Annotated in this window: 53 protein-coding genes, 1 tRNA gene and 1 pseudogene (2 of these 55 cut by a window edge); 23 read left to right on the top strand and 32 right to left on the bottom strand. The window is 67.3% G+C overall.

All coding sequences use genetic code 11. The annotated features are described in order from the left end of the window. The 3 genes from coaE to polA all read right to left on the bottom strand — a co-directional run. On the bottom strand, positions 1-493 hold the 5' end (the start) of the coding sequence (coaE, locus tag AC5Y46_RS02165) for a dephospho-CoA kinase (RefSeq protein ID WP_499989915.1). 722 nt of this gene lie to the left of the window's left edge; 493 of the gene's 1215 nt are visible here — the first part of the coding sequence; its start codon is at positions 491-493; its stop codon lies off the left edge, out of view. An 11-nt stretch (positions 494-504) separates the two neighbouring features. Then, on the bottom strand, positions 505-1950 hold the full coding sequence (gene rpsA / locus AC5Y46_RS02160; protein WP_499944210.1) for a 30S ribosomal protein S1: 1446 nt from the start codon (positions 1948-1950) through the stop codon (positions 505-507). A 191-nt stretch (positions 1951-2141) separates the two neighbouring features. Beyond that, positions 2142-4859: a DNA polymerase I gene (gene polA / locus AC5Y46_RS02155; RefSeq protein ID WP_499944209.1), complete on the bottom strand. Its 2718-nt coding sequence runs from the start codon at positions 4857-4859 to the stop codon at positions 2142-2144. 51 nt (positions 4860-4910) lie between these two features. Here polA and AC5Y46_RS02150 point away from each other — a divergent pair, with 51 nt between their 5' ends. Together AC5Y46_RS02150 and AC5Y46_RS02145 are read left to right on the top strand one after the other, a co-directional pair. Then, entirely contained in the window at positions 4911-5405 is a 495-nt protein-coding gene (locus tag AC5Y46_RS02150; RefSeq protein ID WP_499944208.1) for a Zn-ribbon domain-containing OB-fold protein, read from the top strand. Then, positions 5402-6613, top strand: a complete 1212-nt coding sequence (locus tag AC5Y46_RS02145; RefSeq protein ID WP_499944207.1) for a lipid-transfer protein — start codon at positions 5402-5404, stop codon at positions 6611-6613. The genes AC5Y46_RS02150 and AC5Y46_RS02145 overlap by 4 nt, the downstream gene beginning before the upstream one ends. A 90-nt stretch (positions 6614-6703) precedes the next feature. On the opposite strand, the gene AC5Y46_RS02140 is transcribed toward AC5Y46_RS02145, so the two are convergent. Continuing rightward, positions 6704-7321 (bottom strand): ANTAR domain-containing response regulator, encoded by a 618-nt coding sequence (locus AC5Y46_RS02140; RefSeq protein ID WP_499944206.1) that lies wholly within the window; start codon positions 7319-7321, stop codon positions 6704-6706. Positions 7322-7403: 82 nt separating this feature from the next. On the opposite strand from AC5Y46_RS02140, the gene AC5Y46_RS02135 reads away from it, so the two are divergent. From AC5Y46_RS02135 to cydC, 7 genes are all read left to right on the top strand, one after another. Next, positions 7404-7480 (top strand) — tRNA-Leu (locus AC5Y46_RS02135). Between the two features lie 99 nt (positions 7481-7579). After that, on the top strand, positions 7580-8911 hold the full coding sequence (locus AC5Y46_RS02130) for an adenylate/guanylate cyclase domain-containing protein (protein WP_499944205.1): 1332 nt from the start codon (positions 7580-7582) through the stop codon (positions 8909-8911). A 51-nt stretch (positions 8912-8962) separates the two neighbouring features. After that, a complete protein-coding gene (locus tag AC5Y46_RS02125) occupies positions 8963-9547 on the top strand; it encodes an HdeD family acid-resistance protein (protein WP_499944204.1) in 585 nt (194 codons plus the stop codon). Between the two features lie 86 nt (positions 9548-9633). Beyond that, on the top strand, positions 9634-11091 hold the full coding sequence (locus AC5Y46_RS02120) for a cytochrome ubiquinol oxidase subunit I (protein ID WP_499944203.1): 1458 nt from the start codon (positions 9634-9636) through the stop codon (positions 11089-11091). Between the two features lie 9 nt (positions 11092-11100). After that, on the top strand, positions 11101-12141 hold the full coding sequence (gene cydB, locus AC5Y46_RS02115; RefSeq protein ID WP_499989914.1) for a cytochrome d ubiquinol oxidase subunit II: 1041 nt from the start codon (positions 11101-11103) through the stop codon (positions 12139-12141). A gap of 56 nt (positions 12142-12197) precedes the next feature. Next, positions 12198-13811 carry a thiol reductant ABC exporter subunit CydD gene (gene cydD / locus AC5Y46_RS02110; RefSeq protein WP_499989977.1) on the top strand — a complete coding sequence of 538 codons (1614 nt, stop codon included), beginning with the start codon at positions 12198-12200 and terminating at the stop codon, positions 13809-13811. Continuing rightward, on the top strand, positions 13798-15429 hold the full coding sequence (cydC, locus tag AC5Y46_RS02105) for a thiol reductant ABC exporter subunit CydC (protein WP_499989913.1): 1632 nt from the start codon (positions 13798-13800) through the stop codon (positions 15427-15429). Before cydD ends, cydC begins: the two co-directional genes overlap by 14 nt. On the opposite strand, the gene AC5Y46_RS02100 is transcribed toward cydC, so the two are convergent. The 10 genes from AC5Y46_RS02100 to AC5Y46_RS02055 all read right to left on the bottom strand — a co-directional run bounded on the left by AC5Y46_RS02100 (position 15415) and on the right by AC5Y46_RS02055 (position 25979). Continuing rightward, the gene (locus AC5Y46_RS02100) at positions 15415-16284 is read right to left on the bottom strand and encodes an acyl-CoA thioesterase II (RefSeq protein ID WP_499989912.1); all 870 of its coding nucleotides are present in this window, start codon (positions 16282-16284) and stop codon (positions 15415-15417) included. The two genes, cydC and AC5Y46_RS02100, sit on opposite strands and share 15 nt — an antisense overlap. Next, entirely contained in the window at positions 16285-17703 is a 1419-nt protein-coding gene (gene pyk / locus AC5Y46_RS02095; RefSeq protein WP_499944199.1) for a pyruvate kinase, read from the bottom strand. 117 nt (positions 17704-17820) lie between these two features. Next, entirely contained in the window at positions 17821-18255 is a 435-nt protein-coding gene (locus AC5Y46_RS02090) for a DUF2752 domain-containing protein (RefSeq protein WP_499989911.1), read from the bottom strand. Then, the gene (locus AC5Y46_RS02085; RefSeq protein WP_499944197.1) at positions 18245-18652 is read right to left on the bottom strand and encodes an NINE protein; all 408 of its coding nucleotides are present in this window, start codon (positions 18650-18652) and stop codon (positions 18245-18247) included. Before AC5Y46_RS02085 ends, AC5Y46_RS02090 begins: the two co-directional genes overlap by 11 nt. A 58-nt stretch (positions 18653-18710) precedes the next feature. Continuing rightward, the gene (locus tag AC5Y46_RS02080) at positions 18711-20774 is read right to left on the bottom strand and encodes a prolipoprotein diacylglyceryl transferase (protein WP_499989976.1); all 2064 of its coding nucleotides are present in this window, start codon (positions 20772-20774) and stop codon (positions 18711-18713) included. Positions 20775-20782: 8 nt separating this feature from the next. Next, positions 20783-21595, bottom strand: a complete 813-nt coding sequence (gene trpA / locus AC5Y46_RS02075; protein ID WP_499944251.1) for a tryptophan synthase subunit alpha — start codon at positions 21593-21595, stop codon at positions 20783-20785. After that, on the bottom strand, positions 21592-22845 hold the full coding sequence (gene trpB / locus AC5Y46_RS02070; protein WP_499944196.1) for a tryptophan synthase subunit beta: 1254 nt from the start codon (positions 22843-22845) through the stop codon (positions 21592-21594). The genes trpA and trpB overlap by 4 nt, the downstream gene beginning before the upstream one ends. A 35-nt stretch (positions 22846-22880) precedes the next feature. Beyond that, positions 22881-23699, bottom strand: a complete 819-nt coding sequence (trpC, locus tag AC5Y46_RS02065) for an indole-3-glycerol phosphate synthase TrpC (RefSeq protein ID WP_499944195.1) — start codon at positions 23697-23699, stop codon at positions 22881-22883. Between the two features lie 89 nt (positions 23700-23788). Further along, on the bottom strand, positions 23789-24454 hold the full coding sequence (locus tag AC5Y46_RS02060; RefSeq protein WP_499944194.1) for a TIGR02234 family membrane protein: 666 nt from the start codon (positions 24452-24454) through the stop codon (positions 23789-23791). Continuing rightward, positions 24435-25979, bottom strand: coding sequence for an anthranilate synthase component I (locus AC5Y46_RS02055; protein WP_499944193.1), 1545 nt, complete (start codon positions 25977-25979; stop codon positions 24435-24437). Before AC5Y46_RS02055 ends, AC5Y46_RS02060 begins: the two co-directional genes overlap by 20 nt. Positions 25980-26019: 40 nt before the next feature. On the opposite strand from AC5Y46_RS02055, the gene AC5Y46_RS02050 reads away from it, so the two are divergent. Beyond that, entirely contained in the window at positions 26020-26475 is a 456-nt protein-coding gene (locus AC5Y46_RS02050; protein ID WP_499944192.1) for a peroxiredoxin, read from the top strand. 367 nt (positions 26476-26842) lie between these two features. Continuing rightward, positions 26843-28348, top strand: a complete 1506-nt coding sequence (locus tag AC5Y46_RS02045) for a protein kinase domain-containing protein (RefSeq protein WP_499944191.1) — start codon at positions 26843-26845, stop codon at positions 28346-28348. Here the strand turns inward: AC5Y46_RS02045 and hisI are convergent. From hisI to hisD, 8 genes are all read right to left on the bottom strand, one after another. Beyond that, on the bottom strand, positions 28345-28689 hold the full coding sequence (hisI, locus tag AC5Y46_RS02040) for a phosphoribosyl-AMP cyclohydrolase (RefSeq protein WP_499944190.1): 345 nt from the start codon (positions 28687-28689) through the stop codon (positions 28345-28347). The genes AC5Y46_RS02045 and hisI overlap by 4 nt on opposite strands. Continuing rightward, entirely contained in the window at positions 28686-29468 is a 783-nt protein-coding gene (hisF, locus tag AC5Y46_RS02035) for an imidazole glycerol phosphate synthase subunit HisF (RefSeq protein WP_499944189.1), read from the bottom strand. Before hisF ends, hisI begins: the two co-directional genes overlap by 4 nt. Positions 29469-29533: 65 nt before the next feature. Beyond that, positions 29534-30334 carry an inositol monophosphatase family protein gene (locus AC5Y46_RS02030; RefSeq protein ID WP_499989910.1) on the bottom strand — a complete coding sequence of 267 codons (801 nt, stop codon included), beginning with the start codon at positions 30332-30334 and terminating at the stop codon, positions 29534-29536. 7 nt (positions 30335-30341) lie between these two features. After that, on the bottom strand, positions 30342-31088 hold the full coding sequence (gene priA / locus AC5Y46_RS02025; protein ID WP_499944187.1) for a bifunctional 1-(5-phosphoribosyl)-5-((5-phosphoribosylamino)methylideneamino)imidazole-4-carboxamide isomerase/phosphoribosylanthranilate isomerase PriA: 747 nt from the start codon (positions 31086-31088) through the stop codon (positions 30342-30344). A gap of 2 nt (positions 31089-31090) precedes the next feature. Further along, complete coding sequence (hisH, locus tag AC5Y46_RS02020; RefSeq protein ID WP_499944186.1) at positions 31091-31711, bottom strand: imidazole glycerol phosphate synthase subunit HisH; 621 nt, start codon at positions 31709-31711, stop codon at positions 31091-31093. Then, complete coding sequence (hisB, locus tag AC5Y46_RS02015; RefSeq protein WP_499944185.1) at positions 31708-32334, bottom strand: imidazoleglycerol-phosphate dehydratase HisB; 627 nt, start codon at positions 32332-32334, stop codon at positions 31708-31710. The genes hisH and hisB overlap by 4 nt, the downstream gene beginning before the upstream one ends. Next, on the bottom strand, positions 32331-33464 hold the full coding sequence (locus AC5Y46_RS02010; protein WP_499989909.1) for a histidinol-phosphate transaminase: 1134 nt from the start codon (positions 33462-33464) through the stop codon (positions 32331-32333). The genes hisB and AC5Y46_RS02010 overlap by 4 nt, the downstream gene beginning before the upstream one ends. Continuing rightward, complete coding sequence (gene hisD, locus AC5Y46_RS02005) at positions 33461-34777, bottom strand: histidinol dehydrogenase (protein WP_499989975.1); 1317 nt, start codon at positions 34775-34777, stop codon at positions 33461-33463. The genes AC5Y46_RS02010 and hisD overlap by 4 nt, the downstream gene beginning before the upstream one ends. A 118-nt stretch (positions 34778-34895) precedes the next feature. Here hisD and AC5Y46_RS02000 point away from each other — a divergent pair, with 118 nt between their 5' ends. Then, positions 34896-35312, top strand: coding sequence for a nitroreductase family deazaflavin-dependent oxidoreductase (locus AC5Y46_RS02000; protein ID WP_499989908.1), 417 nt, complete (start codon positions 34896-34898; stop codon positions 35310-35312). Positions 35313-35385: 73 nt separating this feature from the next. On the opposite strand, the gene nadC is transcribed toward AC5Y46_RS02000, so the two are convergent. The 3 genes from nadC to nadA are packed head-to-tail and all read right to left on the bottom strand — an operon-like array spanning position 35386 to position 38869. Further along, a complete protein-coding gene (gene nadC, locus AC5Y46_RS01995; RefSeq protein ID WP_499944182.1) occupies positions 35386-36243 on the bottom strand; it encodes a carboxylating nicotinate-nucleotide diphosphorylase in 858 nt (285 codons plus the stop codon). Continuing rightward, on the bottom strand, positions 36243-37823 hold the full coding sequence (locus AC5Y46_RS01990; protein WP_499989907.1) for an L-aspartate oxidase: 1581 nt from the start codon (positions 37821-37823) through the stop codon (positions 36243-36245). The genes nadC and AC5Y46_RS01990 overlap by 1 nt, the downstream gene beginning before the upstream one ends. After that, positions 37820-38869, bottom strand: coding sequence for a quinolinate synthase NadA (nadA, locus tag AC5Y46_RS01985; protein ID WP_499989906.1), 1050 nt, complete (start codon positions 38867-38869; stop codon positions 37820-37822). The genes AC5Y46_RS01990 and nadA overlap by 4 nt, the downstream gene beginning before the upstream one ends. A gap of 46 nt (positions 38870-38915) precedes the next feature. Here nadA and AC5Y46_RS01980 point away from each other — a divergent pair, with 46 nt between their 5' ends. Both AC5Y46_RS01980 and AC5Y46_RS01975 read left to right on the top strand, forming a co-directional pair. Continuing rightward, positions 38916-39620: an NUDIX hydrolase gene (locus AC5Y46_RS01980; protein ID WP_499989905.1), complete on the top strand. Its 705-nt coding sequence runs from the start codon at positions 38916-38918 to the stop codon at positions 39618-39620. 203 nt (positions 39621-39823) lie between these two features. Beyond that, complete coding sequence (locus AC5Y46_RS01975; RefSeq protein WP_499944178.1) at positions 39824-41173, top strand: lipase family protein; 1350 nt, start codon at positions 39824-39826, stop codon at positions 41171-41173. Positions 41174-41254: 81 nt separating this feature from the next. Here AC5Y46_RS01975 and AC5Y46_RS01970 read toward each other — a convergent pair whose 3' ends face one another. The 3 genes from AC5Y46_RS01970 to bioB all read right to left on the bottom strand — a co-directional run bounded on the left by AC5Y46_RS01970 (position 41255) and on the right by bioB (position 43299). Beyond that, positions 41255-41929, bottom strand: coding sequence for a DUF2567 domain-containing protein (locus AC5Y46_RS01970; RefSeq protein WP_499989974.1), 675 nt, complete (start codon positions 41927-41929; stop codon positions 41255-41257). Positions 41930-42013: 84 nt separating this feature from the next. Continuing rightward, entirely contained in the window at positions 42014-42241 is a 228-nt protein-coding gene (gene bsaP, locus AC5Y46_RS01965) for a biotin synthase auxiliary protein BsaP (protein ID WP_499944177.1), read from the bottom strand. Then, complete coding sequence (gene bioB / locus AC5Y46_RS01960) at positions 42241-43299, bottom strand: biotin synthase BioB (RefSeq protein ID WP_499944176.1); 1059 nt, start codon at positions 43297-43299, stop codon at positions 42241-42243. The genes bsaP and bioB overlap by 1 nt, the downstream gene beginning before the upstream one ends. Before the next feature lie 196 nt (positions 43300-43495). Between bioB and AC5Y46_RS01955 the strand changes: the two genes are divergently transcribed. The 6 genes from AC5Y46_RS01955 (at position 43496) to AC5Y46_RS01930 (ending at position 50884) form a co-directional block, all read left to right on the top strand. Further along, positions 43496-43639: a hypothetical protein gene (locus AC5Y46_RS01955; RefSeq protein WP_499944175.1), complete on the top strand. Its 144-nt coding sequence runs from the start codon at positions 43496-43498 to the stop codon at positions 43637-43639. Positions 43640-43705: 66 nt separating this feature from the next. Then, positions 43706-45535: a hypothetical protein gene (locus AC5Y46_RS01950; protein WP_499989904.1), complete on the top strand. Its 1830-nt coding sequence runs from the start codon at positions 43706-43708 to the stop codon at positions 45533-45535. A 3-nt stretch (positions 45536-45538) separates the two neighbouring features. Next, positions 45539-45904 carry a hypothetical protein gene (locus AC5Y46_RS01945; RefSeq protein WP_499944173.1) on the top strand — a complete coding sequence of 122 codons (366 nt, stop codon included), beginning with the start codon at positions 45539-45541 and terminating at the stop codon, positions 45902-45904. Further along, positions 45901-47268, top strand: coding sequence for a hypothetical protein (locus AC5Y46_RS01940; RefSeq protein ID WP_499989903.1), 1368 nt, complete (start codon positions 45901-45903; stop codon positions 47266-47268). The genes AC5Y46_RS01945 and AC5Y46_RS01940 overlap by 4 nt, the downstream gene beginning before the upstream one ends. A 62-nt stretch (positions 47269-47330) precedes the next feature. Further along, the gene (locus AC5Y46_RS01935) at positions 47331-49502 is read left to right on the top strand and encodes an adenylate/guanylate cyclase domain-containing protein (protein ID WP_499989902.1); all 2172 of its coding nucleotides are present in this window, start codon (positions 47331-47333) and stop codon (positions 49500-49502) included. A gap of 2 nt (positions 49503-49504) precedes the next feature. Next, complete coding sequence (locus AC5Y46_RS01930) at positions 49505-50884, top strand: mechanosensitive ion channel family protein (RefSeq protein WP_499989901.1); 1380 nt, start codon at positions 49505-49507, stop codon at positions 50882-50884. Positions 50885-50978: 94 nt separating this feature from the next. Here the strand turns inward: AC5Y46_RS01930 and AC5Y46_RS01925 are convergent, their stop codons facing one another. From AC5Y46_RS01925 to AC5Y46_RS01910, 4 genes are read right to left on the bottom strand one after another with little or no spacing between them, the layout of a single operon-like run. Then, a complete protein-coding gene (locus AC5Y46_RS01925; RefSeq protein ID WP_499989900.1) occupies positions 50979-51485 on the bottom strand; it encodes a 2'-5' RNA ligase family protein in 507 nt (168 codons plus the stop codon). Next, on the bottom strand, positions 51485-52159 hold the full coding sequence (bioD, locus tag AC5Y46_RS01920; protein ID WP_499989899.1) for a dethiobiotin synthase: 675 nt from the start codon (positions 52157-52159) through the stop codon (positions 51485-51487). Before bioD ends, AC5Y46_RS01925 begins: the two co-directional genes overlap by 1 nt. Next, complete coding sequence (locus AC5Y46_RS01915) at positions 52156-53301, bottom strand: 8-amino-7-oxononanoate synthase (protein WP_499989898.1); 1146 nt, start codon at positions 53299-53301, stop codon at positions 52156-52158. The genes bioD and AC5Y46_RS01915 overlap by 4 nt, the downstream gene beginning before the upstream one ends. Positions 53302-53306: 5 nt before the next feature. Then, entirely contained in the window at positions 53307-54611 is a 1305-nt protein-coding gene (locus AC5Y46_RS01910) for an adenosylmethionine--8-amino-7-oxononanoate transaminase (RefSeq protein WP_499989973.1), read from the bottom strand. Between the two features lie 171 nt (positions 54612-54782). Between AC5Y46_RS01910 and AC5Y46_RS01905 the strand changes: the two genes are divergently transcribed. The 3 genes and pseudogenes from AC5Y46_RS01905 to sucT all read left to right on the top strand — a co-directional run. After that, the gene (locus AC5Y46_RS01905; protein WP_499989897.1) at positions 54783-55214 is read left to right on the top strand and encodes a hypothetical protein; all 432 of its coding nucleotides are present in this window, start codon (positions 54783-54785) and stop codon (positions 55212-55214) included. Positions 55215-55533: 319 nt separating this feature from the next. After that, a pseudogene (gene ripD / locus AC5Y46_RS01900) lies at positions 55534-56181 on the top strand (NlpC/P60 family peptidoglycan-binding protein RipD); the annotation flags it as partial. Between the two features lie 344 nt (positions 56182-56525). Beyond that, a protein-coding gene (gene sucT / locus AC5Y46_RS01895) for an acetyltransferase SucT (protein WP_499989896.1) crosses the window boundary here: on the top strand, positions 56526-57671 show its 5' portion. It continues 1002 nt past the right edge of the window; the window shows 1146 of its 2148 coding nt (coding positions 1-1146); its start codon is at positions 56526-56528; its stop codon lies beyond the right edge, outside the window.

The raw sequence follows: 57671 nt of genomic DNA, 5'->3' as shown, positions 1-57671 counted from the left end.
GCTGCGCGTCGTCGGCTTGGGCGGCGATCCGTGCGCGTGCGTCGTCCTCGCTCATGCCGCGTAGCTCGACCAACCGACGCATCCGCACCTCTTCGTCGGCATGCACGATGATCACCAGCGGAAACAACGGCGCCATCCCGGATTCCACCAGCAGTGGGATGTCCTCCACCACAACGGCGTCCTGCGATACCGCGGCGATGATCTCGGCACGACGCTTGCCCACCAGCGGATGCACGATGCCGTTGAGCTTCTGACGCTGCTCCTCGTTGGCAAAAGCCTTGGCCGCCAACGCCGGCCGATCCAGAGCACCGTCGGGAAGCAGGATGTCCTCGCCGAACGCTTCGACCAGTGACGCCAATCCCTCGGTGCCCGGCTCGACTACCTCCCGGGCGATGACATCACCGTCGACGATGATGCCACCGCACTCCGAGAACGTCTTGGACAGCGCCGACTTGCCGGCACCGATCCCTCCGGTCAGACCGATGCGCAACATCCGGCGGCGAGTTAAGCGCTGCCGGCGAGCTTTTCGCGCAGCGCAGCCAACTGCGCGTCGCTGGCCAGCGACCCGCCCGCGGACTTCTCCGAGGAGCTGCTGCTGGACGACGACTGACCGCCGCCACCGTGGTCGGCCGCTTCGGCAGCGGCGAACTTCTCCATCTGGGTGGTGTGCATCTTGTGCCGGCGCTCGGCCTCGGCGTAGCGCGCTTCCCACTCGTTGCGCTGGGCGTCGAAACCTTCGATCCATTCGTTGGTTTCGGAGTCGAAGCCCTCGGGGAAGATGTAGTTGCCCTGCTCGTCGTAGCTGTCGGCCATGCCGTACTTGGCGGGGTCGAACTCTTCGGTGTAGTCCTCGTTGGCCTGCTTGAGCGACAACGAGATTCGACGACGCTCCAGGTCGATGTCGATGACCTTGACCATCGCGTCGTCGCCGACCGCGACCACCTGGTCGGGCACCTCCACGTGGCGCTCGGCCAGCTCGGAGATGTGCACCAGGCCCTCGATGCCCTCCTCGACCCGCACGAACGCACCGAACGGCACCAGCTTGGTGACCTTGCCGGGCACGATCTGGCCGATGGCGTGGGTGCGGGCGAAGTGGCGCCACGGGTCTTCCTGAGTTGCCTTCAGCGACAACGAAACCCGCTCGCGGTCCATGTCGACGTCGAGCACCTCGACGGTGACCTCGTCGCCCACCGTGACCACCTCGGACGGGTGGTCGATGTGCTTCCAGGACAGCTCGGAGACGTGCACCAGACCGTCCACACCGCCGAGGTCGACGAACGCGCCGAAGTTGACGATGGAGGAGACCACACCCTTGCGGATGGTGCCCTTCTGCAGCTGGTTGAGGAATTCGCTGCGCACCTCGGACTGGGTCTGCTCCAGCCAGGCGCGGCGGGACAACACCACGTTGTTGCGGTTCTTGTCCAGCTCGATGATCTTGGCTTCGATCTCTTTGCCGATGTAGGGCTGCAGGTCCCGGACGCGGCGCATCTCGACCAGGGACGCGGGCAGGAAACCACGCAGTCCGATGTCGAGGATCAGGCCACCCTTGACCACCTCGATGACGGTGCCCTTGACGGCCTCGTCCTTCTCCTTGAGCTCTTCGATGGTGCCCCAGGCGCGCTCGTACTGGGCGCGCTTCTTGGACAGGATGAGCCGGCCTTCTTTGTCCTCTTTCGTGAGAACCAGGGCCTCGACCTCATCGCCGACGGAAACGACCTCGTTGGGGTCGACGTCGTGCTTGATGGAGAGTTCGCGGGCGGGGATGACCCCTTCGGTCTTGTAGCCGATGTCGAGGAGCACCTCGTCCCGGTCCACTTTGACGATCGTGCCTTCGACGATGTCGCCGTCGTTGAAGTACTTGATCGTTTTGTCTATTGCGGCAAGAAAATCCTCGCTGGTGCCAATGTCGTTGACGGCTACTTGCGGCGAGGTGACGGTGGGACTCGGCATATTGTTGGGTTGCTCCGGACAGGGTTCATCGTAGGGACGTGGGACTTGAGTTATTTGTGTGACCCGCGATCGAGCACAACGGATACCCGTCGAGGCTACTCGACGGCGTGCATCCTGGACAAACGGGGTCTGATCGCGAAGCAGCATGACGTCGCCGGCACTTGCGAGGCCGGGTCCGACCTGCGCCGAACCTAGTGCGCCGCCGCGTCCCAGCTGCGGCCGTAGCCGACCGACACCTCGAGCGGCACGTCCAGCGGGTAAGCCCCGCCCATCTTGTCCCGCACCAGCGTCTCCAACTGGTCCCGTTCCCCCGGCGCGATCTCGAGCAACAACTCGTCGTGCACCTGCAGCAGCATCCGTGACGCCAGCCCGGCTTCCCTGATCGCCTTGTCCACCTCGATCATCGCCACCTTGATGATGTCGGCGGCGCTGCCCTGGATCGGCGCGTTGAGCGCGGCACGTTCGGCGGCTTCGCGGACCTGGCGGTTACTGCTGTCCAGCTCGGGCAGATACCGCCGGCGGCCCAGCACAGTGGAGGTATAGCCGTCCTTGCGGGCCTGGTCGACGACGGCCAGCAGGTAATCGCGCACCCCGCCGAACCGGGCGAAGTACTGGTCCATCTGCTCTTTGGCCTCTTCGGTGGAGATCTTGAGTTGGGTGGACAACCCGTAGGCACTCAACCCGTAGGCCAGCCCGTACGACATCGCCTTGACCCGTCGCCGCAGCTCGCCAGTCACCTCGTCGATGGGCACGCCGAACGCGCGGGAGGCGACGAACGAGTGCAGGTCTTCGCCGGTGTTGAACGCTTCGATCAACCCGTCGTCCCGCGACAGATGCGCCATGATCCGCATCTCGATCTGGCTGTAGTCCGCGGTCATCAGCTCGGCATAGCCCGACCCGACGATGAAGGCGTCGCGGATCTGGCGGCCGGCGTCGGTGCGGATCGGGATGTTCTGCAGGTTCGGTTCGGTGGACGAGAGCCGTCCGGTCGCGGCGATCGTCTGATTGAACGTGGTGTGAATCCGGCCGTCGCCGGCCACCGAGTTGAGTAGCCCGTCGACGGTGACCTTGAGCCGGGTGACGTCGCGATGGGTCAGCAGATGCTGCAGGAACGGGTGCCCGGTCTTGTCGAACAGGGACTGCAGGGCGTCCGCGTCGGTGGTGTAGCCGGTCTTGGTCCGTTTGGTCTTGGGCATGCCCAGTTCGTCGAACAACACCACCTGCAGCTGCTTGGGCGAGCCCAGGTTGATCTGCTTGCCGATCACGGCGTAGGCGAGTTCGGCGGCGTCGCGGATCTGGTCGCCGAACTGGCTCTGCAGTTCGGTCAGCATGCCCAGGTCGACGGCGATGCCGACGTTCTCCATTCCGGCCAGCACCTGCTGCACCGGCAACTCCATCTCACCGAGCAGCGCGGTGGAGTCGATGCGGGCCAGCTCGGCGTCCAGGGCGTCGGCCAGGTCGACGACGGCGCGGGCCCGCAGGATCGCCGTCTGCGCGGCCTGTCCGTCCGCGCCGTCGTCGTCATCCAGCAGCGAAAGCTGTTGCTGCTCAGCGGTTTCCGCACGGAGTTCACGCCGCAGGTAGCGCAGCGAGAGGTCATCGAGGGTGAAGCTGCGCTGCCCGGGCCGCACCAGATAGGCGGCCAGCGCGGTATCGGAAGTGACGCCGTTCAGCGTCCAGCCGCGACCTACCAAGTCGTGAATGGCGAGCTTCGCCTCGTGCAGCGCCTTGGGCTGGTCGGCATCGGCCAACCAGGTCGCCAGCGCGGCGTCGTCCTCGGCGGTCAGGGTGGCGGTGTCGACGTAGGCGCCGTCCCCGTCGGCGGCCGCGACGGCCAGGGCGGTCGCGTCACCGCCATGCGGCAGGTGGGTGCCCACCACCGCCAGGCCGGACCGGCGGCCGTCGTTGGCGTGCTCGGCCAGCCACTGCGCGACCGTGCCCGGCTGCAAAGCTCCGCCGCGCACGTCGAAACCCTCGTCGACCTCGGGTTCGACGGCGGCCAGCGTGTCGAACAACCGGTCGCGCAGCACGCGGAACTCGAGGTCGTCGAAAAGCCGGTGGATCTGGTCGCGATCCCAGGGCTGTAGCCGCAGCGTATCCGGGGTCTGCGCCAGCGGCACGTCCCTGACCAGTTCGGTCAGGTCCCGATTGAGCACGACGTTGGCCACGTGCGCGCGCAGTGCGTCGCCGACCTTGCCGCGCACCGATTCGACGTTGTCGACCAGCGACTGCAGCGAGCCGTATTCGATGATCCACTTCGACGCGGTCTTCTCCCCCACGCCGGGGATGCCGGGCAGGTTGTCGCTGGGGTCGCCCCGCAGTGCGGCGAAGTCCGGGTATTGCTTGGGCGTCAGGCCGTATTTCTCGACGACGGCATCGGGGGTGAACCGGGTCAGTTCGCTGACGCCTTTGCGCGGGTAAAGGACCGTGACGTCGTCGCTGACCAGCTGCAACGAGTCCCGGTCCCCGGTGACCACCAGCACCCGGTAGCCCTCGTGTTCGGCTTGGATGGCCAGCGTGGCGATGATGTCGTCGGCCTCGAACCCGGCCTCGGCGAGCACGGTGATACCAAGGGCGCCAAGCACTTCCTTGGTGATGTCGATCTGACCGTGGAACTCGTCGGGCGTCGAGGACCGGTTGGCCTTGTATTCGGGGTAGCGCTCCGAGCGGAAGGTCTGCCGGGACACGTCGAACGCCGCCGCAATATGGGTGGGCGCTTCGTCGCGCAGCAGGTTGATCAGCATGGCGGTGAAGCCGTAGACGGCGTTGGTGGTCAGTCCGCCGCGGGTCTTGAAGTTCTCCGCCGGCAGCGCGTAGAAGGCCCGGAACGCCAACGAGTTGCCGTCCAACAGCATCAAGGTGGGCTTGGGTTGTTCCTCGGTCGCAGGCACGGGTTTCACTCTATTCATCGGGTCCGACGCGCCTGGCGCTCCCAAACAAGCGCTTGGTAGTCTTGCCGGGTGCCCGAGGTCACTAGCCAAGAACCGGCGATCGACGGATGGTTCGCCACCGACGATGCCGACGCCCCGCATCTGACCGGCAGTAAGTGCCCCGCGTGCGGCACTTACGTCTTCCCGCCGCGGGAGAACAACTGCCCGAACCCGGCCTGCGACAGCGACACCTTGGAGTCCGTCGCGTTGTCGCGGCGCGGGAAGTTGTGGAGCTACACGGAGAATCGGTACCCGCCGCCCAAGCCCTACCCGGCCGCCGAACCGTTCGAGCCGTTCGCGATCGCCGCGGTCGAGCTGGTCGACGAGGGGCTGATCGTGCTGGGCAAGGTCGTGGAAGGCACCCTGGCCGCCGACTTGAGGGTCGGCATGGAGATGGAACTGGCCGTCATGACGCTGTTCACCGACGCCGACGGCGTCGAGCGGACCGTGCACGCGTGGAAGCGCGCCGGCGACGATAGACAGGGCAGTGCGATCGGAGACAGCGGCGAGGAGCGGCGCAAATGACGAAGGTCATGACTCCGGAACCGCTCTACATCCTGGGCGCCGGCATGCACCCGTGGGGCAAGTGGGGGCGCGACTTCACCGAATACGGCGTCGTCGCCGCCCGTGCGGCACTGGCCGAAGCGGGACTGGACTGGCGACAGATTCAGCTGGTGGCCGGGGCCGACACGATCCGGAACGGCTATCCGGGCTTCATTGCCGGGTCGACGTTCGCGCAGAAACTGGGTTGGAACGGCGTGCCGGTGAGCTCGAGCTACGCCGCGTGCGCCAGTGGCTCGCAGGCGCTGCAGAGCGCCCGCGCCCACATTCTGGCAGGGTTCTGCGATGTCGCGCTGGTCATCGGTGCCGACACCACCCCGAAGGGAGCCTTCGCGCCGGTCGGCGGGGAACGCAAGAACGATCCCGACTGGCAGCGCTTCCACCTGATCGGCGCGATGAACCCGGTGTATTTCGCGCTGCTGGCGCGCCGCCGGATGGACCTCTACGGCGCGACATCGGAGGACTTCGCCCAGGTCAAGGTGAAGAACTCTCAGCACGGTCTGCAGAACCCGAATGCCCGTTACCGCAAGGAGTCCTCGGTGGAGGACGTGCTGGCCAGCCCGGTGGTCAGCGACCCGCTGCGGCAACTCGACATCTGCGCCACCTCCGACGGCGCGGCCGCGCTGATCGTGGCGAGCGCGGAGTTCACCCGCAAGCATCTCGGCTCGTTGGACGGTGTGCCGTCGGTGCGTGCGGTGAGCACGGTGACGCCGCAGTACCCGCAGCATCTACCCGAACTTCCCGATATCGCAACGGATTCCACCGCGGTGGTGGCCGCACCCGAGCGGGTGTTCAAGGACCAGATCCTCGACGCGGCCTACGCCGAGGCCGGCATCGGACCCGAAGACGTGAGCATGGCCGAGGTCTACGACCTGTCCACTGCGCTCGAACTCGACTGGTACGAGCACCTGGGGTTGTGCCCGAAGGGCGAGGCCGAGGGGCTGTTGCGTTCCGGCGCAACCGCTTTGGGTGGTCGCGTGCCGGTCAATCCGTCGGGCGGGCTGGCGTGCTTCGGTGAGGCGATTCCGGCGCAGGCGATCGCGCAGGTCTGCGAGCTGACCTGGCAGCTGCGTGGTCAGGCGACCGGCCGGCAGGTGGAAGGTGCGCGGGTCGGCGTCACTGCCAACCAGGGGCTGTTCGGGCACGGGTCGTCGGTGATCGTCGCGCGCTGATCTCTTGTGTCGGCTTTTGGGCGCGAGCGGCCTCAAAATGCCAGTTTTTCGGCCTTTCGGCGTACTCTTGAGCGCGCTCGCGGGAGCAGGTCAGGCGTCCTTGGGCGTATCGAGGGTTTCCAGCACCACTTCGGCGACACGTTTCATCGATGTCCGCCGGTCCATCGCGGCGCGCTGAATCCACTTGAACGCTTCCGGCTCGGTCATACCCTGCTTGACCTGCAGCAACCCTTTGGCACGTTCGATCAGCTTGCGGGTCTCCAACCGGTCCGACAGTGTGGCCACTTCTCGTTCCAGCGCGGTGAGTTCGCTGAACCGGCTCATCGCCAATTCGATCGCCGGGATCAGGTCGCTGGCGGTGAACGGCTTCACCAGGTACGCCATCGCGCCGGCATCGCGGGCGCGTTCGACCAGGTCGCGCTGACTGAAAGCGGTCAGTATCACGATCGGCGCGATGCGTTTACTGGCGATCTCAGAAGCCGCGTCGATCCCGTCGCGACGCGGCATCTTCACATCCATGATCACCAGGTCGGGTTTGTGCTCTTCGGCCAACTCGACGGCCTCCTGACCGTCGCCGGCCTCCCCGACGATGTCGTACCCCTCCTCTCGCAGCATCTCTGCCAGGTCCATGCGGATCAGGGCTTCGTCTTCTGCGATCAGGACCCGGCGCGTGGAAGCGGCGGCGGCATCGGTGGTGGGGCCGGTCATGACGGATATTGTGTCGTGACGGCTGTGATCCTTCATCCGGGGGGTTCCTCTAAGGTAGGTAGCCGGATCGCAGCAGAGCCCAGCCCTCGTATCCCAACTGGCAGAGGAAACGGATTCAAAACCCGTACAGTGTGAGTTCGAATCTCACCGAGGGCACCATCCGCGGAATACGCACCACGACGCCGACGTTGCGCACCTCAGGTATGCCCACGCGCCAAGATCGCTCATTCACCGAGGTCAACAGTTAGGCTCTAACCCGTGACCGCTAAGAAATGCGGTGCCCGGAAAGCAGGCAAGACCGGTTCGGCACGCCGACCGGACTGCGTTGCCGCCGTCCGCACACAGACACGCGACATTCGGCAGCACTATGCGGACCAGGCCGCGCGCCGCGCTCGGATCCTGAACATTGCTTCTTATCTCTCCGTGGTGGTCAGCGCGAGCTTCGTGGCGGTCCAACTATTTGTCGGCTCCTGGCTGTGGCAGGTCATGTGGGTCAACATCGCGGCGGCGATGGTCTTCGGATTCATCCCGATGCTGCATCGCTTCGGCGAACTGGTGGCACCGCTGGCGTTCATCGGAGCGGCCTACGTGACGGTCCTTGCCAGCTGCTGGGAAGTCGGCACCGACTCGGGTGCGCAGCTCTTCTTCATCGTCGGTGCCTGCCTGGTGGTGCTGCTGCTCGGCTCCGAACACATCGTGCTGGCCAGCTTCCTGGCCGCAATCGCCGCGGGATTGGTGATCCTGTCCGAGTTCGCGATCCCGCGTGACACCGGGTTGCAACCCCCATGGGCACAGGCGACGGGCTTCGTGATCACCACCGTCTCCGCCTGCGTCATGGTGGTCGTCACGGTGTGGTTCGCCTTGCGCGACACCGTGCGCGCCGAATCCGCCATGGAGGAGCAGTACGAGCGATCCGAGGCACTGCTGGCCAACATGTTGCCGGCCAGCATCGCCGAACGGCTCAAGGAACCCGAGCGCCGCGTCATCGCCGACAAGTACGACGAGGCCTCGGTCCTCTTCGCCGACATCGTCGGCTTCACCGAGCGGGCGAGCAGCACCGCGCCGGCCGACCTCGTGCGATTCCTGGACCGCCTCTACAGCGCGTTCGACGCCCTGGTGGACAAGTACGAGCTGGAGAAGATCAAGGTCAGCGGCGATTCCTACATGGTGGTCAGCGGCGTTCCTCGCCCCCGCCCCGATCATGTCCACGCGCTGGCCGACTTCGCCTTGGACATGGCCGACGTTGCGGCCGCACTGAAGGATCCGCACGGCCGCGCAGTCCCGCTGCGGATCGGGCTGGCCACCGGCCCGGTCGTCGCCGGGGTCGTCGGTTCCCGCCGGTTCTTCTACGACGTGTGGGGCGACGCCGTCAACGTCGCCTCACGGATGGAATCCACCGACTCGGTCGGCCAGATCCAAGTCCCCGAGTCCGTCTACGAACGCCTGAAGGACGATTTCGTGCTGCGTGAACGCGGCTACATCGACGTCAAAGGCAAAGGCGTGATGCGCACCTGGTACCTGGTCGCGCGCAAGACGGTCGATGAGCAGGTGGATGTGCGCGCCGAAGACCCGCGCGCCGCGCACGTCTGACGGCCTCGACCCCTCTGTACCCGAACCGCCACATGCGCCACACTGGTGCCTATGGAAACAAGTCCCGCAACAAGCCCTGCACCCCTGTCTCCCCCGAGTTTGTTGCCGCATCTGTGGAAGTCCACGCTGATCTCGGGCATTCTGTCGCTCGTCCTGGGCGTCCTGGTTGCGGCCTATCCGCAAAAGAGCGTTCTTCTTGCCGCCATCGTCTTCGGTGCGTATTTGCTGGTCACCGGTGTGGCCCAGGTGATTTTCGCGTTCAGCCTGCATGTCTCGGCAGGCAGCCGGATCCTGCTGTTCATCAGCGGCGCCGCCGCTCTGATCCTCGCGGTGCTGGCGTTCCGGCACTTCGGCGACGCGGTGCTGCTACTGGCCATCTGGGTCGGTGTCGGGTTCATCTTCCGCGGTGTCGCTACCACTGTGTCGGCGATCAGCGATCCCCACTTGCCCGGTCGTGGCTGGTCGATCTTCATCGGCATCATCAGCCTGCTGGCCGGGATCGTGGTGATGGCGTCGCCGTTCGCCTCGATCGTCACGCTGGCCTACGTGGTCGGGATCTGGCTGATCGTGTTGGGCGTCTTCGAGATCATCTCGTCGTTCGGCATCCGCAAGGCCTCGAAGTCCCTCACAGGGTGACGATTCGCACAATAGCTCCACCCGACCCCGACTACTACACTCTGTCGTAGCTATTCGGTTGTCCCCGCAGCCTCGGGAGATCGCAGATGAATGTCGTCGACATATCGCGGTGGCAGTTCGGTATCACCACCGTCTACCACTTCATATTCGTGCCACTCACGATCGGGCTGGCGCCGTTGCTCGCCGTCATGCAGACGGCGTGGGTAGTCACCGACAATGTCGCCTGGTACCGGCTGACCAAGTTCTTCGGCAAGCTGTTCCTGATCAACTTCGCGATCGGGGTGGCCACCGGCATCGTGCAGGAATTCCAGTTCGGCATGAACTGGAGCGAGTACTCGCGCTTCGTCGGCGACGTATTCGGTGCGCCGCTGGCCATGGAGGGCCTGTTCGCCTTCTTCTTCGAATCCACCTTCATCGGGCTGTGGATCTTCGGCTGGAAACGGTTGCCGAAGCTGGTGCACCTGGCCTGCATCTGGATCGTGGCCATCGGGGTCAACGTGTCCGCGTTCTTCATCATCACCGCCAACTCCTTCATGCAGCATCCGGTGGGTGTGCACTACAACCCGCGCACCCACCGCGCCGAGCTGACCGACATCGGCGCGCTGCTCACCAACAACACCGGGCTGACCGCGTTCGGCCACACGGTGGCCGGTGCGTTTCTGACGGCGGGAACCTTCGTGGCGGCCGTGAGCGCGTGGTGGCTGGTCCGGTCGCAGACCCGCCCGGTCAACCCGGGTGTCCGGGAGATGTATCGCCCGGCGACGGTGCTGGGTTGCTGGGTCGTGCTGCTCGCCACCGTGGGCCTGTTCTTCAGCGGCGACTTCCAGGGCAAGCTGATGTTCCAGCAGCAGCCGATGAAGATGGCGTCAGCGGAATCGTTGTGCGACACCCAGACTGACCCGGACTTCTCCATCCTGACCGTCGGCAGGCAGAACAACTGCGACGCGCTGACCCGGGTCATCGAGGTGCCCTACGTGCTGCCGTTCCTGGCTGAGGGCAAGATCGAGGGCGTCAAGCTGCAGGGCGTGCGCGACATCCAGCAGAACTACCAGCAGCGGTTCGGTCCCAACGACTACCGCCCGAACCTGTTCGTCACCTACTGGTCGTTCCGCATGATGATCGGCTTGCTGGCGGTCCCGGTGCTGTTCGCGTTGGCGGCGCTCTGGCTGACCCGCGGCGGCCGGATCCCGAACCAACGCTGGTTCGCCTGGTTCGCGTTGCTCACCATTCCGACGCCGTTTCTGGCCAACAGCGCCGGCTGGGTGTTCACCGAGATGGGCCGCCAACCCTGGCTCGTCGCGCCGAATCCGACCGGTGACCAGGACGTCCATCTCACCGTCGCCGCCGGTGTCTCCGACCATGCTCCGGGCATGGTCGTCACCTCCCTGACGACCTTCACGCTGACCTACGCCGTCCTGGCGGTCGTCTGGTTCTGGCTGCTCAAGCGCTACATCACCGAGGGACCCCAGGAGCACGACGCCGAACCGGCCGCCCCGGACGCTGCCGAGGAAGACGACGTCAAGCCGCTGTCGTTCGCCTACTAGGAGCTGACGATGAATCTCCAAGAGTTGTGGTTCGGCCTGATCGCGACGCTGTTCCTCGGCTTCTTCGTGCTCGAGGGTTTCGACTTCGGCGTCGGCATGCTGATGGCGCCGTTCGCCCGGGTGGGCAAGGGTGACCGCGAGGCGCACCGACGCGCCGCGCTGAACACCATCGGGCCGGTCTGGGACGCGAACGAGGTATGGCTGATCACTGCCGGCGCGGCCATGTTTGCCGCCTTCCCGGGCTGGTACGCCACCGTGTTCTCCACCCTGTATCTGCCGCTGCTGGCCATCCTGTTCGGCATGATCGTGCGCGTCGTGGCCATCGAGTGGCGCGGCAAGGTCGACGACCCGAGGTGGCGGGGCTGGGCCGACTTCGCCATCGCCGCCGGTTCCTGGCTGCCCGCGGTCCTGTGGGGCACGGCCTTTGCGATCCTGGTGCGCGGACTTCCGGTGGACGCCGACGGCCGCATCGACTTGTCCGTCGGTGACGTGCTGAACCCGTACACACTGCTCGGCGGCCTGGCCACCGCCGGATTGTTCATGTTCTACGGGTCGGTGTTCGTCTCGCTGAAGACCGCCGGTGACATCCGCGACGATGCCCTCCGGTTCGGCCGGTGGTTGGCCCTGCCGGTGACGATCGTGGTTGCGGCGTTTGGCGTCTGGACTCAGCTGGCGCATGGCAAGGGCTGGACGTGGGCCGCGTTGGGGGTGGCGGTGGTGGCTCAGCTGGCGGCGGTCCTGCTGGTGTGGTCGCGCGCATCCGACGGCTGGGCGTTCGTCAGCACCCTGCTGGTGGTCGTCGGGGTCGTGGTGTTGCTGTTCGGTTCGCTCTACCCGAACCTGGTGCCGTCGACCCTGAACAGCCAGTGGAACGTCACCATCTACAACGCCTCGTCGACGGATTACACGCTCAAGATCATGACGTGGGTCACCGCGCTGATGACACCGTTGACGATCGTCTATCAGGCTTGGACGTATTGGGTTTTCCGGCAACGCATTTCGGTTGACCGGATACCGCCGTCGATCGGTTTGACGAGGCGCCCGTCCTGAGCGCGCGGAGCTCGCGAGGCCCGCTCGACCCGCGATTGTGGCAGGCGTCGACCGCGTTGCGCCGCTACCTGGCCACCAGCGTGACCTGCGGCGTGGTGATCTCGGGCTGCGCCATCGGCTCGGCCGTCGTGCTGGCCGGCATCGTCGCGCGAGTGGCCACGGATCCCTCGGCGCGCCACCTTCGGCACTGGCTGGCGCCCCTGGCGATCCTGCTGGCGCTCTGGACTGTCCGCACGGTGGCGCACTGGCTGCAGGCTCGGCTGGGTCAACGCGGGGCCAGCGCGGTGATCGCCGACCTCAGCGGGCAGGTGCTGACCGCGGTGACGGCACGGCAACCCAATACCGTGTCAGCACAACGCGATTCGGCCGCCGTGGTGGTGACCCGCGGACTGGACGGTTTGCGGCCCTACTTCACCGGCTACTTGCCGACCCTGATTCTGGCCGCCATCCTGACGCCGGCGACCGTTGCGGTGATCGCGTCATACGACCTCAAATCCACGGTTGTGGTGCTGATCACGCTGCCGCTGATACCGGTCTTCATGGTGTTGATCGGATTGGCCACGGCCGAACGATCCGCCGCCGCGCTCGCAGCCATGACCACGCTGCAGGCGCAGCTGCTGGATCTGATCGCCGGCATCCCCACCCTGCGGGCGTTGGGCCGGGCCTCGGGACCCGAGCGGCGCATCACCGAACTCGGTGCGGCCCATCGACGTTCAACGATGGCCACGTTACGCATCGCCTTCCTGTCGGCTCTGGTTCTCGAGCTGCTGGCCACGCTGGGCGTCGCGCTCATCGCCGTCGGCATCGGACTCCGTCTGGTGTTCGGTGAGATGAGCTTGACGGTCGGTCTGACCGTGTTGCTGCTCGCACCCGATGTGTACTGGCCGCTGCGGCGTATCGGAGTGGAGTTTCACGCTGCGCAGGACGGTAGGGCCGCCGCCGACCGCGCGTTCGCGCTCATCGGTGAACCGGTGCCGCCGCGCAGCGACCGGCAGACCGTCAGCGCCGGTGGCGCAAGGATCCAGCTGGAAGACCTCAGTGTCGTGTCCCGGCACGGTCACGCACCGCAGCGCCTCACCGCCGTCATCGAGCCGGGCACGGTGACGGTGCTGACCGGTCCCAACGGCGCCGGAAAGAGCACCACGCTGCAGGTCATCGCCGGGCTGGTCGCGCCGTCGTCCGGTCGTGTCACCGTGGCCGGGGTCGACGTCACCGAACTGGCACCCCAGCAGTGGTGGACTCAGTTGTCCTGGTTGCCGCAGCGTCCGGTGCTGGTGCCCGGGACGGTGCGGGACAACCTGATGTTGCTCGGCGAAGTGGATGACCCGCAAAGCGCCTGTGCCGCATCGGGATTCGACACCGTGCTGGAAGGGTTGCCCGACGGCTGGGACACCGTGCTGGGACGCGGTGGGGTTGGGCTGTCGCTCGGGCAGCGGCAACGGCTGGGCTTGGCCCGGGCGCTGGGATCGGGGGCTCCGGTGCTGTTGCTCGACGAACCCACCGCGCATCTGGACGAAGCCACCGAGGACCGGGCGCTGCGGGCGATCGTCGCACGTGCCCGCGCGGGTGCGACCGTGGTGCTGGTCGGGCATCGCGAGCGAGTCGTCGCCGCCGGTGACCGCGTCGTCGAAGTCAGTGCCGGGAATGAGGCACGCTATGCGCCGGTCTGATCCCCTGCTCGCCGCGTCAGACCTGTTGCGGCCGCGACTATCCCGCATCCTGGCGGCCATCGCGCTCGGGGTGCTGTCCTTGGGCAGTGCGCTGGCCCTGGCTGGGGTGTCGGCGTGGCTGATCACCCGTGCCTCGCAGATGCCGCCGGTGCTGGATCTGTCCGTCGCGGTGGTGGCGGTGCGGACGTTCGCGATCTCGCGGGGCGTGCTGCGCTACTGCGAACGTCTGGTCACCCACGACGCCGCGCTACGCGCCGCGACCACGGCGCGCGCCCGGATCTACCGACGGTTGGCCAGCGGCCCCGCCGAGCAAGCGGTCCGGCTGCACAGCGGGGAACTGGTGGCCCGGGTCGGCGCCGACGTCGACACCTTGGCCGAGGTCTTGGTCCGTGCCGTGGTGCCGGCCGGGGTGGCGGCGGTGCTGTCGGTGGCCGCCGTCGCCGTCGTCGCGGTCATCTCGATCGCGGCAGCGGCGGTGCTGGCCGCCTGCCTCGTCGTCGCCGGGGTGATCGCGCCCTGGTTGGCGGGCCGGGCCGCCGCCGGTCAGGAAGCCGTTGCCCGGCAACATCACTCGGAACGCGACACCGCGGCGATGCTCGCCCTGGAACACGCTGCCGAACTTCGGGTCGGGGGCGTACTGCCGCGATTCATCTCCGAAGCCCAACGGCGGCAACGGGCCTGGGGTGATGCGTTGGATGCGGCGGCGCGGCCCGCTGCTGTCGCCGAGGCCCTGCCGACCGCAGCCATCGGGTTCAGCGTGCTCGGCGCCGCCGTGGCCGGGATCAGCATGGCCCCCGCGGTCGCGCCGACCACCCTGGCCGTCCTGATGTTGTTGCCGCTCTCGGCCTTCGAAGCCACTACCGCGCTTCCCGCCGCCGCGGTCCAGTTGACCCGGTCCAGGATCGCGGCCCGTCGCCTGCTGGATCTGGCGCCTGCCGAGGCCGCAGTGGACGCCACGGCGGCGCTGCCGCATCCGTCGGGTGGGTTGTCGGCCGACGTGTGCTGCGGTCACGATGCCACGCAGTCGCATCGCACCGTGCTCGACCTGGCACCCGGTGGCCGGCTCGCGGTCACCGGAGCCAGCGGTTCCGGTAAGACCACGCTGCTGCTGACACTGGCCGGTCTGCTACCCCCGGTACACGGGCACGTTTCCCTGGACGGGATCGACCCTCGGCAGCTCACTGAACATGAACTGCGTTGTGCGATATGCTTTTTCGCCGAGGACGCGCACCTGTTCGCCACGACGGTCCGGGACAACCTGTTGGTCGCTCGCGGCGACTGCACGGACGAGGAATTGACGGCGGCATTGACGGCCGTGGGTCTGGGTGTCTGGCTGACCGATTTGCCCGACGGTCTTTCCACCGTGTTGACCGGTGGCGCGCAAGCGGTTTCGGCGGGCCAGCGCAGACGGCTGCTGCTGGCGCGGGCGGTGCTGTGCCCGGCCCGGATCCTGCTGCTCGACGAACCGACCGAGCACCTGGACAAGGACGACGCCGAGTCGATGCTGCGTGACCTGCTGGATCCGCAGTCTGGGTTGCTGGGACCGGACCGGACCGTGGTTGTCGCGACCCACCTCTTGTCCCGCGACATTCGTTGCGCCGCACTACCTCTCGGTTGAGCGGGGAAAGTACTTCAGTACACCTTCCTGCACGACGGTGGCGACGACCTGCCCGGAGCGGTCGAAGAAGTGCCCGGTACCCAGCCCGCGTGAATCGGCGGCCACCGGCGACGAACTCGAATACAGCAGCCAGTCGTTGTAGTTGACCGGGCGGTGAAACCACACCGAATGGTTGGCCGACGCCGCAAAAATCCGGTCGAATCCCCACGACAATCCGTGCCGGGTGATCACCGAATCCAGCACGGTGGTGTCCGAGGAGTACAGCAGGGTCGCGGTGTGCAGGACCGGATCGTCGGGCAGCTCACCTTTGGCTTTGAGCCAGACCCGGTTGTAGTCCAGCCGGTCGCCTTTGTCCCGCATCACCCAGGCGGGGTCGTTGGTGTAGCGCCATTCCACGGGTTGCAGCGCGCTGACGAACAGTGGGACGGTCTTTTCGTAGCCGCGCAGCTGCTCGGCGAGCGGCGGCACCGAGTCCGGCTCGGCGACCTGCGGGGGTTCGACGCCGTGTTCGAGCCCTGGGCCGCCGGACATGTAGGACACCATCGCGCTGGACAGCAACACCCCGTCCTGCACCGCGTCGACACGCCGGTTGGCGAAGCGCCGCTCGTCGCGTAGCCGCACCACGTGGTACTCGATGTCCTTGGCGGTGTCACCACCGTTGACGAAGTGCACCGACAGTGCGCTAGGGGGGAGGTCGTCACGGGTGAGTGTGCGGGTGCCGGCGACGAAGGACTGCGCCATCAGTAGTCCGCCGAAGGTCCGCATCGGGTTCTTGCTGGGATGCGAGCCGACGAAGCGGTCGTCGTCGACGGAAACGAGATCCAGAACCCTCAGCAGTTCCTGAAAGTCAGACAACTACACGTCGTCCTCGCCGATCCGGTGCACGTGGATCAGGTTGGTCGAGCCCACGGTGCCGGGAGGCGCGCCGGCCACGATGACGACCAGGTCGCCGCGCTTGTAGCGGCCGAGTTCGAGCATCGACCGGTCCACTTCGCGGATCATGCCGTCGGTGGACTTCATGTGCGGGACGATGAACGTTTCGGTACCCCAGGTCATGGCGAGCTGACTGCGCACTTCCGGCAGGTCGGTGAAGGCCAGCAACGGCAGCGGCGTGTGTAGCCGAGCCAGTCGGCGCACGGTGTCCCCGGACTGGGTGAACGCGACCAGCGCCTTGGCATCCAACCGCTCCCCGATGTCACGGGCGGCGTAGGAGATGACGCCCCGTTTGGTGCGCGGGACGTGCGTCAGCGGCGGTGCGGCCGTCGAGTTCTGCTCGACCGCGCACACGATCCGCGACATCGTCTGGACCGCCTGCAACGGATGCTTGCCCACCGAGGTCTCGCCGGACAGCATCAGCGCGTCCGCGCCGTCCAATACGGCGTTGGCGACGTCGGACGCTTCGGCGCGGGTCGGGCGCGAGTTCTCGATCATCGAATCCAGCATCTGGGTCGCCACGATGACCGGCTTGGCGTTCTCCCGGGCCATCTGGATAGCCCGCTTCTGCACCAGGGGCACCTCTTCCAACGGAAGTTCGACCCCCAGGTCGCCGCGGGCGACCATGACGGCGTCGAAGGCCAGCACGATGGCTTCCAGGTTGTCGATGGCCTCGGGTTTTTCCAGCTTGGCGATCACCGGCACGCGACGGCCGGCCCGGTCCATCACCTCGTGCACGAGCTCGACGTCGGAAGGCGACCGCACGAACGACAACGCGACCATGTCCACACCGAGCTTCAACGCGAACGTCAGGTCCTCGATGTCCTTCTCGGACAGGGCTGGGGCGGAGACGTTCATGCCGGGCAGCGAGATGCCCTTGTTATTGCTGACCGGTCCGCCCTCGACCACCTTGCAGACGACGTCGTCACCGTCGACGCTTTCCACCACCAGTCCGACTTTGCCGTCGTCGACCAGCACGCGGTCGCCGGGAGTGGCGTCCTGGGACAACCTCTTGTAGGTGGTGGACACCCGGTCGTGGCTGCCTTCGCAGTCGGCGACGGTGATGCGCACGGTTTCACCGTCTGCCCATTCCGTGGGGCCGTCGGCGAAACGGCCCAGCCTGATTTTGGGCCCCTGCAGGTCGCACAGGATGCCGACCGCGCGACCGGTGGCGTCCGAGGCGGCCCGGACCCGCTTGTAGGCCGCTTCGTGGTCGCTGTAGTCGCCGTGGCTGAAGTTCATTCGGGCGACGTCCATACCGGCTTCGACAAGCTGTTTGACCAACTCGTCCTTTTGGGTGGCCGGCCCGAGAGTGCAGACGATCTTTCCGCGTCTAGTCACGACGACAAAGCATAGTCGTGCTCGTTGTCATCGGAGTGTCTGAAATGCGCGACGCGCCCGACGGGCCGGCGTGGAATCTGCCGATCTGACGGTCCGACCTGGGCGGATGTCGCCCCGTCAGCCGCTGAGAACGGTTGGCACCAAAGGAAAATTAGGCAGATTGCGCACCACCGTCCACGCGGTAGCCGCGACGAGAACCGCTATTCCGGTCCGCACGGGCAGCCACGACTGGCGACGGTGGCGCCGCACCAGGATCCACAGCGCCAGCAGCGGCAGCCCGACCAGCAGGAAGACGTTGTCATCGATACTTGCCGCGAAGTGGCCGTGCAGCAGATCGTGGGTCATCCGCAAGCCCCCACAGGCCGGGCAGTTCCAGCCGGTGAGCATTCTGAACGGGCATTGCGGGTACACCGAGTCCGGGTTGTGCGGATCGGCAATACCGACGTAGATCAGGGCACCAGCCAGGACAACGGCTGCTGCGATGCCGCCGTAGCGCGCGCAGCGCCGGTGGTGCTGGTCGCCAGAGGCCGCCGGTGGCGGACTAGGTTCCATCGCGTAGCGGGCGGCCCGACGGGTCGGTGACCTTGTCGGTGAGGATGAGCACCGCATCGATGACGCCCCAGATGACGGCGCCGACACCGAAGGTCACCCAGCCGACGATCAACTGCGCGATGCCGAGCCCGGTGTGCCCGGCGTAGATGCGACCGATGCCGACGATGCCGAACAGGCCCAATAGTTGGAGCAGGCCCGCGATGATCTTGGACTTGTCCGAATACGGCTGCCCGGTGACGGGATGCCGGCCGAATGGTGCCGACGGATCATGCGGAACGCCGGGACCACCGTATTGCTGTGCTGGCGGATAGGGCGGCGGGTACTGCGGCGCAGAATAGTCCGATTCCCGTCGGGGGGAGGCGGGCTCTTCGGCAGCGGCCCAGGGCTGGTCAGTCACGGGTTCAGCATGCCAGATCCGTGGTGTTGCCGTCTCGGTCGCGCGTTGGTGAATAGAGTCAGGGTCGTTGCCGTCGGAGGCGGAACCGCCAACGCTGCCGCTCTGTGCTGGCTGTCTCTTCGGCCGCCGCGGTCTCCGGACCCGGCGGCCTCTCCTGGTCGGTAGCGGCCTCGTCCGCCGGGTGGGTTGTCTCGGTTTCGGCCTCGTGGGCTGACGCGTCCGCCGCTTGCTCGTCGGGTGCGTCGTCGGGTTCCGCCGGCACATCGACGACGGTGCTTGCGGACTCGTCTGCCTCGGGGCTTGCGGCTTCGGCTTCCTCGGCAGCGTCCGCGGCTGCCTCGGTCTCCAGCTCGCCTACCTCGGATGCAACCGTGCCTTCGGGCTCGGGCTCGGGCTCGGGCTCGGGCTCGGGCTCGGGTTCGGGTTCGGGTTCGAGCTGGGGCTCTGCGGCTTCGTCGTCCTCGGGTGCAACGGCTTCGGGCTCAGCGATTTCGGCTTCCGCTTCTGCTGCTTCCGGTTCAGTTTCCGCGGCCTCGTCCGGGCCGGGCTCGGGCTGGGCGTCCGCGACCGCGGCTTCCTCAACGGCGTCATCGGTCGCCCCGATCTCTGCCTCGGGCTCGTCGGCGTCAGCTTGTTCCGCTACCGCGTCAGCCGCCTGATCTTCAACCGGCTCAGACTCCGGTTCGGCGGCCTCGACTTCCTCGACGGCATCTGCTGCCCCGATCTCTGCCTCGGGCTCGTCGGCGTCAGCTTGTTCCGCTACCGCGTCAGCCGCCTGATCTTCGACCGGCTCAAATTCGGGTTCGGCGGCCTCGGTTTCCTCGGCGGCATCTGCTGCCTCGGCGTCCAACTCCGTGGGCTCCGGCTGGACGTCAGGCTGGACGCCTGGGTCCGCGGCCTCCTCGACGGCGTCATCGGTTTCCCCGATCGCTACGTCGGGCTCACCGCCGTCAGCTTGTTCCGTTACCGCTTCGGCGGCCTCGGCTTCCTCGACGGCATCTGGCGCCTCGGCGTCAAGCGCAGCCTCGGCCTCAGCGATTTCGAGTTCTTCCGCTTCGCCCTCCGACGACTCAACCGCCGCGTCCTCCGTATCGGAGTCGGCAACCTGAGGCTCTTTGGTCAACACCACAGCCGTCGTCTCAGACTCAGTCTCGGCGACCCCGGCACCGTCACCACCGGCTGCCGCCGACGTCGCAGCGACAGCCGCCAACTCCTTGGCCGGTTCGGGCTCCGGCAACTCCTCATCCTCGGTCAGGTTGCCGCGCAACGACGCCGGGTCCTCGCGACCTTTAGGCGCCAGCATGATGTAGACGACGGCCGCGACGAAGACGAAAGTCGATGTGAACGTGTTGATCCGGATGCCGGCGATGTGGGTGGCCGTGTCGTCGCGCAACAACTCGACCACGAATCGCCCCACGCAGTACAAGGCGACGTAGGACGCGAACAGTCGGCCGTGGCCGAGCGTGAAGCGGCGATCGAGGTACAGCAACGCCACGAATACCAGGACGTTCCAGATCAATTCGTACAGAAACGTCGGTTGCACGATGAACGCGAGGTCTCCCGTCGACGTGCCGTCCAACGAATGAACGTCGATGAATCCACTGGGGTCCCGACGGTAGTAGATCTCCAGGCCCCACGGCAGCGTCGTTTCGCGCCCGTACAGTTCCTGGTTGAAGTAGTTGCCGAGTCTGCCGATGGCTTGCGCCAATACGACTCCGGGAGCAACCGCGTCGACGAAGGCCGGAAGCGGAATCCCCCGCCGCTTACACCCGATCCAGGCGCCGACCACCCCGAGGGCCACCGCACCCCAGATACCCAGGCCGCCGTCCCAGATGCGCACCGCCGCACCCAGTCCGGCTCCGCCGGGCCCCCAATACGTCCGCCAGTCGGTCGCCAGGTGATAGAGCCGCCCGCCGATCAAACCGAACGGCACCATCCACAGCGCGATGTCGTAGACCACCCCGCGTTCACCGCCGCGTGCCGCCCAGCGGCGGTCCCCGATCACCAGCGCGACCAGGATTCCGGTGATGATGAAGAACGCGTAAGCGCGAATCGGCAACGGCCCCAGATGCCAGACCCCGCGCGGCGGGCTGGGGATGTAGGCGAGCAGCGTCTCGGACATGGCCGCCGTCATGTCCGCAGCTCCCCGCGCACACCGGCGGCGAGCTCTTCGGTCAGTGCTCGCAACTCCGGCAGGCCGTCCCCCAGCGCCGAAACCAGCGCCGACCCGACGATCACGCCGTCGGCGTAGCTGCCGATCTGCGCAGCCTGCTCGCCCGAACGCACACCCAGGCCGACCCCGACGGGTATGTCCGACACAGCTTTCACCCTCCCCACCAGTTCCGGCGCCGCGTGTGACACCGCGTCACGTGCACCGGTCACGCCCATCGTCGACGCGGCGTAGACGAATCCACGAGAAGCCCCGACGGTAGTCACCAACCGTTCCGGTGTCGACGACGGCGCCACCAGAAAGATGCGGTCCAACCCGTGCTCGTCGGATGCCGCCAACCAGGTCTTCGCCTCGTCGGGAATCAGGTCGGGGGTGATCAGACCCTGCCCGCCCGCCGAGGCCAGGTCGCGAGCGAATGCGTCAACCCCGTAGCGCAGCACCGGGTTCCAATAGGTCATCACCACCGCGTGCCCACCGGCGGCGCTGATCGCCTCGACCGCCGCCAAGGTGTCCCGGACCCTGACTCCCCCGGCCAGCGCCCGCTCGGTGGCCCGCTGGATGGTGGGCCCGTCCATGCCCGGGTCGGAATACGGCACGCCCACTTCGATGATGTCGCAACCGGATTCGACCAGAGCGGTCATCGCCTGCACCGACGTCGGCACGTCGGGATAGCCGGTGGGCAGGTAACCGATCAGCGCCGCACGAGCCTGCGCCCGGCACGAACCGAACACCGGCCCCAGCCTGCTTGCTTCGCTCTGCTGCACCGTCATCACTTGTCCAACAAGCCGAACCATTTCGCGGCGGTCTCCACGTCCTTGTCGCCGCGACCGGACAGATTCACCACTATGACCGCGCCCCTGCCCAATTCGGCACCCAGTTTCAGGGCACCGGCCACCGCGTGCGCGGATTCGATGGCCGGAATGATGCCTTCGGAGCGAGACAGCAGGCCGAACGCCTCCATCGCCTCGGAGTCAGTGATCGGCTCGTACTGGACGCGCCCGATGTCCTTGAGCCACGCGTGTTCGGGTCCCACACCGGGATAATCCAAACCGGCCGAGATGGAATGGGATTCGATGGTTTGGCCGTCCTCGTCCTGCAGCAGATAGGAGTAGGAGCCCTGGAACGCCCCGGGCGATCCACCGGTGAATGTCGCTGCGTGCCGTCCGGTTTCGACGCCGTCGCCGGCGGCTTCGTAACCGACCAACTTCACGCCCGGATCGTCGAGGAAGGCGTGGAAGATCCCGATCGCGTTGGATCCCCCGCCCACACAGGCCACGACGGCATCGGGCAGCCCGCCCGTCTGTTCCTGGATCTGGGCACGCGTCTCCAGCCCGATGATGCGTTGGAAGTCGCGCACCATGGTCGGGAACGGGTGCGGCCCGGCGGCGGTACCGAAGCAGTAGTAGGTGTTGTCGGCGTTGGTCACCCAGTCCCGGAACGCTTCGTTGATGGCGTCTTTCAGCGTTCTCGATCCGGTCTCAACGGAAACCACCTGCGCGCCGAGCAGCCGCATCCGTGCCACGTTGAGCGCTTGGCGGGCGGTGTCGACCGCACCCATGTAGATGATGCAGTCCAGGCCGAGCAATGCGCACGCGGTGGCGGTGGCGACGCCGTGTTGGCCGGCGCCGGTCTCGGCGATCACCCGGGTCTTGCCCATCCGCCGGGCCAGCAGGGCCTGACCCAGGACGTTGTTGATCTTGTGAGAACCGGTGTGGTTCAGGTCTTCTCGCTTCAAGAAGATCCGCGCCGAGCCCGCGTGCTCACCGAGCCGCGTCGTCTCGTACAGCGGCGACGGCCGGCCCGCGTAGTGCGCCTGCAACTTGTCCAGGGTGTCCAGGAAATCCTGGTCGACACGTTCCTTCTCGTAGGCGGTGGTGACCTCGTCTATCACCCCCATCAGCGCCTCGGGAACGTAGCGCCCCCCATAGACACCGAAATGCCCACCGGGATCAGGGTCGTGCTGAGTGCGTTCGACGACGGCGGCGCTGGTGCGCGGAATATCCGGGCCCGACAGATCTGCCATCACAAAGACTCAACGCGCACGCGGCACATCAACGGCTAGCGCGACGGCTTCGGACAGGACGGGTGAGTTCCGGCGGTCACCAGGTCGGCGACGGCCGCGCGCGGGTCACCGCTTTTCACCAGACCCTCACCCACCAACACGGCGTCGGCGCCCGCACCGGCATAGGCCAACAGGTCACCGGTGTGGCGCACACCGGATTCGGCGATCCGGATCACCTTGCTGGGCAACCCGGGAGCGATGCGCGCGAAGCAGTCCCGGTCGACCTCCAACGTGGCGAGATCGCGGGCGTTGACGCCGATTACATTGGCGCCGGCCTTCAACGCGCGGTCGGCTTCTTCCTCGGTGTGCACCTCGACCAGCGCGGTCATGCCGAGCGATTCGGTGCGGTCGAGCATCGACACCAAGGCCGACTGGTCCAGCGCCGCCACGATCAGCAGCAGCATGTCGGCACCGTGCGCGCGCGCCTCGTGAATCTGGTAGGGCTGCACCACAAAATCCTTGCGCAGCACCGGAATCGACACCGCGGCGCGCACCGCGTCGAGGTCGTCGAGCGAGCCGTTGAAGCGCCGTTCCTCGGTCAGCACGCTGATGATCCGCGCGCCGCCGTCCTCGTAGGCGCGGGCCAACTTCGCGGGATCGGCTATGGGCGCCAACGCACCCTTGGATGGGCTGGCGCGCTTTACCTCGGCGATCACACCGATCCCCGGCTCGCGCAGTGCGGCCATCACGTCCAGCGGTTTAGGCGCGGCAGCGGCGGCGGCCTTGATCTCCGAGAGGCTCACGCGGGCTTCGCGCGCGGCGACGTCGGCGCGGACTCCCTCGAGGATGGAGTCAAGCACGGATGCCGGACTCATGCCTGCCGTGTTCCTTTCCCGTGACCCAACGCTCGCCAGCCGGTTTCGCCGACGTTCAAGAAGGGTAGCGACCGTCGGGTCAGGGTCCGTCACCGCCCCTCGCTGTCCGAGTCGTCCCGGCGATCGGTGGGGTCGCGGCCTTCGTCGAGCGCGTCCCAGATCATGCGTTCCGACAGCTGCGACCCGTCGGCTTCGGTGTCGTCGCGGCGGGCGATCGACCGCCTCGCTGCCGGTGGGAGATATTTCGTGCTGCCCGAGCGCGACGGGCCGGCGACCTTGGCCGCCCGCATCAACAACGCCGCGGCGATCAACGTGCACACCGCCGTCAGCACGGTGATCACCGCACCGGTGTAGTGGCGTGCACTTCCCACCAGCGTCACCAGCGGAACATGCCCGAGATCGGCTCCGCGGGCCGCCACATCCGGTACCGCCCACAGGCTGACCCCGAGGTAGCCGATGGCGAAGCTGGACGCCGCCAGCAAGACCGCCAGCACGCGCAACTGCCAGCCGCGCACGGCCAACGCCGCGATCGCGGCCGCCAGGTTGACGATCGCCAACGGCAACAACGCCGAGGACCAGGTGGCGCCGGACAGCGCCACGTCCTTGGGTTGTCCGAGACCGTCGAAAGACCGCACCACCACCCAGGTCAGGCGCGAGGCCGCCCAGAGCGCGGCGGCGGCAACGACCAGCAGCAACTGGGCGATCCCGAGCGTCATTCGGGCGCGGCGACCGGTATCAGCCACCGCCGCTCGCATCGCAAATCGGAGTCGTCAACGTCTCGGCGGCGGCGATCGCGTTCAGCACAGCCCGCGCCTTGTTTCTCGACTCGTTGTACTCGTAGCGTCCGTTGGAGTCGGCTACCACGCCGCCGCCGGCCTGGACGTAGGCCTTCCCGTCACGCATCAGCGCGGTGCGGATGGCGATCGCGAAGTCCGCGTTGCCGGCGAAGTCGAGGTAACCCACCACCCCGCCATACAGACCGCGGCGGGTCTTCTCGACTTCCTCGATCAGCTCCATGGCCCGCACCTTCGGCGCACCCGACAGGGTGCCGGCCGGGAAACAGGCGGTCACCGCGTCCAGTGCAGTCTGGCCCTCGGCCAGCAGGCCCGTCACGGTGGACACCAGATGCATCACGTGGCTGTAGCGCTCGATGTGGCTGTAGTCCTCGACGCGGACGGTGCCCGGTGTGCAGACCCGGCCCAGATCGTTGCGCCCCAAATCGACCAGCATCAGGTGCTCGGCGAGTTCCTTGTCGTCGGCCAACAACTCCTTCTCCAGGAGGATGTCTTCCTCGTCGGTCTGGCCGCGCCAACGGGTCCCGGCGATCGGATGGGTGCTGGCCCGCCCGTCCTGCACCGTCACCAACGCCTCCGGACTCGAACCGACGATGGAAAAGTCCACGGTGCCATCGCTTTTCGGTATCTGCAGCAGATACATGTACGGGCTGGGATTGGTGACCCGCAGCATGCGGTACACGTCGATCGGATCGACGTCGGTGTCCATCTCGAAGCGCTGCGACGGCACCACCTGGAACGCTTCACCTGCGGCGATCTGCTCCACCAGGTAGTCGACGATCTCGCTGTACTCCTCGACCGTGCGTTGCGCGCGGTGCGCGGGCTCGGGCTTGTCGAAGGTGGCCACCGTCGACGGCAGCGGTTGGCTCAGCGCTGCGGTCATCACGTCCAGGCGAGCGATCGCATCGTCGTAAGCCCAGTCGACCCGCTCGTCGGTGCCGTTCCAGTTCACCGCGTTGGCGATCAAGGTGATGGTGCCCTCGTGGTGGTCCACGGCCGCCATGTCGGTTGCCAGCAGCAGCAACATGTCCGGCAGCCGCAGATCGTCGACGGCGGATTCCGGCAGCCGCTCCAACCGTCTGACCAGGTCATAGGCGAAGAACCCCACCATGCCACCGGACAGCGGGGGCAGTCCGGGCATGGCGGCGGTGGCCAGCACCTCCAGCGTGGCGCGCAGAGCGTTCAGCGGGTCGCCGCCGGTGGGCGCGTCCTTGGGAGCCGCGCCCAGCCACACCGCGTGTCCGTCGCGCACCGTCAACGCGGTCGGCGCACCGGCCCCGATGAACGACCAACGGGACCACGACCGCCCGTTCTCGGCGGATTCGAGCAGAAAGGTACCCGGCCGGCTGCCGGCGAGCTTGCGGTACGCCGAGAGCGGAGTTTCGCTGTCGGCCAAGACCTTGCGGATCACCGGAACCACCCGGTGTTCCGCCGCAAGCACACGGAAGTCCTCCCGGGTCGTCGTGGCTGCGAGGTTGGCGTGCACCGGACCATCCAATCAGATGGGCTGGCGTAGCGTGACGGCCATGAAAACTGGTGACACCGTGGCCGACTTCGAGCTTCCCGACCAGACGGGCACACCGCGCAGACTCAGCGACCTGCTGACCGACGGACCCGTGGTGCTGTTCTTCTATCCGGCGGCGATGACGCCGGGCTGCACCAAAGAAGCTTGTCACTTCCGCGACCTGGCATCCGAATTCGCCGCCGCGGGCGCCAACCGGGTGGGCATCAGCACCGACGAAGTGCAGAAGCAGGCCAAGTTCGCCGATACCCAGAACTTCGATTACCCGCTGCTGTCGGACGCCGACGGCACCGTCGCCACCCAGTTCGGCGTCAAGCGTGGTCTGCTGGGCAAGCTGATGCCGGTCAAGCGCACCACGTTCGTGATCGACACCGACCGCAAGGTGCTCGACGTGATCTCCAGCGAGTTCAATATGGACACCCACGCCGACAAGGCGCTGGAGACCTTGCGGAACCGTTGACGTCGAACGCCTCCGCGTCCGGGGTCTGCGGCGATAACGCGCAGGCATGTGGTCCGTGAAGTTTGTTGTCCCACAGTGTAATTGGTTTTTCTGAAACTCAAGCACGGCGGGAATGGCTGGTGGCACAGAACCATTTGGCGCGTACCCGATCTGGTATGCCCTGATCACGTGCAGCCGCAACTGCTTTCGTTCCCAGACAGCGGTCGCTGAGACCGGATGACGGACCGGCGCGTCCGCCGACGTCCGTCGAATCGGCGGCACCCGGATTCGACCCCCCCACGTGGCGCCTTCCGCCGCGCGAAGACTTGGACGCACCACTGCGGGCATTGCCCCGCGCCGAGGCGGGACGGCTCAGTAGCATGCTCACATGCCGACAAGCGATGGCCATGGCGAAGGCTTGACAGCGGGCGAGCTGTTCGCCGGCTACACCATCGTGCGTAGGCTCGGCGCCGGCGGCATGGGCCAGGTCTACCTGGCGCAACACCCGCGACTCCCCCGGCAAGACGCGTTGAAGATCCTGCCCGCCGAACTCACCGCGAATTCCGAGTACCGCCAACGCTTCAACCGCGAGGCCGAACTGGCCGCCACTCTGCACAACCAGCACATCGTCACCATCCACGACCGCGGCGAATACCAGGGACAACTGTGGCTTTCGATGGACTACGTGGAGGGGACCGACGCCGCCAGATTGCTCCACGAGCAGTACCCGACCGGAATTCCGCTGCCCGACGTCGTGCAGATCATCTCGGCCGTGGCCGACGCCCTGGACTACGCGCACTCCCGTGGCCTGCTGCACCGCGACGTCAAACCGGCCAACATCCTGTTGGGTGACGCCAACCCGCGCCGACGGATCGTGCTCGCCGATTTCGGTATCGCCCGCGAACTCGGCCAAAGCAGTGGTTTGACCGCCACGAACATCACCATGGGCACGACCGCCTACTGCTCGCCCGAGCAACTGCAGGGCTTCGACCTGGATGGGCGGGTCGACCAGTACGCGCTCGGCTGCACCGCCTATCAACTGCTCACCGGTGTGGCCCCGTTCGACCACACCAGTCCCGCGGTGATCATCACCCAGCATCTCTCGGCGCCGCCGCCGCTGATCAGCGCACGGCGCCCGGACCTCGCCCACCTCGATCCGGTCATCGTCAGAGCGATGTCCAAGGACCCGGCGGCACGGTTCGCGTCGTGCTCGGAATTGGCCGCCGCGCTGGCGGCCCCGCCCGGCATGGTGCCGATGCCGCCGATGCCTATCAACGCCCCCGCGCCACTCGTCCCACCTCCGCATCGCGCAGGGGGGCACGGGACGTTGATCGCCACGCTGACAGCCATGGCCCTGGTCGGCGTCGCCGTGATCCTCGGGGTGGTGGTGTTGACGGTGAAACCCGGCAACCAGGCCGCGAGTCCGCCGGGTGAGGCTTCCAGCGCCACCTCGAGGTCGTTGCCACCGCCGGGCGGCAGTACGTCGGCGCCGGCCAAACCCGCGCCCCGGGTTGACCAGGTCACCGACCAAGCACGTGTGTTGAAGCCCTACGACCGCGGCAAGGTCGAGCGTGCCGTCGATGGCTTGTTCAAGAGTCGGCGGATCAGTCTGTACGTGGTTTACGTCAACGACTTCGGTAGCCGCGATCCGGTCGCGTGGGCCAAGGGCTTCATGGATGAGTACGGATTCAACGGCAACGAGGCGATCCTGGCCATCGCCGTCGCCCCCGACGAACCCACTTTCGCCTTCGAAGTACCGCCGACGCTGACCAAAGGCAAGCCGATCGATGTTGCCGAAATCCGACAGCAGCACATCAGACCCGCTCTGAGTCAACATGAATGGGCCGACGCAGCGCTCGCCGCGGTAGATGGCCTCGACGTGGGGCCGCGCTAGTCGCTTTCCAGCAGCACCGCGGCGTCGAAGCAGGTGTGATCCCCCGTATGGCAGGCCCCGCCCACCTGGTCGACGGTCAACAGCACGGTGTCGCCGTCGCAATCCAACCGCACCGAGTGCACGCGCTGGGTGTGCCCGGATGTCGCGCCCTTGATCCACTGCTCGCCGCGGGACCGCGAAAAGTACGTCGCCTCACGGGTTTCCAGAGTCCTCGCCAGAGCGTCGTCGTCCATCCAGGCGACCATCAACACATCGCCGGTGCTCCGTTCCTGCACGACGGCGGCGATCAGTCCGTCGGCGTTGCGCTTCAACCGTGCGGCGATCCGGGGGTCCAGGCTCATCGGACCGTGATCTCCTGCGCGGCCATCGCGGCCTTGACCTGTCCGATCGTGAGCTCCCGGAAATGAAACACGCTGGCCGCCAACACCGCATCGGCACCAGCGGCCACCGCGGGTGCGAAGTGGTCCACGGCTCCCGCGCCGCCGCTGGCGATGACCGGCACGGTCACCGCCGCGCGCACCGCACGCAGCATCGGCAGGTCGAATCCGGCCTTTGTGCCGTCGGCGTCCATCGAATTCAGCAGGATCTCCCCCACACCGAGTTCGGCACCTCGGGTCGCCCACCCGACCGCGTCGATGCCGGTGCCGCGCCGACCCCCATGGGTGGTCACCTCCCAACCCGACGGGGTCGGCGCCGAACCGGCCGGCACCTTACGTGCGTCGACGGACAACACGATGCACTGCGAACCGAACTGCCGTGCCATCTCGGCCAGCAGATCCGGACGGGCGATGGCTGCGGTGTTGACCGACACCTTGTCCGCTCCCGCACGCAGCAGGACGTCGACGTCGGCCACGGAACGCACTCCCCCGCCGACGGTCAGCGGAATGAAGACCTGCTCGGCGGTGCGGCGCACCACGTCGAGCATCGTGGTGCGCCCCGCCGAGGAGGCGGTGACGTCGAGAAAGGTGAGTTCGTCGGCGCCCTCGGCATCGTAGGCGGCCGCCAGCTCCACCGGATCACCTGCGTCCCGGAGGTTTTCGAAGTTGACGCCCTTGACGACGCGCCCGTCGTCGACATCCAGGCATGGGATCACCCGCACCGCGAGGTCGCTCACCGACATGTGGCGAGCAGACGCAAAAGCTCCATTTTGCTCGGCGTGTCGGGGGCTTTTGTGTCTGCTCGGCATTAGTAGTCTTCCGGTTCGCCGGCGGCGCGCAGGATGGCGAGGATCTCGTCATGCACCCCGGGCGCGGCGGCCAGCGCCGAGCGCGACGACGGGGTCCAGGGTTGGCCGGCGAGGTCGGTGACGATGCCCCCGGCGGCCCGCACCAAGGCGACTCCGGCGGCATGGTCCCAGGCGTGGCTACCGAAACTTATTGCCCCACCGAGGATTCCGTCGGCAACGTAGGCCAGGTCAAGTCCGGTGGAACCGTGCATGCGCAGTCGGGACGAAACCCGGCTGAGGTTCTCCAGCACCGTCAACCGGTACTGGCCGGGAAACTGACCGCGCGAATCGGCGCTGAACGATCCGGCCGCCACCAACGCATCGGACAGTTCGCCTTTGCCCAAGGACGGGCGCGGCACACCGTTTCTGAGCAGCCGGTCACCCACCACCGCGGTGTAGCGCTGACCGGTGAACGGCAACCAGGTCAATCCGGCGACCGGCTCACCCTCGCGCAGCAGTCCCAGCAGGATCCCCGCCAGCGGGGACCCGGCGGCATAGTTGAAGGTGCCGTCCACCGGGTCCAGGACCCACACCCACGGCGAGTCGAAATCGGCACCGCCGAATTCCTCGCCGTGCACTTCGATTCCGGTGGCTGCGACCAACGCATCCACGACTTGCCGCTCGATCGCGAGGTCCACTTCGGTTGCGAAGTCGTTGCCTTTCTTGGCAACCGCCGAGTCGGCCCGATGCCCGGCCAGAAACGGCTCGACCGCTTCGTCCAGGACGGCCGAGGCCTGGGCGACCAACGTGTTCAGATCCATCGCGTCGCTACTCCCGGACCGCGTCCAGGGCCTGCGGCAACGTGAACCGCCCGGCATAAAGCGCCTTGCCCACGATCGCCCCTTCGATCCCCCGGTCGGTCAGGGTCGCGATCGCGCGCAAATCGTCCAGGCTGGACACACCGCCGGAGGCGATCACCGGCGCATCGGTCCGCTCGGCGACCCGGGCCAGCAGGTCGAGGTTGGGGCCACCCAACGTGCCATCCTTGGTGACGTCGGTGACCACATACCGCGAGCACCCTTCGGAGTCGAGGCGGCTCAGCACCTCCCACAGGTCGCCGCCGTCGGTCTCCCACCCACGTCCACGCAACCGGTGCTCTCCGGCTGGGTTTCCCGGGTCGATCTGCACATCCAGACCCACGGCGACCTTGTCTCCGTGCTCGGCGATCGCCCGCGCGCACCACTGCGGGTTCTCCAGGGCGGCCGTGCCCAGGTTGACCCGCGCGCAACCGGTCGCCAATGCCGCGCTCAGCGAATCGTCGTCGCGGATACCACCGGACAATTCGACCTGCACGTCGAGCTTGCCCACCACCTCGGCCAGCAGTTCCCGGTTTGATCCGCGGCCGAACGCGGCGTCCAGATCCACCAGGTGAATCCAATCGGTGCCGTCCCGCTGCCAGCCCAGCGCGGCATCCAATGCGGACCCATATTCGGTTTCACTGCCCGCCTTGCCCTGAACCAGCCGCACCGCGCGGCCTTCCACCACGTCGACAGCGGGCAACAGAATCAACGACATGGTCACAGGCCCTCGACCCAGTTGTGCAGCACGGCCGCGCCGGCGTCCCCGCTCTTCTCCGGGTGGAACTGGGTCGCCGACAGCGGCCCGTCCTCGACCGCGGCCAGAAACGGCACCTGGTGTGTCGCCCACGTCAACATCGCTTCGGCTGAACCTTCCCACCGCTGCGCGGCGTAGGAGTGTACGAAATAGAACCGGGTGTCCGCGCTCAACCCGTCGAACAGGGTGCTGCCGCGCGCGGAATCGACGACATTCCAACCCATGTGCGGGATCACCGGCGCGTCCAGCCGGGTCACCGCGCCGGGCCACTGTCCGCAACCCGTTGTCTCCACGCCGAATTCGACGCCGCGGGAGAAGAGGATCTGCATGCCCACGCAGACGCCCAGCACCGGATGCGCGGCCGCAACCCGCTCGGCGATGACCCGTTCGCCCCCGATCTTGCGCAGACCCGTCATGCACGCCTCGAACGCGCCGACTCCGGGCACCATCAGCCCGTCGGCCGCCAGCGCCCGGGCGGCGTCGGAGGTGACCTCGACGTCCGCGCCCACCCGTTCCAGCGCACGCTGCGCCGACCGGAGATTACCCGAGCCGTAGTCCAGAATTACGACCGATTTTGCTGTCACAGAACGCCTTTGGTGGACGGCACTCCCGAGACCCGGGGATCGGGCTCGACAGCCTGTCGCAGCGCGCGGGCGACGGCTTTGTACTGCGCCTCGGTGATGTGGTGCGGGTCGCGGCCGTAGAGCACCCGCACGTGCAGCGCGATGCGGGCGTTCATCGCCAGTGACTCGAATACGTGCCGGTTGATGACGGTGTGGTAGGGCACCGAGCTCCCGGCAATCGTGGTGTGCTGCAGGTGATCCGGCTCGCCGGAGTGCACACAGTACGGCCGGCCCGACACGTCGACGGCGGCGTGCGCCAACGTCTCGTCCATCGGGATGAACGCGTCGCCGAACCGGCGGATGCCCTTTTTGTCGCCCAGCGCTTGTGCGAGAGCCTGACCCAATGCGATCGCGGTGTCCTCGACGGTGTGGTGCGCTTCGATTTCGACGTCGCCCTTGGTGCGCACCATCAGATCGAAGCTGGCGTGGCTGCCCAGCGCGGTCAGCATGTGGTCGTAGAACGGGACGCCGGTGTCAATATCGACCTGGCCGGTGCCGTCGAGGTCGAGTTCGATCACGATGTCGGATTCGCGGGTGCGGCGCTCGATGCGTGCGCGGCGAGGTTTGATTTCAGTGGCTGTCACGGTGTTCCTATGGTGCTCGGGCTGCTGCTGAGTTCGGTTGCTGCGATCCGGGCGCTCGCTTCCAGGAAGGCGTCGTTCTCCCCGGCCAATCCGGTGGTGGCGCGCAGGTAGCCGGGGATCCCGACGTCGCGGATCAGCACGCCGGCATCCAGGTAATGTTGCCAGGCGGCAGCCGCGTCCGCGAATTCACCGAACAGCACAAAGTTCGCATCGCTCGGGATGACCCGAAAACCCATGTCCGTCAACGCCGTCGACACCCGTTCGCGCTCGGCGATCAAAGTGGCGACACTGCCCAGGGTGTCGTCGGCGTGGCGCAGCGCGGCACGCGCGGCGGCCTGGGTGACCGAGGACAGGTGATACGGCAGGCGCACCAACAGCATCGCCTCGACCAATGCGGGCGTGGCGATCAGGTAGCCCAGCCGACCGCCGGCGAAGGCGAATGCCTTGCTCATGGTGCGGGTGACGACCAGCTTGCTCGGATACTCCTCGATCAGGCCCACCGCGCTGGGCTGCGACGAGAACTCACCGTAGGCTTCGTCGACGATCAGGATGCCCGGCACCACGTCGAGCAGCTTGCGCAGATCCGGCAGCGTAATGCTCTGTCCCGACGGATTGTTCGGGCTCGCGACGAAGACCACGTCGGGTCGGCGGTCGGTGATCGCGGCGACGGCGGCAGCCACGTCGAGGCTGAAATCGTCCGCGCGGACGGTCTCCAGCCATTCGGTGCGCGTCCCGTCGGAGATGATCGGGTGCATCGAATAGGACGGCACGAAACCGATCGCGCTGCGTCCCGGGCCGCCGAACGCCTGCAGCAACTGTTGCAGAATCTCGTTGGAACCGTTTGCCGCCCACACGCTTTCGACCCCGACCGGAATTCCGGTCTGGGTGGTCAGGTAGGCGGCCAGGTCGGTGCGCAGCGCCACGGCGTCACGGTCCGGATAGCGGTGCAGATCGGCGGCCGTGTCTTGAACCGACCGGACCACGTCCTCGACCAGCGCCGGGGTGGGCGGATGCGGGTTCTCGTTGGTGTTGAGCCGCACCGGCACCGCCAACTGGGGTGCGCCGTAAGGCGATTTGCCGCGCAGATCCTCCCGCAGCGGCAAGTCGTCGAGGGTCGGCCGTGAGCTCATCGCTCGAACCTCCGCCGTACCGCTTCCCCGTGCGCGGGCAGGTCTTCGGCCTTCGCCAGCGCTACCACGTGCCCGGAGACGTCCTTGAGGGCGGATTCGGTGTAGTCGACGACGTGGATGCCCCGCAGAAAGGTCTGCACCGAAAGCCCACTGGAGTGACGGGCGGAGCCGGCGGTGGGCAGCACGTGGTTGGAGCCCGCGCAGTAGTCGCCGAGGCTGACCGGTGCGTACGGTCCGACGAAAATGGCTCCCGCAGAACGGATCCGGGCGGCGACACCGGACGCGTCGGCGGTCTGGATCTCCAGATGCTCGGCGGCGTAGGCATTCACGACCCGGACCGCCGCATCGAGGTCGTCGGTGAGGATGGTCTTGGACTGCGGCCCGGACAATGCGGCGGTGACCCGTTCGCGGTGCACGGTCGTCGCCAACTGACTGGCCAGTTCGGCGTCGGTGGCATCGGCCAGCTCGAGGCTGGGCGTGACCAGCACGCTGGCAGCCATCTCGTCATGCTCGGCCTGGCTGATCAGATCGGCGGCCACGTGGACCGGGTCAGCCGTCTCGTCGGCCAGAATGGCGATCTCGGTGGGTCCGGCTTCGGCGTCGATGCCGACCAGGGAACGGCACAGTCTCTTGGCGGCGGTGACGTAGATGTTGCCGGGGCCGGTGATCATGTCGACGGGCACCAGCTCCGGGCCGCCGGTGTCCAGTCCGCCGTAGGCCAGCAGCGCTACGGCCTGTGCCCCGCCGACCGCCCAGATCTCCTCGACCCCGAGCAGGTGGGTCGCCGCCAGGATGGTCGGATGCGGAAGGCCCCCGAACTCGGCCTGCGGCGGACTCGCGATCACCAGCGAGTCGACCCCGGCCGCCTGCGCCGGCACCACGTTCATCACCACGCTGGACGGGTACACGGCGTTGCCGCCCGGCACATACAGGCCCACGCGTTCGACGGGCACCCAGCGTTCGGTGACCGTCGCCCCGGGACCCAGCGTGGTGGTGGTGTCGCTGCGGCGCTGATCGGCGTGCACCGCGCGGGTCCGCTCGATCATTACCTGCAGCGCGTCGCGCACGTCGCCGTCGAGCCCGACGACCGCGGCCTCCAGCGCACTTTCCGGCACCCGCACGGCCGCCGGCCGCACCCCGTCGAACTTCTCCCCGTAATCCAGGGCGGCGTGAGCGCCACGCTCGGCCACGGCTTCGACGATCGGCCGGACCGTGGCCAGCACGGACTCCACATCGACACCGCCCCGCGGCAACTCCGCACGCAGTCGCGCCGCCGTCAGCTCCGCGCCGCGCAGATCGATGCGGGACAGCAGCCTAGGCTCGCCGGTCAGGGATGTCGTCACATCGATCATTGTCCCAGAGCAGCTCAAGTCGATATCCGACCGGTAGTGTGCCCGGTAGCCGCCAGGCCCGATATCAGAGGAGCCAGCCGTGTCCGCTCGGGATCAACACCCCAACAACGCCCCCGGTGTCCCGATGGTCTACCCGGTGTGGTTCGAGAACATCCAGGTCAAGTACCTGAACCCGGCGCTCAAGCCGATCGCCCGCTACTTGCCGGGTACCGCCACCATCGAGCACCGCGGCCGCAAGTCCGGAAAGCCGTACCGGACCCTCGTCACCACCTACCGCAAGGGCAATGTGCTGGCCATCGCGCTGGGCCACGGCAAGACCGACTGGGTGAAGAACGTGCTGGCCGCCGGTGAGGCCGACGTGCACTACACGCGGCGTTCGGTGCACATCGTCAACCCCCGGATCCTGCCGGCCGGATCTTCCGAGACGGACGGATTGCCGTGGTTGGCCCGGGTACAGCTGCGCCGGATGGGGATCTTCGTCGGCGACATCGCCTGAGCGTTCGCCGAGCGTGTAGTGGTTGCGAAATCAAGGCCGATTTTTCGCAGCAGGTACACGCTCGGCGAGCGTCTTACATGTCCAGGCCGATGTCGAGCACCCGTACCGAGTGCGTCAACGCCCCGACGGCCAGGTAGTCCACCCCGGTCCCGGCGTAGGTCGCCGCGCTCTCCAGGCTGAGCCCGCCGGAGGATTCCAACAGCACCGACGGCGCGCGGGCATCGCGCCGCTGCACCGCGGTCTGCGTCTGCCACACCGGGAAGTTGTCCAGCAAGATCAGCTCGGGCTTTTCCGGCAGCACGGCATCGAGCTGCTCCAATGAATCCACCTCGACCTCACAACACAGATCGGGCGCGGCGGCGCGCACCGCACGCAGCGCCTCCACCACCGATCCCGCCGCCGCGACGTGGTTGTCCTTGATCAGCGCCGCATCACCCAGGCCCAGCCGATGATTGACCCCGCCACCGACCCGCACCGCGTACTTCTGCAGCGCGCGCAAGCCGGGCAGCGTCTTGCGGGTATCGCGGATCTTGGCCTTGCTGCCCTGCACCGCGTCCACCCAGGCCGCCGTCACCGACGCGATCCCGGACAAATGGCAGACCAGGTTGAGCATGGTCCGTTCGGCGGTCAGCAGTCCCCGGGTTTCGGCCTGCACGGTCAGCAACGGCTCACCCGCCTTGACCCGGGTCCCGTCCTGCACCCGGTGCAGCACCTGGTAACCACGGCTGCCGATGACCTCGTCGAGCACCAGCAACGCCACGTCCACCCCGGCGACCACGCCCTCCTCGCGGGGGACCATCGACGCGGTAGCCACCGCGCCGGCCGGCACGGTCGCCAGCGTGGTGGCATCAGGTCCGTAGCACAGGTCCTCGTTCAGGCCGCGGCGGATGGTGTCGCGCGCGGCCTCCCGCTCGGCGTCGCCCAGGATCATCAGCCCACCGCCGCCAATGCCTCCACCTGAACGGCATCGTCGTTGCCGGCCAGCCGGATCAGGATGCTGCGCCCGGGATCGGTGACGGCCGACGGGTGTTCGGCGCGGTGGTGGCAACCGCGACTTTCGTTGCGGGCCAACGCGGCGGCGGTCACCGTGCGGGCCGCCAGTGCCAGCGCGACATCCTCGGCGCCGCGGCGGTCCGACACATCGCGGATGGGTGCGGCGCTGAGCTTTTCGGCCAGTGCCCGCAGTCCGACGGCACTGCGCACCACCGACGCGTCCCGGCTCATCGCGCGTTGCAGATCACCCCGCTCGGGCGCGGTATGGATGATCGGCTCGGGCATCGCTGCCTGTGGATGCCCCATCGCGGACGCGTGCTCGGCGGCCTGCTGTCCGGCTCGGCCGCCGACCACCAGACCTTCCAACAGACTGTTGGAGGCCAGTCGGTTGGCGCCGTGCATACCTGTGCGCGCCACCTCTCCGGCGGCGAACAATCCGGGCAGCTCGGTGCGGCCGGACACGTCGGTGACCACGCCGCCGCAGCTGTAGTGGGCACCGGGAATGATCGGAATCGGTTGCCGCACTGGGTCGATCCCGGCCGCCAGGCATGCGGCGGTGACAGTCGGGAACCGCGCCGCGAAACCCGCGATGCCTCGCGCGTCGAGATAGGCGCACGGCTCCCCGGTCGCTTTGAGCCGCGCGTCGATGGCGGCCGCGACCACGTCCCGGGGCGCCAGGTCGCCCATCGGATGGACCCCGGCCGTGATCGAGTTGCCCTGCCTGTCGATGAGTATCGCGCCCTCACCGCGGATGGCCTCGGTGATCAACGGACGTCGGCCGCCGCCGTGCCCCCGGGAATAGAGCATTGTCGGGTGAAACTGGATGAACTCGAGGTCGGCGATAGCCAGCCCGGCCCACAACGCCAACGCGATTCCGTCTCCGGTGGACCCGTCGGGGTTGGTGGTGGCGCTGTAGAGATGCCCGAGGCCGCCGGTGGCCAGGATCACCGACGGGGCGTCGATGATGCCGCAGCCGTCGGGCCGGTTGACCAGCACCCCGTTGACCGCGTCCCCGTCGTGCAGCACGCGCAGCGCCACGTGGCTGCTGCGGATGTCCAACGACCGGGCGGCAAGGTCCAGGGTGCGTTGCACCTCGGCGCCGGTCGCGTCGCCGCCGGCGTGCACGACGCGGCGCCGGGAGTGCCCGCCCTCCCGTGTCACGTCCCAGCCACCGGACGGTGATTCGTCGAATCGTGCACCGGCACCGACCAATTCGCTCACCGCGCGGTAGCCGTCGGCGACGATCGAATACACGGCTTCGGTGTCACACAGGCCCGCACCGGCGGCCAGGGTGTCGGCGACATGGGCCTCGATCGAGTCGTCGTTGTCGGGGAGCACGACGGCGATCCCGCCCTGGGCGTAGTGGGTGGCGGTCACGCCGCGCAGTTGGGCAGCCTTGTTCAGCACCACGACGCGGCTCCCGGCGCGGTGAGCGGCCAGTGCCGCGGCCAACCCCGCGACGCCCATGCCGATCACCACGACGTCGGCGGAATCCCGCCAAACCGGATCGGTCGTCATTCACCACCCCCTGGCTGGCCGATTTCGATCATCCGTTGCACGCTGCGGCGCCCCGCGGCCGCGGTGGCCGGGTCGACGTGGACCTCGTCGGCCCCGTCCAGCAGGCATCGCAACAGCGCCGCGGGGGTGATCATCTTCATGAATTTGCACGACGCGCGGTCGTTGACCGCCTGGAAATCGACTTCCGGTGCCGCCCTGCGCAATTGATGCAGCATGCCGACCTCGGTGGCGACCAGGACCTTGCGGGCACGTGTTTGGTGCGCGGCGTCGAGCATGCCGCCGGTGGACAGGATCTTGACCCGTTCCGCGGGGAACGCGCCTTCGCCGGCGAGGTACAAAGCCGAAGTGGCGCAACCACATTCGGGGTGCACGAACAATTCGGCGTCGGGGTTGGCCCGGGCCTGCTCGGTCAGCTCGTCACCGTTGATCCCGGCGTGCACGTGGCATTCGCCGGCCCACACGTGCAGGTTCTCCCGACCGGTGACCCGGCGCACATGGGCGCCCAGGAACTGGTCCGGGCAGAACAGCACCTCGCGGTCGGGATCGATGGAGGCGACCACATCGACCGCATTGGACGACGTGCAGCAGATGTCGGTGAGCGCCTTGACTTCCGCGGTCGTGTTGACGTAGGAGACGACGACGGCGCCGGGATGTTCGGCCTTCCAGGCGCGCAGTTCCTCGGCAGTGATCGAGTCGGCCAGCGAACATCCCGCCCGCTGGTCGGGAATCAGCACCGTCTTGTCCGGGCTCAGGATTTTCGCGGTCTCGGCCATGAAGTGCACCCCGCAGAACACGATGGTGTCCTCGGGCGCCTCGGCTGCGATACGCGACAGCGCCAGCGAGTCCCCCACGTGGTCGGCCACGTCCTGAATCGCCGGCAACTGGTAGTTGTGGGCCAGCACGGTAGCTCCGCGCAGCCGCGCCAGACGGCGGATCTCGGCCGCCCACTGGGCGTCGCCTTCGATCCCGGTGTATCCGGTGGGCGTGCTGATGACGCGAGCCGCCAGCTCGTCGCAGATGGTGTCCATCCGATTCAGGACCGTCATCGGGGCTCCTTTCGAACCCGGAGGTTTTCGACTTATAATCGAAAACATGCCTTATGGTAGCACCGCCCACGAAGTGCTTGCCGTCGTGTTCCAGGTTTCGACTGTTGCCAAAGGGAGTTCTGCCAAAAAACCGCAGCTGAACGTTCTGTTATGGCAACGCGCCAAGGAGCCGCAGAAAGGCACCTGGTCGCTTCCGGGTGGCCGGCTGCGCAGCGACGAAGACCTCACCACTTCGGTGCGTCGCCAGCTGGCCGAAAAGGTCGATCTGCGCGAGATCTCCCACCTGGAGCAGCTCGCGGTGTTCTCCGACCCACACCGGGTGCCCGACACCCGGATGATCGCCTCCACCTTCCTGGGGCTGGTGCCCTCCCCCGCCACCCCCGAGCTGCCGTCGGACACCTGCTGGCATCCGGTGAATGCGTTGCCGCCGATGGCGTTCGACCACGGGCCCATGGTGACCCACGCGCACGCCCGACTGGTCGCCAAGATGTCTTACACCAACATCGGGTTCGCTTTGGCACCAAGGGAATTCGCGTTGTCGACACTGCGTGACATCTACGGTGCCGCGTTGGGATATCAGGTCGACGCGACCAACCTGCAGCGGGTGCTGGCCCGTCGCAAAGTCATCAGCCAGACCGGCACCATCGCGCAGTCCGGCCGCAGCGGCGGGCGCCCGGCGGCGCTGTACCGGTTCACCGACTCCCAACTGCGGGTGACCGACGAGTTCGCCGCCCTGCGCCCGCCCGGTTGAATATCGCTGTGATCGGCGCCACGGCGCGCTGGCTTCGGTTCGGAGTACACGGCCTGTACATTGTCTAAGAGTTGTTTAAGAAGCTACTGCGCGTGAGAAGCGCTGGCGCTGAGCTTTGATTGGCTGACGGCACCGCCGCCCATTGATCCGGGACCGATTGGCACGAGTACGCCGAAGCCCAGTAGGCCTCGAAGGGAGCCTTGATGGTGGAGCTGGCCAACGTGGCAGGCGCGACGGTCCAGGACGGTTTGCGATGGATCGGCGCGGCGCCGCACGAAGAGCTGCAGCGCAAGGTACGCCCGCTGCTGCCGGCAGACGACCCGTTCTACCAGCCACCGGCCGGCTTCCAGCACGCCGAACCCGGCACGGTGTTGCGCTCGCGCGACGTCGAGCTGGCGTTCATGGGCCTGATCCCGCAGTCGATGAAGGCCATCCAGCTGCTGTTCCGGACCACCGACTTGAACGGCAACGCCGAGGCCACCGTGACGACGGTGCTCGTTCCCGCGGAGGTGGCGCCCGGCAAGACCATTCCGCTGCTGTCCTACCAGTGCGCGATCGACGCGATGTCGTCGCGCTGCTTTCCCTCTTATGCGATGCGGCGCCGGGCCAAGGCGATCGGATCGCTGGCACAGCTCGAGCTGTTGCTGGTCACCGCCGCGGTGGCCGAGGGGTGGGCGGTCTCGGTACCGGACCATGAGGGCTTGCACGGGCTGTGGGGTGCGCCGTTCGAACCCGGCTACCGGATCCTGGACGGGGTACGGGCCGCATTGAGTTATGAGCGGCTCGGTTTGTCGCCGTCGGCGCCGGTCGGGCTGTGGGGGTACTCCGGTGGAGGATTGGCCAGCGCTTGGGCCGCCGAGATGTGCGGGCAATACGCCCCCGAACTGAACATCGTCGGCGCGGTCCTGGGCTCGCCGGTCGGCGACCTCGGCCATACCTTCCGCAGGCTCAACGGCGGATTGTTCTCCGGGCTGCCGGCGTTGGTGGTCGCCGCTCTCACACATACCTACCCGGGTCTGGATGAGGTGATCAAGGAGCACAGCAGCGAAGAGGGTCGCGCGCTGCTGGAGAGCCTGGAGAAGATGACGACCGCCGAGGCCGTCATCAAGATGGCCCACACAAATCTGGCCGACTTCCTCGACGAACCCCTGGAGCAGACGCTGTCCCGGCCGGCGGTCATGCACGTCTTCGACAGCATCAAACTGGGTGCCGCGATACCGACACCGCCGGTGCTCATCATTCAGGCCGTCCACGATTACCTCATCGACGTCGACGACATCGACGAACTCGCCGAGACCTACATCGCCGGCGGCGCCAGGGTCACCTACCACCGGGACGCGTTCAACGAGCACATGATCCTGCATCCGTTGTCGGCGCCGATGGCGCTGCGCTGGCTGATCGACCGGTTCGCCGACCGTCCGCTGACCGACCATCTGGTCCGGACCACCTGGCCCACCGCGTTCAACCCGATGACCTACGCCGGCATGGCCCGGTTGGGTCTGATCGCGGCCAAGGTCATCACCGGCCGCAAGATCCGCCGCCGTCCGCTTTAACTCAGTTCGGCAGGCCGCGAGCGTGCACACAGGTACGCCGGCACGCCGTCGCACCCGGCATTCTGCGCACGTTCGCGAAGTTCAGGCGATTGGCCCCGCGACCGGCGCCGGCGGCGGCGCCTGAGGCAGCGTGCGCACCCGGTTCTCCGGCGGGTAAGCGCCCAGGTCGTCGCGCACCGTCCCGGTGGCCATCACCGCATAGATCAAGGCAGCGGTCGCTGCCGGAGACAACAAGGTGAGCGCGATCTGCAGCGGCCCACGCCCGAAGAACACCGGCGGCGCCTGGGTCACGTAGGTCAGCGAGTGATCAGCCTTCGACAGCGAGACGGTATCGAAATCCAGCGCGCCGTAACGCCACAGCACCAGCAGCGCCCCCACCCCGGCCGCGACCGCGGTCGCGCCGATCAACCCGGCGCACAGGGCGACAACCATCTGCGGACCCCGATGGTCGCGCCACTGCCAGCCCGCCACCGCGCCGACCACCGCCACGACGCCCACCAGACTGACCAGCAGCATCGGAGCGACGAAGAAGTTGCGCGGCTCGCCGTCGAGCCCGCCCAGGTATTCGTGCACCCGCTCACCCTTGCGGGTGACGGCCACCACGGCGTGGATGGCCGGGGCGATCCAGGCCCACAGCGCCCCGATCGGCAATCCGGAAGCCGTCAGCGCGACGGCCACGACGAGGCATGCCCGGTTCCGCGGCGACAGTCGCTGCAGGCGCCCGACCTCTGCGCCAGAAGGCTGCTCGGATACCACCGCCGCACCGTCAACCAACCCGACTCACCTCCATTACCCGTGCCTCGCGAAGCATATCCTCGCGGGACCGGCGCGCCTGAACCGTCAGCGTCGCCCGTCCAACTCGGTCGAATCCACCAACCCGTGCCGGGAACACTTCGCCCACCAGCCGTCGGGCCGGACCTGCACGATCATCCGGCGGCCACAGGCGGCGCAGAAGCGGGGTGGCTCCAACCCCAACTGGGCCGCGGTGGGCACCGAGGTCCCGGATTGCTCGCCGGTATAGACGTTGTAGACGCCGCCCCCGACCGGGTCCGGCAGCGCGGTGGCCATCACAAACTGGCGTTCAGCGCCTTGATCGGCATTTGCAGATCGTCGAGCAGTTCGAGGTCAGCCTCCGCGGGCCGGCCCAGCGTGGTCAGGTAATTGCCGACGATGACGGCGTTGATGCCACCGAGGATGCCTTGCTTGGCGCCGAGGTCGCCGAGGGTGATCTCACGGCCGCCGGCGAACCGCAGCATGGTCCGCGGCAACGCCAGCCGGAACGCCCCGACAGCCTTGAGCGCTTCGCTGGCCGGCAGCACCTCCAGATCACCGAACGGGGTGCCCGGTCGGGGGTTGAGGAAGTTCAGCGGCACCTCGTCGGGACCCAACTCTGCGAGGTCGGCGGCGAATTCGGCGCGCTGCTCCAGCGTCTCGCCCATGCCCAGGATCCCCCCGCAGCACACCTCCATACCGGCGTCGCGCACCATCGACAAGGTCTCCCAGCGCTCTTCCCAGCTGTGCGTGGTGACCACGTTGGTGAAGAAGGAACGCGCGGTCTCCAGGTTGTGGTTGTAGCGGTGCACTCCCATCTCCGCCAGGCGCTGTACCTGCTCGGCGGTCAGCATGCCGAGTGAGCAGGCGATCTGGATGTCGACCTCGTTGCGGATGGCCTCGATACCGGCCGCGACCTGAGCGAGCAACCGCTCGTCGGGTCCGCGCACCGCGGCAACGATGCAGAACTCGGTGGCGCCGGACTTCGCGGTCTGCTTGGCCGCCTCGACCAGGCTGGGGATATCCAGCCAGGCGCTGCGCACCGGCGACTTGAACAGGCCCGATTGGGAGCAGAAATGGCAGTCCTCCGGGCACCCGCCGGTCTTGAGGCTGATGATGCCTTCTACCTCGACCTCCGGTCCGCACCAGCGCATCCGCACCTCGTGGGCCAGGGCCAGCAGTTCCTCGAGCCGCTCATCGGGCAGCTGCAGCACCCGCAGCACCTGGTCCTTGCTGAGGCCTTCGCCGGCCTCGAGCACCTGACGGCGGGCGACGGCAAGGATGTCCGAGTTGTCCTCCCCTTCCAGGCCATCCTGGCCGGCATCGCTGGTCGGTCGAATCGGCGCTTGGGTCACCGGGTACTCCCCTGCTTCTTGATCGCGTCCCTATATATCGGTCGCGATCGCCTCGGGGCCGCCGTCGGGCAGGCGGCCTGAATCGAAAAGTGCTCAGGTTAGGGTAACGGTCCCCGGTCAACCGAGGCCGCGCGGTCATGTTGACGCCGGTCACTATTGCCGGAGTAAAGAACATCCGGCAGGGTAGAGAATCAGCATGAGCGAACAGCACGTCGTATACCTGGCCGACCACGGCATCTGGCTGGCAATACCGGCGTTCCTGCCTGCCGTGATCGTCGCCGGCGTGGTGTCATATGTCGCCATGCGAAATAGAGGAAGCTCGCGGGAAAAGCAGGATTGACCAGTGCTGCATTTGGGCATCCTCGGATCTGTCTAAATCGGCGGACGCAAACGGGAGGCGATCGCGATGGAAATGGCAGTTGTTGCAGAGGCGCCCGCGGCGCGCGGAGCGGAACTGAGTCAAGTCATCGGACTCTCGGTGGCGGCGCTGATCATCACCCTGGTCATGCTGGCCGTCGGCTGGGCCCACCGCACCCGGCGCATCTTGTGGCTGGAGAAGTTCGCCGACTGGTTGGGCGTCAAATTCAAGCGCCCGTCCTGGGTGGCGCTGCCCGTGCTGGTGTACACCACGTCGATCATCTGCGCGCTGTTCGGATTCATCTGGGACGTCAGCTGGCATATTGGCGAAGGCCGTGATCCCGGACCGCTGGCCAACCCCGCCCACTACTTCATCATCATCGGCCTGTTCGGCATCTTCCTGGCCGGCATGATCGCGATCGTCCTGCCGTTCGACGAACCGGGCCCCGCGCCGGTGCGCATCACCGACAACTGGCATGCCCCCGTCGGCGGCGTGCTGATGGCCGGTTGCGGCATGTACGCGCTGTTCGGATTCCCGCTCGACGACATCTGGCACCGCATCTTCGGCCAGGACGTCACCTTGTGGGGTCCGACCCACCTGATGATGATCGGCGGCGCGGGCCTGTCGCTGTTCTCGGTGCTGATGCTGGAGTACGAAGGCGGCCGCGCGCTGCCGGACGCACCTCCCGAGAAGCCGTTCGTCAAATTCTTGCGCTACCTGTCCTGCGGTGGGTTGTTGATCGGCCTGTCCGTCTATCAGATCGAGTACGACTTCGGCGTCCAGCAATTCCGCCTGGCGTTCCACCCGATGATGATCGCCGGAGTGGCGGCGCTGGCTCTGATCGTGGCGCGGATGACGCTCGGAAAGGGCGCGGCGATCATCGCGGCACTGTTCGCGATCGCCCTGCGTGGTGCCGTCGCGTTCACGGTCGGTCCGATCCTCGGCGCGCCGATCAACTGGTTCCCGCTTTACCTCGGCCCGGCGCTGGTGGTCGAGATCCTGGCGTTGACGCCGTTGTTCAAGCGTCCCATCCTCTTCGGTGCCGTCACCGGCCTGGTTGTGGGCACCGTCGGCCTGTGGCTGAGTTCGCTCTGGGTCGGCGCCGTCTACCACTACCCATGGCCGACCAGCATGTGGGGTGAAGCCCTGGCCATGTCGGTGCCCGTCGCCGTCATGATGGGCCTGTGCGGTGCCCTGACCGGGATGGTGCTGACCGGGCAACGGCTACCGCGACGTGCGATCGGAATCTCGATCGTGGCCGCGACGGTCGTGGTGATCGGCGGCGCGGTGGCCAACGGGTTGCACATCGTCATCCCGAGTAAGAACACCGCGACCATCAAGCTCACCGAGCTGCCCAGCGAACCCGGCAAACGCATGGTGTCCGCCGACATCCAGATCAATCCGCCCGACCTGATCAAGGACGATCCCGACTGGGTCTCGGTCACCTCGTGGCAGGGGAAGATGGTCAACGACCGCGGCCTGCTGATCGACCGGCTCGAGCGGGTCGGAGACGGGCACTACCGCACCACCAAACCCATCCCGGTGTGGGGATCGTGGAAGACCCTGCTGCGGGTGCAGGACGGTTACACCATGACGGCCGTGCCGATCTACGAGCCGGCCGACGAGGCGATTCCGGCTCCCGAGGTGCCGGCCGATCCCGTCATCACCCGGCCGTTCGTCCTGGAAAACACCATCCTGCAGCGGGAACGCGACCCCAACGCCCCGGAGTGGCTGTTCACCGTCGGCTCCATCCTGGTGCTGATCTTCACCCTGATGGTGATCAGCGCTTTGACCTGGGGAGCCGGTCGGATCAACCGCGAGATGACGTCGCCCAAGAAACCGGAGGAAGAGAAGCACCCTCTTCCAGAAGCGGCGTAGTCCGTGGCATACCGACGCGCCCTGGTCACGGCATGGGCGGGGCTGCTGGTGTGGGCGCTGGTCGCCTGCGGCGGTAACTCGCCCAGCAAGGCCCCCGCGCAGGGCCTCACCGTCGACGTCACCATCGCCAACGGGCAGGTCACGCCGACCAACGCGACCCTGCAGGCGAAGGTGAAACAACAGATCGTGTTGCATGTCAGCAGCGACGTCACCGACGAGCTGCACGTGCACTCGGTACCCGACCACAAGTTCCAGGTCGCCGCGGCGCCCAACCAGACATTCGAGTTCAGCGTCGACGTCCCGGGCAGCGTCGACGTCGAACTGCACCACCTCAAGCGGACGATCGCCACCATCCAAGTGCAGTCGTGACCGACGGCCGCTCGATAACCGTGCTCGCGCATGGTCTGGGCGGGTCGAACGATCTGCCGGTGCCGTACACCTTCGCGCTGATCGGCGCCGCATGGGCACTGACCTTCACGTTCGCGCTGGTGGCGTTGGCCTGGAAACGACCGCGATTCGACCCGGACAAACCGGGGCGCCCACTGCCGGACGCGCTGACCGCCCTGGTCGATGCGCGCGTCACCCGCGGGATCGTCGCCGGGCTGGCGCTGCTGTTCGCGATATGGGTGCTGACCGCCGGCGTCTTCGGGCCGCAGACCTCCGCCAATGGCCTGCTCGGCGCGTTCTATGTGCTGCTCTGGGTCGGACTGGTGGCGTTGTCATTGATCTTCGGGCCGGTATGGCGGGTGATCTCGCCGGTCCGCTCGGTATATCTGCTGGTACGCCGGGTCCTGCCGGAACGGGTCAGCCTGCCCCGGTTCTCCTACCCGGACAGCTGGGGCTACCGGCCGGCGGCGTTCGGATTGTTCGCGTTCGTCTGGTTGGAACTCGCCAGCCCGGACTCGGCCTCGCTGACCGCGGTCAAGACGTGGTTGCTGGTCTATACGGTGGTGCTGCTCGGCGGGGCGTGGCTGTGCGGACAGCGCTGGTTGGCCCGGGCCGACCCGTTCGGCGTGTACAGCATGGCGGTGTCCCGGCTCAGCCCGTTCTGGCGGAATCCGCAAACCGGAAAAATCGTCGTCGGCAACCCGTTCGACCACCTGCCGTCGCTGCCGGTACGCCCGGGCGTCGTGCTGGTTTTGTCAGTGTTGTTGGGGTCCACCGCGTTCGACAGCTTCTCGGCGTCACCGACGTGGCGCAATTTCGCCGACGGCACAGCCCGCGCGGCGACCGCTGTTCCTGAGACGCTGACTTCATCAGCGTTGCGGACCGTCGGGCTGGCGCTCTTCATTTGTGTTGTGGCGCTGACCTTTTCGTTTGCGGCGCGCGCCACCGGCGGCGTGGACGCCGAGCAGCGACGGGCACTGCCCGGGCAGATGGCGCACTCGCTGATCCCGATCGTCGTCGGCTACATCTTCGCGCACTATTTGACCTACCTCGTGGAGCGCGGCCAGCAGGCCGTCATCGCCCTGGCCGACCCACTGGGTCGAGGCTGGAATCCGTTGGGCCTGACGGATGCACACGTCGCCTACGTGTTGTCGATGCACCCCGCGGTGCTGTCCACGATAAAGGTGGCCTGCGTGGTGACCGGGCACATCGTGGCGGTGATCGCGGCGCACGACAAGGCGTTGCGACTGCTGCCCAAAGACCATCAACTCACCGGCCAGTTGACCATGATGCTGGTCATGGTCGGCTACACGTTCATGGGGCTGTATCTGCTGTTCGGGGGCTAGGCGGACTTCCGGGTACCTAATAGGCTGCTGTTGCCGCCGGAACGCAGGGGAAAGGAAATCCATTGACGTCGCCGCCCTCGGCCGAGTCGGTAACCCCGGACGAAACAGTCCCGGCCCGCAAGGGTGACCGCCGCCGCAGGGCGTTGGCCCGGTCGGTCAGCATCCAGTCCAAGGTGATGCTGATGCTGCTGGTAGCCAGCCTTTCGTCGCTGGCTGTGATCGGGGCGGTCGGTTACATCACCGCGCGCAACGCCTTGTTGCCGACGGCATCGGAGCGGATGACCCAGTTGCGGGAGGCCCAAAAACGCGCGGTGGAGACGTTGTTCTCGGATCTCGCCGATGCGCTGGTGGTCTACAGCGGCGCCTCGACATCTCTGGACGCGGTGCAACAGTTCACCGCGGGCCTCGACCAGTTGTCCAATGCGAGTATCGATCCCGGTCAACAACAGGCGCTGGTGAACTACTACACGGACAGGTTGATCAAACCGGTCGAGAGCAGCACCGGCACCAAGCTGGATCTCAATGCCCTACTGCCCAGCAACAATTCGCAGAAATATCTGCAGGCGCATTACACGGTTGCGCCGGCCGGGGCACCCGACGACGCGGGCGACGGCAGTGCCTGGACAGCCGCGAATGTCCGCTTCAACAACTTTTTCCGGGAGATCGCGACCCGCTTCGAATACAAGGACGCGTTGCTGCTCGACGGCCGCGGAAACGTGGTGTACAGCGTCCGCAAGACCGCGGCACTGGGCACCAACATCCTCAACGGCCCGTATCGGGAGTCCAATCTGCGTGGCGCCTACGAGAAGGCGATGGCCGCAAACTCCCGGGATTTCGTGTGGATCACCGACTTCGCGCCCTATCAGCCGCAACTCGGCGCACCCATCGCGTGGCTGGTCTCGCCGATCGGCGCACCGGGCAAGGCCGCCGGAGTGCTGGCCCTGCCGCTGCCCATCTCCAAGGTCAACGACATCATGACCGCCAACAGGCAATGGGAAGCGGCGGGCATGGGCAAGACCGGTGAAACCTATCTGGCCGGCCCGGACAATTTGATGCGATCCGATTCCCGGTTGTTCCTCGAAGACCCGAAGCGCTACCAGACCGAGGCGATCGCCGCAGGCGCACGATCCGACGTCGTCGAGCAGGCAATCCGTTGGCGCGGAACGACACTGGTGCAACCGGTCGCCACGCACGCGGTACGTGCCGCACAGCGCGGTGAGACCGGTACCACCATCGACATCAGTTACCTCGGTCGCCGCGAACTGGTGGCATATGCCCCGCTGCAGTTGCCCAACTCCGACCTGCACTGGTCGGTATTGGCGACCCGGGAGACCGACGAAGCCAACGCCCGCGTCGTGTCCGTGACCCAGACGCTGGTATTGACCACCGCCGCCATGGTTTTCGTCATCTGCGTGGCCGCGCTGCTGGTAGCCCAAATCTTCGTGCGTCCCATTCGCCGACTGCAGGCCGGCACCCAGGAGATCAGCGCCGGCAACTACGACGTCACCATCCCGGTGACCTCGCGCGACGAGATCGGTGAACTCACCGAGGCTTTCAACGACATGAGCCACAGTCTGCAGATCAAGGAAACGCTGCTGACCGAGCAGCGCGAAGAAAACGACCGGCTGCTCGGGTCGTTGATGCCCGAGCCCGTCGCGCAACGCTACCGCGAGGGCGAACAGACCATCGCCCAGGAACATCAGGACGTCACGGTCATCTTCGCGGACTTCGTCGGTCTGGACCGGATTTCCAGCGCGCTACCCGGCCATGAATTGGTCGGCATCGTCGACGACCTGGTCCAGGAACTCGACTCGGCCGCCGAAGCCCTTGGCGTCGAACCGATCCGGACCCTGCACAACGGCTACCTGGCCAGCTGCGGGCTGAACTTCCCGCGGCTGGACAGCGTGCACCGCACCGTGGAATTCGCCCTCGAGATGCAGGCCATCGTCGAACGGTTCAACAGCAAGACGGGCCACCACCTGACGCTGCGCGCCGGCATCAACACCGGCAATGTCATCAGCGGACTGGTGGGACGGTCCAGCATCGTCTACGACATGTGGGGCGCGGCCGTCAACCTCGCCCACCAGATGCGAAGCAGCACAAGTGAATCCGGCATCTATGTGACATCGCAGGTGTACGAGGCGACGCGTGACATCCGGCAGTTCACCGCCGCGGGCACCGTCACCGTCGACGGCACCGAACAACAGATCTGGCGCCTCGCGGAAGGACAGTGACCATGTCGTCGTTGTGGTGGGCTGCCGTCGTGGTCGTGGGGTTCCCGTCGCTGCTCATCGGGCTCACCGAATGGCACCACAGCCTGATCCGCCGGGACAGCCCACTGGCCCGGCCCGTTTTCCTGCTGCGCAGCTACCTGGTCCCACTGGCCGCGCTGCTGGTGCTGCTGGTGCAGGTCGCGAGAATCCCGAGCGAGTTGACCTCGGTGCGCCTGCTGGCGACGGTGTTCGGCTTCGTGCTGCTGGTGCTGCTGCTGTCCAGCCTCAACGCCACGGTGTTCGAGGGAGCGCCGCAAGGATCCTGGCGCGGGCGCGTACCGGCCATCTTCCTCGACGTCACCCGGTTCCTGCTGATAGGTGCCGGTCTGGCGGTGATTTTGTCGTTCGTCTGGGGCGTGCGGGTTGGCGGCATCTTCACGGCGCTGGGTGTGACGTCGGTGGTCATCGGCTTGATGCTGCAGAACTCCGTCGGCCAGATTGTGTCGGGACTGTTCATGCTCTTCGAGCAGCCGTTCCGGATCGGCGACTGGCTGGACACCCCGGCCGCCCGCGGACGGATCGTCGAGGCGAACTGGCGGGCGGTTCATATCCAGACCGGCCGCGGTTTGCAGATCACCCCCAACTCGGTCTTGGCGACGACATCGTTCACCAACCTCAGTCGTCCCACCAGGTCGCACCAATTGGCGATCGCGGTCGCCTTCGCCGCGGCCGATCCGCCGGAGCGGGTGTGCGCGCTGCTGGCCGAGGTCGCCGATGCGCTTCCGCAGCGCAGGTCCGGTGCGCCGGCGGCAGTCGTGGCCACCGGCAGCGGCGAGTACCGCGTCACCGTCGGATTGTCTTCTCCCGCTGACGATTCCGCGGCGCAGTCCACCTTCCTGCGCTGGCTCTGGTACGCCGCGCGGCGGGCCGAACTCCACCTCGACGGCGAAAACGACGACTTCTCCACACCGGAACGTGTCGCAAAGGCACTCCGGACCGTGGTCGGTCCGGCATTGCGGCTGAGCCGAACCGATCAGCAGATCTTGGCAGCGCACGCCCGGACCGTCCGGTACGCGGCCGACGAACTCGTCGAGCAGGCCGAGCGAGTGCCGTCCCGGATGACCTTTCTCCTGTCCGGCGGCGTGCGACTGACGGCAACTTCCCGGGACGGACTCCCGGTGGTGGTCGGCAGCCTGGACGAAGGCGCTTTCCTGGGGGCGACGGCGCTGACCCGGCAACCCAATCTGACCGATGCCCGCGCCACCGAAGAATTGACTGCGCTGCAGATCGACCGCGAGCACCTCGCCCATCTGGTCATGGGCAAGCCGTGGCTGCAACAGGATCTCGGTCGCGCCATCGACGAGCGTCGCGCCAGAGTCGAACAGGTCACCCAGACGGCTTAAAAACATTCCATCGGTCCGAACCGGCAGCTGCTGGTGAACTGGGGAAAGCGCCTCGGGGCTGGCTGGAAACCAGGCCCGGGCAATCGGGTTAGCGTCAAATCAGGTAGTCGACGCGCTTGTCACCGTCCCAGCGGCGCAGTCCGGCGAACCGACCGTCCAACTGCGCCGGCCGGCCAGTGACAGTCAGCGCTTGCCCGAGACAGCCGATGTCGACCCGGCGTGCCAGGGTCACATGCGCGGTCCACTGGCCGGGCAGGCTGTTGGACATCGGCGCCGGCCGTAGGTGCGCGCCGGACACCCGGTACACCTCGGCGTGCAGATCCAGCAGTTCGCGCGACGGCACGATCAGTCGGGTGAGCACCACATTGGCCCGGCCGAACAACACCGGCGCACCGATCACGCACGGCAGCGGCAATCCTCGGGCGACCGGCCGCAGCAATTCGTCGACGGCGGGGTCAATGCGTTCGGCGACGGCGACCGTCACATGCGGGCGGCCGGGCGGTATCCGCACAGGCAGACCGGCGGCGCTCAGGTCGTCCCACATCCGCCGGAGCGCGGCCTCGGTGTCATGGTCGAACAGCAACTCGATGGAGTGCGCCATCAGCCGACCAGCGCCCGCACCCAGCCGGTGTCGAAAGCGGCCGCACTCATAGCGGCGAAATCCTGGCGCGCGCCTGCCCCGGCGGGCAGCGCCGCGCGTACGGATGCCAACCGGCCCAGCGCTTCCCGATTCGACATCTGCACCCGATCGGGCCGCTGAGGCCAGCTGCCGATCACCAATCCGGCACACGAAACATGTTGTGCAGCAAGGGCTTCCAAGGTCAACGCGGTGTGGTTGAGCGTGCCCAGTTCCGCCCTCACGACGACCAGCGCCGCGGCCCGTAGTTCGACGGCGACGTCGCGCAGGGTGACCCCGTCCTGAGCGAGTTCGACCAGCAACCCACCGGCGCCTTCGACGAGCGTCAATCGTCCGGGTCGGTCCACCTCGCGGATCAGCTGCAATACCTGCTCGCCGGTCGGCAATGAGATGCCGGCCTGTTCGGCCGCCGCGGCCGGCGCCATCGGCAACGCATACCGGGCCAACCCCACGAGTTCGGTGACTCCGGACAGCCGGCCGATCTCGGCGAGGTCGTCGTCGCCGTCGGCGATACCGGTCTGGGCGGGCTTGCACACCGCGACGTCGATGCCGGCCTGGCGGGCATGGGAGGCCAGCGCTGCGGTGGCGACGGTTTTGCCGACACCCGTGTCGGTCCCGGTGACGACCAGGACCGTCAAGCGTGCGCCCGCAGGACGTCCGTCAGCACGCGGCGCGCCAGCTCGAGTTCCTCGGCACTCAGTGAGGCGCGGGCGGTCAGCCGCAGGCGTGACGTGCCGGCGGGCACGGTCGGCGGCCGGAAGCAGCCGACTTTGACCCCGGCGTCCAGACAGGCCGTCGCGGCGGCCAGCGCAACCTCGGGGTCGCCCAGGATCACCGACACCACAGCAGACTGCGGCACCTGCGGGACATCGCACACCCGCGCCAGCTCGGCGGCGTGCGACAGCACCGCGTCCGGGCGCCACGTCTCAGTCTTGAGCAGCCGCAATGCCGCCAGCGCGGCACCGACGGCCGCGGGCGCGAGTCCGGTGTCGAAGATGAAGGGACGCGCCGCATCGATCAGGTGGGCACGCACCTCGGCCGGCCCGAGCACCACGCCGCCCTGACTGCCCAGCGCTTTGGACAATGTCGTGGTCATCACCACGTCGGGCGATCCGGCCAGTCCTACCTCGTGCAACAGCCCGCGGCCACCGCCACGCACCCCGAGACCGTGCGCCTCGTCGACGATCAACAGCGCACGGTGCCGACGGCACACCTCGTGCAGTTCCCGAAGCGGCGCCAGTGCCCCGTCCGCGCTGAACACGGAGTCGGTGACGACGACCGCGCGCTCCTCGGCGCGTGCGGCGAGGGCAGTCTCGACGGCGGCGACGTCGCGGCTCGGTGTCACCACCACGCGCGCCCGGGACAGCCGGCAGGCGTCCACCAGCGACGCGTGCGAATGGGCGTCGGACACCAGCAGCGAACCCGGCCCGGACAGACTGACGACGGCCCCCAGGTTCGCGGTGTAACCCGAGGAGAACACCAAACCGGCTGCGGCGCCGACGTATTCGGCGAGCTCGGCCTCGAACTGTGCGTGCAGTTCGGTGTCCCCGGTGACCAGCCGGGAACCGGTGGCACCGGCGCCCCACACGCGCAGCGCCTGCACGCCGCCGTCGATGACGTCGGGATGCTGGGACAGGCCCAGGTAATCGTTGGAAGCCAGATCGAGTTCGGTGCCGACCGGCGGGCGCGGGCGCAGCGACCGCCGCAAACCGGCTTCGCGGCGCTGGGACTCCACCGCCGCCAGCCAGGCCAGCGGCGAGGTCTCGATCGGCGCCTGCATGGCGTTCAGCCTACGAGGCGGGCGACCTGCACCATCGCCGAGGTGAGCTGTGCGATCTCGGCGGGACTGCAGATGTAGGGCGGCATCGCGTAGATCAGGTTGCGGAACGGGCGCAGCCACACCCCGCCATCCAGCGCGGCGGGGGTGGCGACGGACAGATCGACGGGACGGTCACATTCGATGACGCCGATGCCGCCGCAGACCCGCACGTCGGTCACCCCGGGCAGTCCTCGCGCGGGTGCCAGGCCGGCGCTCAGGCCTTCGGCCAGCGCGGTTATCCGGGCCCGCCAGTCCTGGCCGAGCAACAACTCGACGCTGGCTACCGACACCGCGCAGGCCAACGGATTTGCCATGAAGGTGGGCCCGTGCATCAGGGCGCCGGCCGAGCCGTTGCTGATGGTGTGCGCGACGTCGGTGCTGCACAGGGTGGCGGCCAGGCTGAGGTAGCCGCCGGTCAGCGCCTTGCCCACGCACATGATGTCCGGGCTGACCCCGGCGTGGTCGGCGGCGAACAGCGCGCCAGTACGGCCGAATCCGGTCGCGATCTCGTCGAAAATCAGCAGCACGCCGTGCCGGCTGCAGATCTCACGCAGATCGACCAGATAGCGCGGATCGTGAAACCGCATCCCGCCCGCGCCCTGCACGACGGGTTCGACGACGACGGCGGCGAGCTCTGCGGCATGCCGGGTCAGTTGCTCCTCGAACGCCGCGCTGTAGGCGGGGTCATAGTCGCGCGGCACCTGCGGGGCGAACACCTGAGCGGCCAGGACGTCGGTCCACAGCGAGTGCATGCCGCCGTCTGGGTCACACACGCTCATTGGGGTGAAGGTGTCGCCGTGGTAGCCGCCCCGCCAGGTCATCAGGCGATGTTTCGCGGGCCGACCGAGGCCGCGCCAATACTGCAACGCCATCTTCACCGCGACCTCCACGGACACCGAACCGGAGTCGCTGAAGAACACCGTGTCCAGGCCGGCCGGAGTGATCTCGACCAGCAGCTGAGCCAGCCGGGCCGCGGGCTCGTGGGTCAGGCCGCCGAACATGACGTGATTCATGGTGGCGAGCTGGGCGGTCATCGCCTCGTCCAGGACCGGGTGGCCATGGCCATGGATGGCGGTCCACCACGAGCTCATGCCGTCGAGTGCTTGTATCGGCTTGCCGTCGCGGATCAGCGTCAGGTAGGCGCCGCGGGCGGCCGTGGCCACCACCGGAGGTATCGCTTCGCTGCCGATGGTGCTGTAGGGATGCCAGAGGTGAGCGGCGTCGATCGCGCTGATCTGGGCGGGGGTCAACGCTGCCACGGAGTTCGACAGTAGTCCACGTGTGCATCCTGGGCTTTGAGTGTGCAGCCAGGGCTTTCAGAGTGCAGCCAGGGCGGTGAAACGCGATTTTCGCCGCCCTGAGTTCACCGGCAAAGCCATGACTTCACACTCAAATTCACGGTCGGTTCGCGCAACGTGCAGCGATCGGGAAGCATGCAGGGCATGGCCGCACCGGAAGAGTCGCCCGCCACCGAAGAGGGCGACGACGTGACGCAGGTGCACGACGAGAGCGGACCTCGGATCATCAGGCTGCGACTGGTTCCCTGGGACGTGGTCACCATGCTGGTGCTGCTGGCGTTGCTGATCGTCGCACTCACCATGACCAGTTGGCCCACGCGGTTGTTCGCCTTCACCGAGAACGTCTGTCAGGGCGAAGATTGCGCACCGGTGCCGTTCGGGGTCAACTACTACATCTACCCGCTGGTGTGGGGCGGCATCGGCGCGGCTGCGACGGCGGCGTTGCTGGGTCCGTTCGTGTCGTTGGTCAAGGGCTGGTTCATGTCCTTCTGGCCGGTAGTCTCCGTCGCTGTCCTGAGTCTGGCCTCGGTCCTCGGCCGCGCGCTGACCGATTTCAGCTCCACCTTCTGGCGCTGAGGCAGATCACGCCGCGGACACGCTTCGTAGCGCGAAATCACAACTGCCATCACAGGATTGGCCGCTCCCGTCACCGTCCGGTCACGGTACGACAAAAAATGTTTGGCGGATCTGGCGCGCGCCTATCTCTGTTGCCAAAGTGGCTGCAGTGACTGGTGTGAATAGGTCGGGTTGACCGGCTACTTCACCTACCTGTCATCCAGCGGCGCGAGGCCCCGACGTGGCGGCCATCGCGTGCGTGTGGAACGGCAGCCGAGGCGCGCAGTCACCGCGCCGAGGCACAGCGGGGCCCCTGGGCCCCAGAAGGTGAGGAATCCCCATGAAGCGCGTCTACGCCTTCGCGATCGGGCTGGTCATGGCCGTGGCGCCGATAACCGCCACCGGCATCGCGGCGGCCGACCCGGCCAGCAAGCCGATGGATTATCAGCAAGCCACCGACGTCGTCGTCGCCCGCGCCCTGTCACAGCGCGGCGTGCCGTTCTCGTGGGCCGGCGGCGGTGTCACCGGCCCGACCCGGGGCACCGGGAGCGGCATCAACACCGTCGGCTTCGACGCATCGGGTCTCATCCAGTACGCCTACGCCGGCGCCGGGCTCAAACTGCCGCGCTCGTCCGGGCAGATGTACAAGGTGGGACAACGGGTGCTGCCGGCGCAAGCACGCAAGGGCGACCTGGTCTTCTACGGCCCCGAGGGCACCCAGGCCGTTGCGATGTACCTGGGCAACGGCCAGATGATCGAGGTCGGCGACGTCGTGCAGGTCTCCCCGGTGCGTGCCAGCGGGATGGCCCCCTACCTGGTCCGGATTCTGGGTGCGCAGACGGCGCCGGCGGCCCCCGCGCCGCAGGCACCGGCTCAGCAGTTGCCTCAGCAGCAGGTGCCCGCGCCTCAAGCACCTGCCCAGCAGGCTCCTTTGCAGCAGGCACCTTTGCAGCAGGCTCCTTTGCAGACGCTGCCGTCACAGCAGCCGTTGCAGACGGTTCCCAACCAGCAGGCTCCCTTGCAGCAAGCGCCGGCCCAATTGGCTCCGGCACAGCAAGCGCCGACCCAACTGGCTCCCGCGCAGCAGGCACCAACCCAACTGGCTCCCGCACAGCAGTCGCCGCTGCAGCAGGTCCCGGCCCCGCAGGCGCCGCTGCAGCAGGTCCCGGCCCAGCAGGCGCCGCTGCAGGCAGTGCCCACCGCGCCCCTGCAGTTGATGCCGGCACAGCCGGCGCCCGCGGTTACCCCGGGCCGGTAACCTTCCGACGCCTCTCGCCACGGCGCGCCGATGGCGCCGGGGCGTGAGGCGTTTTCGGTAAGTTGGCGGGGACCATGCAGACCGTGACCCCTCCTCCCCCACGCCCGGCCACCGACTCGGCGCCGGCCGAAATGGGCACCCGGTCTGCGGGTTTCTACCGGCACGACCTGGACGGACTGCGCGGCGTCGCGATTGCGCTCGTCGCTGTTTTCCACGTGTGGTTCGGCCGGGTGTCCGGCGGGGTGGACGTCTTTCTGGCCCTGTCCGGGTTCTTCTTCGGCGGCAAGATTCTGCGCGCCGGGCTCGGCGGCAAGTTGTCCCCCGTGACCGAATTCGTCCGGCTGGTCCGTCGTCTGCTGCCGGCCCTGGTGGTGGTGCTGGCGGGATGCGCACTGCTGACGATCCTGGTGCAACCAGAGACCCGCTGGGAGACCTTCGCCGATCAGAGTCTGGCCAGCCTGGGCTACTACCAGAACTGGGAGCTGGCCAACTCCGCCTCGGACTATCTGCGTGCCGGCGAGGCGGTCAGCCCGCTGCAGCACATCTGGTCCATGTCGGTGCAGGGCCAGTTCTACGTCGCGTTCCTCGTTCTGGTCGCGGGCTGCGCCTATCTGTTCAGGCGAGCGCTGGGTCGCCACCTGCGGACCCTGTTCGTGGTGCTGTTCAGTGCGTTGACGGTGGCGTCGTTCGTCTACGCGATCATCGCGCACCAGGACAACCAGGCGACGGCGTATTACAACAGTTTCGCGCGGGCCTGGGAGTTGCTGCTGGGTGCATTGGTCGGCGCGCTGGTGCCCTATCTGCGTTGGCCGATGTGGCTTCGTACGACCGCCGCGACCGTCGGGCTGGCGGCGATCCTGTCCTGCGGCGCCCTGATCGACGGCGTCAAGGAGTTTCCCGGGCCGTGGGCGCTGGTGCCCGTCGGTGCCACCATGCTGATGATCCTGGCCGGCGCCAATATGGCCGCCGACCCCCGCACGCGTGGCCGGATGCCGCTACCCAACCGGTTGCTGGCGGCCGGGCCGCTGATCACCCTCGGCGCGATGGCCTACTCGCTGTACCTGTGGCACTGGCCGCTGCTGATCTTCTGGCTTTCCTACACCGGAGACCCGCACGTCAATTTCGTCGAGGGCCTGGCCGTCCTGCTGGTCTCCGGGGTGTTGGCGTACCTGACCACAGGGCACGTCGAGGATCCCCTGCGCTACCGGGCAACCGCGCAA

It is taken from the genome of Mycobacterium sp. NGS59 (assembly GCF_059812345.1).
The sequence above is the reverse complement of the archived record's forward strand: the minus strand, read 5'-3'. Positions and strand labels throughout refer to the sequence as shown.

Bases quoted from the DNA above. Each gene is read 5' to 3' on its own strand.
- cydB (WP_499989914.1), top strand. From the start codon at position 11,101: ATGAATCTCCAAGAGTTGTGGTTCGGCCTGATCGCGACGCTGTTCCTC.
- AC5Y46_RS01950 (WP_499989904.1), top strand. From the start codon at position 43,706: ATGGAAATGGCAGTTGTTGCAGAGGCGCCCGCGGCGCGCGGAGCGGAA.
- AC5Y46_RS02140 (WP_499944206.1), bottom strand. From the start codon at position 7,321: ATGACCGGCCCCACCACCGATGCCGCCGCCGCTTCCACGCGCCGGGTC.
- bsaP (WP_499944177.1), bottom strand. From the start codon at position 42,241: ATGGCCACCGCGCTGCCGGACCCGGTCGGGGGCGGCGTCTACAACGTC.
- trpB (WP_499944196.1), bottom strand. From the start codon at position 22,845: ATGGCAGATCTGTCGGGCCCGGATATTCCGCGCACCAGCGCCGCCGTC.
- AC5Y46_RS01980 (WP_499989905.1), top strand. From the start codon at position 38,916: ATGCCTTATGGTAGCACCGCCCACGAAGTGCTTGCCGTCGTGTTCCAG.
- AC5Y46_RS02120 (WP_499944203.1), top strand. From the start codon at position 9,634: ATGAATGTCGTCGACATATCGCGGTGGCAGTTCGGTATCACCACCGTC.
- priA (WP_499944187.1), bottom strand. From the start codon at position 31,088: ATGTCGTTGATTCTGTTGCCCGCTGTCGACGTGGTGGAAGGCCGCGCG.
- hisF (WP_499944189.1), bottom strand. From the start codon at position 29,468: ATGTCGGTGAGCGACCTCGCGGTGCGGGTGATCCCATGCCTGGATGTC.
- AC5Y46_RS02125 (WP_499944204.1), top strand. From the start codon at position 8,963: ATGGAAACAAGTCCCGCAACAAGCCCTGCACCCCTGTCTCCCCCGAGT.
- AC5Y46_RS01955 (WP_499944175.1), top strand. From the start codon at position 43,496: ATGAGCGAACAGCACGTCGTATACCTGGCCGACCACGGCATCTGGCTG.
- AC5Y46_RS01915 (WP_499989898.1), bottom strand. From the start codon at position 53,301: ATGCAGGCGCCGATCGAGACCTCGCCGCTGGCCTGGCTGGCGGCGGTG.
- nadA (WP_499989906.1), bottom strand. From the start codon at position 38,869: ATGACGGTCCTGAATCGGATGGACACCATCTGCGACGAGCTGGCGGCT.
- AC5Y46_RS01990 (WP_499989907.1), bottom strand. From the start codon at position 37,823: ATGACGACCGATCCGGTTTGGCGGGATTCCGCCGACGTCGTGGTGATC.
- trpC (WP_499944195.1), bottom strand. From the start codon at position 23,699: ATGAGTCCGGCATCCGTGCTTGACTCCATCCTCGAGGGAGTCCGCGCC.
- AC5Y46_RS01925 (WP_499989900.1), bottom strand. From the start codon at position 51,485: ATGGCGCACTCCATCGAGTTGCTGTTCGACCATGACACCGAGGCCGCG.
- AC5Y46_RS02045 (WP_499944191.1), top strand. From the start codon at position 26,843: ATGCCGACAAGCGATGGCCATGGCGAAGGCTTGACAGCGGGCGAGCTG.
- AC5Y46_RS02080 (WP_499989976.1), bottom strand. From the start codon at position 20,774: ATGTCCGAGACGCTGCTCGCCTACATCCCCAGCCCGCCGCGCGGGGTC.
- AC5Y46_RS01930 (WP_499989901.1), top strand. From the start codon at position 49,505: ATGTCGTCGTTGTGGTGGGCTGCCGTCGTGGTCGTGGGGTTCCCGTCG.
- AC5Y46_RS02060 (WP_499944194.1), bottom strand. From the start codon at position 24,454: ATGCGAGCGGCGGTGGCTGATACCGGTCGCCGCGCCCGAATGACGCTC.
- AC5Y46_RS02050 (WP_499944192.1), top strand. From the start codon at position 26,020: ATGAAAACTGGTGACACCGTGGCCGACTTCGAGCTTCCCGACCAGACG.
- polA (WP_499944209.1), bottom strand. From the start codon at position 4,859: ATGAATAGAGTGAAACCCGTGCCTGCGACCGAGGAACAACCCAAGCCC.
- AC5Y46_RS01975 (WP_499944178.1), top strand. From the start codon at position 39,824: ATGGTGGAGCTGGCCAACGTGGCAGGCGCGACGGTCCAGGACGGTTTG.
- hisI (WP_499944190.1), bottom strand. From the start codon at position 28,689: ATGAGCCTGGACCCCCGGATCGCCGCACGGTTGAAGCGCAACGCCGAC.
- rpsA (WP_499944210.1), bottom strand. From the start codon at position 1,950: ATGCCGAGTCCCACCGTCACCTCGCCGCAAGTAGCCGTCAACGACATT.
- AC5Y46_RS02090 (WP_499989911.1), bottom strand. From the start codon at position 18,255: ATGGAACCTAGTCCGCCACCGGCGGCCTCTGGCGACCAGCACCACCGG.
- cydC (WP_499989913.1), top strand. From the start codon at position 13,798: ATGCGCCGGTCTGATCCCCTGCTCGCCGCGTCAGACCTGTTGCGGCCG.
- nadC (WP_499944182.1), bottom strand. From the start codon at position 36,243: ATGATCCTGGGCGACGCCGAGCGGGAGGCCGCGCGCGACACCATCCGC.
- AC5Y46_RS02030 (WP_499989910.1), bottom strand. From the start codon at position 30,334: ATGGATCTGAACACGTTGGTCGCCCAGGCCTCGGCCGTCCTGGACGAA.
- AC5Y46_RS02145 (WP_499944207.1), top strand. From the start codon at position 5,402: ATGACGAAGGTCATGACTCCGGAACCGCTCTACATCCTGGGCGCCGGC.
- AC5Y46_RS01905 (WP_499989897.1), top strand. From the start codon at position 54,783: ATGGCCGCACCGGAAGAGTCGCCCGCCACCGAAGAGGGCGACGACGTG.
- AC5Y46_RS02010 (WP_499989909.1), bottom strand. From the start codon at position 33,464: ATGAGCTCACGGCCGACCCTCGACGACTTGCCGCTGCGGGAGGATCTG.